Genomic DNA, 57,671 nt, shown 5'->3' on the forward strand with positions numbered 1-57,671 from the left:
TCCCTCCCGTAAACCGCTGAAGGAGCCAATCCCAGATCACGACGCACAGCGAAAGGTGGGGCCGAAACAGCGCTTACGAATTTTCGTCGTTTTCGGCCAAAGAACAGGCGTTTTCGGCTCGATTCTGAGCAGGCGCCCGATTTCCGCACGCTGTTTCAATGGGTTAGGAGGGTTTCCTGTTTAGGGTCCAAAACAGGTCAAATAGGCACCATAACAGGGGCAACAGAGCGCAGGAACAGGTGGTATAAGCGCCAATAACAGGGGATCGGGCGTGCCGGGATCAATGCCGTCAGGCCGGCGTGGCCGCGGCGAACAGTTCGGCCTGACGGGTCCAATTTGCCGGGATTGGCGTCTCCATCAGATGCTGCAGGGTCAGACCCGGGGGTTGGGTTCCCTCAAGGATGGCGCGCTGCAGGTTCGGCGCCGGCTGTGTAACCTGATGTCTGGAAATTTCGTTCGTGGGGGCGCACTTGCGTGCCCATCCGTGGGGCTCGCACCACGGATGGGCTACCCTCCAGTCCGGTTTTCTCAATCGCCAAAAAGAGGAACCGGATGCAGGACACCCAGGGTAAGGTTATCGCCGCGCTGATGGAACAGCTCATCCAGACCGGGCCGGAGTACCAATAGATCTCGGCGGCGAACGGGATGTCGAGCGCGCGCCATGGACACCGGTCTGCCGGCTCGAATTCTCGCCGCCGAGATCGCCTACCGTGACATCGGCAGACCACGGATCAGCGAACCGGCATTCGACAAGCTTCAGATGTGCCGGGCGACGAGATCGTCATTGCCGAGCACGCCTGCCTGATGATGCGCGACCCCGAAGGTCTGCTGATGGACACCGCCGAGGAGACCTCAGGGTTCTTCGGCTGTGATCGCTGCCTGACCGAAGGTCGTCCCGATCACGATCGCAAAACCAATCAGGAACATTCAGCCCGCCTCAACCGGTTCTTCAGGGCTGACTGAGTCTTCGGGTAACACCTCCGGACGTGAGCCAATGATGCGATGCAAGATCCAAACGCTCCATCGTACCCTCCGGGGGTCTGTTGAGTATCACCGCGCGGGCTGTCGGGCCCGGCATGCATGCCAGTATCCGCGCAGAACGTTTTGGACTGCAGCGAGCAGGATCTCGTCGGTGCTGTCACCGGATGTTTCGCCGCCCAAATACTGGCTGCGCACTGTCTGCGGAATCGCTTTCCCCGACAAGCGTTCGCGCAGGTGCGATACTGCAGCCTCGGCCTTGGGGTCGGGCCAGTAATACCGGAGTCGATCGGAGTAGCTGAAGTGGCGCTGGAGCCATAGTTGCCGCGCGTTGCCCTCGTAATATTTCGTCCAGTAATCGGGCGACTCGAGCATGACTTCCTCCATCGCAGCCATAAGCCGGCCTTGCGGCGGGTGGCCGTCGAGCACGTCCGCAACCGAGTCGAGCGCGTAGAGGGCTTCCCGCAGCGCGAAAGTCAGCCAAGGGCCGACCTTCAAGATGGCAAACCCATTCTCGACAAGGGCGCCCAGGCTCTCCGGGGTCTGATAGTCGGTCGAGTGCGCTTCGAACACGATACCGGGCATGCCCGAGAGGCTGCCTGCCAGCTCCCGGGCCTTGCGCGGTTCGAATTGAATCACGTCAGCATGTCCGAACTCGACGCCCGGCTGCACGACGAGGGCGATAACCCGGCAAAAAGCCTCTTGCGCACCCGCAGTCGCAAAGGCGTCGCAATGCACCTCATAGGTGCGACGGACAGCAGCAGGCGTTGTAACGGCGATTTCACCGAGCTCTTCCAACGCGCCGCCCGGCACGGGGACTTCCGTGCCGATCACATAGACCGGATCGACCGCGGCCTTTGTCTCTTCGGCAATGACGGCAAGACGCGCCGCGCGTTCGGCAGTGATCTCGTCAGGCAATGCCACAGCTTCGCCAGCACAGCCCATGGAGGTGTCGAGATGAAGCTTGGTGAAGCCGGCGGCCGAGTACCCGGCGATCATAACCTCCGCCTTTGCCATCGCTTCGTCGGCCGGCAGGTCTTTGAAGGGGTTTGGTCCGAGGTGATCGCCGCCAAGAATGATCCGGTCGGTCGCAAGCCCGGCTTTCTCGGCGATCGCCTCGACAAAAGCGCGGAAATCGGTCGGGGTCATGCCGGTATAGCCCCCATCCTGGTTGACCTGGTTGCAGGTCGCTTCGATGAGCGCCAGTTCGCCGGTTTCCTTCGCGTGTCGCAAAGCAGCCTCGATAACGACCGGATGCGCGGAGCAGACCGAGGTAATACCGACGGGATTTCCGGCGTGGAATGCGGACGGGATGGCGGAAAGGGGATGGGTCATACGCGCTCCTTCGAGTCTTGTTCAACGAAAGCCCGAAGCGTCTCGAGATCCGCGGCGCCTTCCATCGGGCCCCGTCTGGTCACCGCAAGGGCGCCCGCTGCGGCGGCAATCGCGAGGGCTTCACGCGCTTCGGTTCCCCGCAGCCAGAGCGCGGTAAAAGCGCCACCGAAACAATCGCCCGCCCCTGTCGGATCGACTTCATCGACCGGGAGTGCAGCCATGAACATCGCGCCCGAAGCATCGTGGTGGCGGACGCCCTGCGCTCCGAGCTTGTGGACGACGACGGAAACCCCCCGGCCGAGCAGTTCTTGAACGGCGCGTTCCTCGTCCTTCGCTTCGGTCAGCAGGAACAGCTCGTCCCCCGAGGGCAGGAAAAGGTCGGTCAGGCTCAGGATTTCGGTCATCGACTCGCGCATGCCGGGTGCGTCGAGGATTTCCTTGCGCAGGTTCGGATCGAACGAAAGCGTGCCGCCCCGAGCCTTGACCGCCCATGCCGCCTCGAGGTTGAGGGCGACGATTTGGGGGCTCGACAGCGAAGAGCCCATGACGTGCAGGTGGTCGGCTTGGCCGAACAACCGATCCGATGCCTGGCGGTCCGGCAGCAGCCCGCAGGCGGAATGCAGTATATTGAAGATGAAGTCCCGTGAGCCATCGGCGCGATACCGCACGAAAGCGGAACCGGTCGGGCGGTCCGCGACGATCGCGACGCCGGAAATGTCGACGCCGTCGGCCGCAAGACGGTCGAGGTTGATGCGCCCGAAGTCGTCGTCGCCCACGGTCGAAAGGATCGCACAAGGTTGTCCCATGCGGGCGACCTGGTCGATGAAGATCGCGGGCGCACCGGAGGGGAAAGGCCCGGTCAAGGCGATCGGCTTGAGAAACCCGTCGCCGATGTTGTCGGCCATGATCTCAACGAGGATTTCACCTATCACCAGGACTTTCTTCATCTTTCGCTAGCTTTCCGGCAATGCCGCAAGGTGCTGCATACTCACCTCGACCCGAAGAAAGCGGCGCAATGGCGTGCGCTCTCCGGGCACCCGTTTCGGTGCCACTGTTTGGCAACGAGTGTCAACGCAAAACTTTGCACGCGCACACTTCTGGTCTATTGTCGCTCTTGCGAAACCGGGCCCATGCGGCAAGTCCGGGACGGCAGGCAAGAGCACGGAGGGGCAAGGTGAGTTCAGGCACACGGAAGATCCGGACAATGGGAGAATTCGCTGCCGTGAGCGGAATCTCGCGGCCGACCGTGTCGAAGTACTTCCAGGATCCCAGGAGCGTAAAAAAGGTCACCCGCGAGCGAATCGAGACGGCAATCGACAAGTACGGTTTCCGGCCGAACCTCTTCGCCATGAACCAGAATCGGCGCCTGACGAAGAATATCGGGATCGTCGTGCCGTACCTTGCCGACCCCTTCTTCGCGGAGATAGCTCGGAACATCGAACGGCGCTGCCTTGATGCGGGCTATTTTCCGATGCTGTTCAGCTCGCATGGGGAAACGTCGCTTGAGAACGACATTTTCGAGACATTGCGTTCGCTCAAGCCGGCCGGCGTACTTCTGGCGCCGCTCGGCCGCAGATCGGAGCGTCAGGTCGTCGAGGATTTCTGCGGCGATGTTCCCACCGTTCTGTTCGACAGCGAGATTGAGGGTGTCGGCGAAGCCTTTGTCGGATCAGACAATTTTCAGAGTATTCCGTTGATTGTGGAGTATCTCTGCCGAACCGGCGAACCGCCGAGCTTCTTCGAAATGCCGCCCGTCAACCCCAATGCCAACAAGCGGCGCCAAGCCTATATCCAGGCGATGGAATCGCTGGGGCACGCCCCCCAGGTGGTGCATGTCCATGGTGAAGGGTGGGCTTTCGAGGAGGTTGGATATCGCGAGGGCATGAGGGTGATCGCCGAGCGGAAACTCCCCACCGATACGGTGCTTTGCTCGAACGATCGACTGGCGATCGGCTTCCTCGCGGCGGCATACGAAAAGGGGCTGCGCGTCGGGCGGGGGCAAGGCTTCGCGCTGCGCGTGGCGGGCCACGACGACCATCCATTCGCGCGCTTCACATCGCCTTCGCTGACCACCGTCGCTCAGGACTACGCGGCAATCGCCGAAAGAAGCGTGGAGACACTGTTCCGGCTTCTCGATCAGGGTATCAATGCGGAACGCCGCGAAACGGAACTGTTTCCGGGAAGTCTGGTGATGCGCCAGTCGGCCTGACGCCCTGCGACCATGCCGGCGCAGGCACAGCTCTTGTCGCGCGTAAAAAAAAGTGTTGACGCGACTCTAATTCTTCCCCTACCGTCGGGCTTGGCTAGTCAGCCAAGTCATGGGAGGAATCAGATGGGACTGAAAAGGATACTGCTCACCGCGTCGTCGGTGGCGCTTGCCGCCGGCACCGGTGCGTGGGCTGAAGAAATCACGATCGCCACGGTCAACAACGCCGACATGATCGTCATGCAGAGCCTTGCACCTCAGTGGGAGGAGGCGACCGGCAACTCGATCAACTGGGTCGTGCTCGAAGAAAACGTCCTGCGTCAGCGGACGACGCAGGATATCGCGACCGATGGCGGCTCTTTCGACATCATCTTCATCGGCGCCTACGAAGCCCCGATCTGGGGCGCCAATGGCTGGCTCGTTCCGCTGAACGATTTCGCCGATGACCCGGACTATGACCTGGAGGACATCTTCCAGCTGGTGCGCAACGGCCTGTCGGACAAGGACGGCAATCTCTACGCGGTGCCGCTCTATTCAGAGACCTCTTTCACATTCTACCGCACCGACGTCTTCGAAGCCGCCGGCGTCGAGGCACCGACCGAGCAGATTACCTACACCGAGTTCGCCGACATCGTCGCCAAGGTGCACGACCCCGACAACGGCATCTTCGGCACCTGCCAGCGCGGCAAGGCCGGCTGGGGCGAGAACATGGCCTTCATCGGCCCACTCGCCAACGCCTTCGGCGCCCGCTGGTTCGACATGGACTGGCAGCCGCAACTTGACAGCCCCGAGTGGAACGCGGCGATCACCTACTATGTCGACCTGATGACCAATTACGGTCCTCCGGGCGCGACCGGCAACGGCCACAACGAGAACCGGGCGTTGTTCAAGGACGGCAAGTGCGCGACCTGGGTCGATGCGACCTCGGCGGCGAACGACGTGAAGAACCCGAACACGTCGACCGTGGCGGATGTCACCGACTTCTTCCAGGCGCCGAAGCAGGAGACCTCCAACGGCACGGGCTGGTTCTGGTCATGGGCACTCGCGATCCCGGCCAGTTCGCAAAAGGTCGACGTCGCCAAGGACTTCCTGAAGTGGGGCACCTCGAAGGAATACTTCGAGATGGTTGGCGAAACCGAAGGCTGGGTCGCGGTGCCCTCCGGAACGCGCCAGTCGATACACGAGGATCCGCGTCTGCTGGAGGCGGCGCCCTTCGCCGAAACGATCAAGAACGCGATCTTCTCGGTCGACCCGGCCAACCCGACCCGCGATCCGGTTCCGTATACCGGCATCCAGTTCGTCGCGATTCCCGAATTCCAGGGCATCGGCAACTATGTCGGCCAGCAGATCTCGGCCGCGCTCGCCGGCCAGCAGTCGGTTGAACAGGCCCTTGCCAACAGCCAGCAGTTCGCGGTCCGCGAAATGACAAGGGCCGGTTACATAGAATAGCCACCTCCCGGGAACGGGCCGGTCCGCAAGGGTCGGTCCGCCCTGCCGAAGATCACGAGTCCTCCTTGTGGCTGAGCGTAGTGGGACGGCCCTGCGCGGGCTTTTCCGACGTGGCTGCCATCAAAGCCTTGCGAGAGGAGCCAATGGCGACGAAAGCTTCACGCGCAGCGGCCAGGATGATGATCGCGCCCTCCGTTATCCTTCTGCTCGCATGGATGATCGTCCCTTTGTCTTTGACGATCTACTTTTCGTTCCTGCGATACAACCTGATCACGCCGACCGGAAACCCCTTCGTGGGGTGGGAGAACTACTACTGGTTCGTGACCGACCCGAGCTTCCAGGCGGCGATGCTCAACACGCTTATGCTGGTCGGGGGAGTGCTGCTCATCACCGTTGCCGGCGGCATCATGTTCGCGCTGCTGCTCGACCGGCCAATGTTCGGCCAGGGCATCATCCGCATCATGGTGATCGCGCCCTTCTTCGTGATGCCGACGGTCTCCGCGCTAGTCTGGAAGAACATGTTCATGAATCCGGTGAACGGGATGTTCGGGCAAATCGCAACGAGCCTGGGCTTCCAGCCGATCGACTTCATGGGTCAGATCCCGCTGCTCTCCATCATCCTCATCGTGTCCTGGATGTGGCTTCCTTTTGCGACGCTGATCCTGTTCACCGCCATGCAGTCGCTCGACCAGGAGCAACTGGAAGCGGCGGAGATGGACGGCGCGGGCAGTTTTTCGCGCTTCGTGTTCATCGTCTTGCCGCACCTCGCCCGGGCGATCACCGTGGTGATCCTGATCCAGACAATCTTCCATCTGTCGATCTTCGCCGAGATTCTGGTGACGACGAACGGCGGTCCCGGCACGGCGTCGACCAATCTCACTTACCTGATCTACGTCTCGTCGCTGCTGCAGTTCGACGTGGGCCTGGGCAGTGCCGGTGGCGTCATCGCCATCATCCTCGCCAACATTGTCGCGATCTTCCTGATGCGGATGATCGGCAAGAACCTCGACGCCTAGGGAGGAGTGGTTCATGGCACGTGCGGTCTCGAACAGAACCAGGGCCCTGAACACGGCTGTCGCCGGCACGCTTGGGTTCCTGATGTTCTTCCCGATCCTCTGGATCTTCATCCTTTCGTTCAAGACCGAGGAGGATGCGATCCGGGCGCCGCTTGAGGTTCTGTTCGGCTCGGGCTGGACTCTGGACAGCTTCTTCACGGTTCAGGAGCGCTCGGATTACTTCAAGCACTTCGCCAACTCGGTGATCATCTCGCTCGGCTCCACGTTCGTTGGTCTCCTGATCGCTATTCCGGCGGCCTGGGCGATGGCCTTCGTGCCGGCCCGGCACACCAAGAACGTGCTCATGTGGATGCTTTCGACCAAGATGCTGCCGCCGGTGGGCGTCCTGGTGCCGATCTATCTGATCTTCAGGGACTATGGCCTGCTCGACACCCGGATCGGACTGGTGATCGTGCTGACGCTGATGAATCTCCCGATCATCATCTGGATGCTCTACACCTACTTCAAGGAAATCCCCGGCGAAATCCTGGAGGCGGCACGTATGGACGGGGCTTCCCTGCGTGAGGAAATCCTTCATGTGCTTACACCGATGGCGATCCCCGGCATGGCGTCGACGGTGCTGCTCAACATCATACTGGCATGGAACGAAGCGTTCTGGACGCTGAACCTGACCGCCGCCAATGCGGCCCCTCTCACGGCCTTCATCGCGAGTTACTCCAGCCCCGAGGGACTGTTCTACGCAAAGCTTTCGGCGGCCTCGATCATGGCCATCGCGCCGATCCTCATCATGGGCTGGTTCAGCCAGAGACAACTCGTGCGCGGCCTGACATTCGGCGCGGTCAAGTAGAGAGAACGGGTATGGGACAGATCCAGCTCAACCACGTTTCGAAATCGTTCGGCAGCGTCGAGGTCATTCGGCCGCTCGACCTGAGCATCGAAGATGGCGAGTTCGTCGTCTTCGTCGGGCCGTCGGGCTGCGGCAAGTCCACGCTTCTGAGGCTCATCGCCGGGCTCGAGGACGTGACCGACGGCGAGATAATGATCGACGGCAAGGATGCCACCGGCATCGTGCCGGCGAAACGCGGGCTGGCGATGGTGTTCCAGAGCTATGCGCTTTATCCGCACATGTCGGTGCGAAAGAACATCGCCTTCCCGCTACGCATGGCGGGATTGGACAAGGCGGAGCAGGACAGACGGGTCAATGACGCGGCGCGGGTGCTGAACCTGACCGATTATCTCGATCGGCGTCCGGGGCAACTTTCGGGGGGGCAGCGCCAGCGGGTGGCGATCGGCCGTGCCATCGTCCGCGAACCGGCAGCGTTCTTGTTCGATGAACCGCTGTCGAACCTCGACGCGGCCCTACGGGTCGGCATGCGGCTTGAAATCTCGGAGTTGCACAAGCGGCTGGCGACCACGATGATCTATGTCACCCACGACCAAGTCGAGGCAATGACCATGGCCGACAAGATCGTGGTCCTTCAGGCCGGCGTGATCGAGCAGGTGGGCAGCCCGCTCGAGCTCTACCGGCGGCCCCGGAACATCTTCGTGGCCGGTTTCATCGGAAGCCCGAAGATGAACCTGATCGGCGGACCCGAGGCCGACAGGCACAAGGCCGTGACGATCGGCATCCGGCCCGAACACATCGAGATCTCGGAAGAAGCCGGCGCCTGGGAGGGGACTGTGGGGGTGTCTGAGCACCTCGGCTCGGACACGTTTTTTCACATTCAGACCGCGGTGGCCAACGGGCCGATCACAGTTCGCGCTCAGGGAGAACTGGGATTGCAGTACGGGCAGACCGTCTACCTCTCGCCTCGTGCGGAGCACCTTCACCGGTTTGACAGCAAAGGATTGCGGATCCAATGAAACGCCTTGAAGGCAGAGTCGCCCTTGTCACCGGGGGCGGTCGCGGGATCGGACGTGCCATCTGCGAGGCCTACGCCGCAGAGGGGGCTAAGGTCGCCGTCGCTGACCGCCTCACACATGAGGCAGAGGACGCCGCCGCGGCGCTCGGCGGGAGCGGCATGGCCGTGACGCTCGACGTAACCGATCTCCGGTCCATCGCCGCCGGGGTGGCTTCGGTCGAGCAGGCATGGGGCGGGATCGATATTCTCGTCAACAACGCAGGCGTCTTCAACATGTGCGCCATCGAGGAGATAACCCCGGACGACTATCGCCGGCAGTATGACGTCAACGTTGCCGGCACGATATTCACCACGCAAGCGGTACTGCCGGGAATGAAGAAGCGCGGAAATGGCGGGGCGATCATCAATGTCTCGTCCCAGGCCGGGCGTCGGGGAGAGGCTTTCGTTCTGGTCTACTGCTCCAGCAAGGCAGCGGTGATCTCGATCACGCAATCCCTGGCGCTCGAGCTTGCCAGGGACAACATCCGGGTCAACGCGATTGCGCCCGGCGTGATCGACACGCCGATGTGGGATCATGTGGACTCGCTCTTTGCGAAGTACGAAAACAAGCCCATCGGCCAGAAGAAGCGCGAGGTGGGTCTCGCCGTGCCACTGGGACACATGGGCAAGCCAGACGAGATCGCGGATCCTTGCGTGTTCCTGGCCTCGGACGAAGCCCGGTACATCACGGCCCAGACCATCAACATCGACGGCGGCAACTGGATGAGTTGATGCGCCAAAGCGCCGGTGGGTGGGCCGCTGCGTCGCACCCTCGGTCGATCGCGCTCCACGGGAAGGGCCGAGCCATGGCTGTGAAACTGTCGAACGCGACTCTGGGAGAGCTCCCAGTGACCGTTCCGGTTCCAACCTACGACCGGTCCAAACTGACCGCTGGTATCGTTCACATCGGGGTCGGCAATTTCCATCGCGCACACCAGTCCTGGTACATCCACCGGCTGATGCAGCAGGGGCTTGCGCAGGACTGGGCGATCGTCGGCGCCGGCGTCCGGCCCTATGACGATCGGATGCGCCGCGAGCTGGCGAGGCAGGATTACCTGTCAACGCTGATCGAACTCGACCCATCCGACAGGTCGGCCGAGGTCGTGGGGTCCATGATCGACTACGTCCCCATCGAGGAAGGCAATGGCGCGCTGATCGAGCGCATGGCACAGCCGGACATACGCATCGTCGCGCTGACCGTCACCGAAGGGGGCTACTACATCGACCCCGCGACTGGCGGGTTCGACGCGACGAACCCCGACATCGTGCACGACGCGGCGAACCCCGACCGCCCGAAGACCGCCTTTGGCGCGATGGTCGCAGCGTTGAGACGCCGCCGCGATGCCGCAATCGGCCCCTTCACTTGCCAATGCTGCGACAACCTTCAGCACAATGGCACGGTGCTGCGTCAGACCTTGATCTCGCTCGCGCGGCTTTCCGACCCGGAGCTTGCCGACTGGATCGACACGACCTGCACCTTTCCCAATGCAATGGTCGACTGCATCGTGCCCGCGACCGGTCGGAAGGAGCTGGCGCTTGTGGCCGAATTCGGCATCGAAGACGCGGTTCCAGTCACCCACGAGAGCTTCCGCCAATGGGTGATCGAGGACGATTTCTGCGCCGGACGTCCGGAATGGGAGATGGCCGGCGCTACGATCACCGATGACGTGCACGCCTTCGAGAAGATGAAGATCCGTATGCTCAACGGCGGCCACCAGGTGATTTCCGACCTGGGCGAACTCTTGTCGGTCGAGACGATCTCCGGCACGATGGAACACCCGGGCATCCGGGCCGTGTTCGAAAAGATCGAGCGCGAGGAAATCCTGCCGCATATCGACGCCGTGCCCGGATTCACGCCCGAGGCCTACATCGACCTTCTGCTGCGCCGATTCGGCAATCCGATCATCGTCGACACCACACGGCGGGTCGCCTTCGACGGCTCGTCGCGCCATCCCGGCTTCGTGCTGGGGAGCGTACGCGACGGGCTTGTCGCCGGCACACCCGTCGAGGGGCTCGCACTGGCCGAGGCCGGCTGGGCGCGAATGTGCTTCGGCACCCGCGAGGACGGCAGCACGATCGAACCGAACGATCCGTTCTGGGACACACTGCAGGCGGTGGCCCGGACGGCCAGGGACGATCCTCGCGCCTGGCTCGAACAACGCCAGACCTACGGCAACCTCGCCGATCATCCGCGTTTTGCAGATGCCTTCGAAAAGTGGCTGCGAATGATCTGGGTTGACGGCACCGCGGCGGCGATGGACGCATATCTGAAGGCGGGAGTATCGCGATGAAGGCCATCGTCTTTCTGGAAAGAGACCGGGTCGATGTTACTGACCGACCCGATCCGGTCATGGGTGAAGGCGAGATTATCGTCCGGGTGCGTGCCAGCGGGCTCTGCCACACCGACCTCGACGTAATGCACGCGAACTACGGCCCCTCCGCCTTCCCACTGGTGCCGGGACATGAGTTCGCGGGCGAAGTGGCGTCCGTGGGTCCGGGCGTGACCAGCGTGTCCGTCGGCGATCGGGTGGTAGTCGACCCCAACCTCGAATGCGGCGACTGCGCGGCGTGCAGACGCGGCTGGGCACACCTGTGCCAAAACCTCGGCGCCTATGGCGTCAGCATCGATGGTGGTTTCGCCGATTTCACCGCCGTGCGGGCGGACCGGGTGCATCCGATCGGGGACATGCCGTTCGACATCGCGGCGCTCGCCGAGCCGATGGGCTGCGTTCTTAACGCCCTTGCGCCGCTCAAGGAGCGCATCATCGAGCGCGCCGTGGTCTTCGGGACTGGGCCGATGGGCCTGCTCATGGGGCTCGCGCTCAAGGCACGCGGGACATCTGAGGTGATCATGGTCGATGTCGACGCCGGGCGTCTCGACCTGGCGCGTGGGTTCGGCCTGTCGGGTGTGGCGTCCGGAAGCGACGCGCTTGCGGCGCTCTCGCGGTCCTGCGATCTCGCCGTCGACGCCACCGGCGTGCCGGCCGTCGCGGCGGACCTCTTGCGTAGTGTCGCGAACGGCGGCGCGGCGTCGTTCTTCGGCGTGTGCCCGCAGGATGCGAGGATCGAGATTTCGCCGTACGATGTCTTCCGCCGCCAGCTTGCCCTGTTCGGCACCCACAGCCTGAACCATAACATTCCCGAAGCGTTGGAGACGCTCGCAGCGATCGGGCCGAAGGTCGCCGGCGTCATCACTCACCGCCTGACCGCCGAGGAGGTCGCAGGCGTAATGGCCGGCCACAAGCCGCCAGGCAGCCTCAAGGTCCAGATGGTGTCGTAGCCGTGTTCCCCGCCGCCTCCAGCGCGCCCACCGGCCTGTGCGATCCGCCCACCCTGGGCGTCACCTGTGAGCTGTCCGTCCAAAGTCCGAGCGCATCGGCAAAGGCAAAACCATCGCCGGCGTGGGCAGCGCGTTGGCCCGTCCGGATGCTGGCTTTCTTCGGCGGCGTGCCGGAGCAGTTGGTCTCCGACAATCTCCGGGCCGGGATCACCAAGGCCTGCTTCTTCGCGGACGCCATCCTCGACCGCCTGATACACAACGCACATCGGCTCCCACTCGACGGACCCTCCCTGCGAAAGACCAATGCGAACAGTGACGCGACGGCCGAAAGCTGATAGCGAAAATCCTACGCCTCAACGCGGCACACCACAGGTGGGCGGATAGCCCGGTACAGGTGGGCGGATGTCGTCGGAACAAGCGGGCGGATCATCCGGAATGGGCAGGTGGTTCTGTGCTCCTTCTTGCGCCGGTTGGCCGTGGTCCGGGCCGCATGAACCGGTTGTGATTGGACAGGGCCGGACGGTGCCGACATCCTGCATGGCATGTATCGCACGCTTGCCATCGTCGTTGCCGCTGTGCTGGCGGCTTTGCCTCCCGCCGAGGCGAGCGAGGTCGATGTCGAACTCGTCCTGATGGTCGACGTCTCGCGGTCGATGACCCAGCGCGAGCTGGAGATCCAGCGGCGCGGCTACGCAGCCGCGCTCCGGTCGGACGCCGTCCACCGCGCCGTGCGCTCCGGTCTGCTGGGCCGCATCGCACTGACCTATGTCGAATGGGCCGGCAGCCAGGAAATCGTCGTCGACTGGCACCTGATCGAGGATCGCGCCGATCTGGACGCCTTTGCCGGCCTTCTGACGAGCCGCTTCGATCCGGCCTTCCGGCGCACGTCGATCTCCGGCGCGCTGGCCTTCGGCGCCGAACTCATCGCTTCCAACGCCTTCAGCGCCCGCCGGCAGGTGATCGACGTCTCCGGCGACGGACCCAACAATTCGGGCCGTCCCGTCGCCCTTGCCCGTGACGCGGTTCTGGCGCAAGGCATCGTGATCAACGGTTTGCCGCTGATGACGCGCGAAGGCCTGGGCAGCCAATGGCATCTGGACGGTCTGGACATCTACTACCGGGCCTGCGTGATCAACGGTCCGGGCTCGTTCGTCATTCCGGTTCTGGACTGGGACGATTTCGAGGAAGCGGTGCGGCGCAAGCTGGTTCTGGAGATCGCCGGACGCGCAAGGCCGCAGGGCTGGACCGCGACGCCGGCCAGTGCACGCGATCCGCGCGATTGCATGATCGGCGAGAAGATGTGGCGCGACCGACAGCCGCTGTGGGGCGACCCGTGAGGACCGCCGCGTCGGGTGCGATCACGGCGGTCCTGAAAGGTCCGGCTCCGGCATCGACGTCTTGTCCCGAAGTCAATGCCGGACGACCGGGATCGTGGCGGCTCGTCAATCCTGCGGATAGGCGATGGCGGTGTCGATGAATTCGTTGGTGATGGCCGTCGCCGGGTCGAACGCCTCGATGTCATAGGCGGCCTTGACCAGTTCATAGTCGGCGGCGACGCGGTCCGCGTCCCATTGGCCGATCGCCAGCGTGTTGCCGGTGCCGGGCATGACACGGGACGCATACGTCAGTTCGCGCAGCGCGTCTTCCATCTTCATGCTGGCGGCCTCCGACAGCGCCGCCGCGCAGGGCTCGGGCGTGGTCAGGCAGAACGCGAAGGCGCGCTGGGTCACCTGCACCATGGCCTCGATCGCTTCGGGCTTTTCGGCAATCGCATCTTCGTTGGCGAAATAGGCCAGACCGTACGGATTGAGGCCCTCGTCGCGCAGCAGCGCATAGCCGAGATCGTCGCCGAAAATGTCCTCGTAGACGAAGTGCACCGAGTAGAAATGCGTGGTCGCATCGATCGCGCCGGCCTGCAGGGCCGCCACCTTCGCGGTCGGCTGCAGGTTCACCCATTCCACCGAACCGGGCTCGAGCCCGATCGCCCGGGCGATCGGCACCCACATCTGCCGGGCGGCGTCGAAGGCCGGCGCGCCGAGCTTGCGGCCGGCAAGGTCGGCGACCGTGTCGATGCCCGAGCTCTTCTTCCAGTAGATGCCGTAGGGCGAGTCGTTATAGGCGACGAAAACGCCGCTGATCGGGCTGCCATTGCCGATGAACTGCAGCGCGGTCGGCGTGTCGATGATCGCCATCTCGGACTGGCCGACGCTGAGCGACTGGGCGGCGGCACCCGAGCCGTTGCCCTGGGTGACGTCGAGGTCGACGCCGGCCTCCTCGTACCAGCCCTGCTGAAGGGCATAGTAGATCGGGGCGTGGTCGCCGCCCGCCTTCCAGTTGAGCATCAGGCTGAGGTCCTCGGCCGCCGAGGCCGACAGGGCGGTCGAAGCGAGGATGGCCGCGGCCAGCGCGGTCCCGGTCGAAATGTGCATGAAGGTTCCTCCCATGCTTGGTGCGCCCGGCCGGGTCAGTCCATGCCGAGCAGGTGGTAGATCTGCCGCGTGTATTCGCCGAATGAGTCGGTGGTCTTGACGTCGAGCGTTCGCGGCTCGGGCAGCTCGATGTCGAAATGGGCGGCCATGCGGGCCGGGCTGGGCGTCATCACCGCCACCTGCGAGCCCAGGAACACCGCTTCCTGAATGCCGTGGGTGACGAACAGGATGGTCTTGCGGCTTTCCTTCCAGATGCGCAGCAGTTCGAGATTCATGCGCTCGCGGGTGAGCGCGTCGAGCGCGCCGAAGGGTTCGTCCATCAGGATCAGGCGCGGATCGTGCACCAGCGCGCGGGCGATCGAGGCGCGCTGCTGCATGCCGCCGGAAAGCTGCTGCGGATAGGCATCGGCGAACTTGGTGATGCCGACCATCTCAAGGAGGTGACCGGCGCGTTCGCGGCTCTCGCGCATGGGCAGGCCGAGGATCTCGGCGGGCAGCAGCACATTGTCGATGATGGTGCGCCACTTGAGCAGCAGGGCCTTCTGGAAAACCATGCCGATATCGCGGCCGGGCGTGAACGGCGCGGCGTCATTGCCGATCCGTACCGTGCCGCCATCGGCGGTGTAGAGCTCCGCGAGGATGCTGAGCACGGTCGACTTGCCGCAGCCGGAGGGGCCGACGATGGAAACCAGCTCGCCTTCGCGGACGTCGAGCGTGACGTCCTGGACGGCGACGAATTCGGCGCCGCCAACGCGGAAGACCTTGCGCACGCTGTCGAGGCGGATGAAGGGGTCGGCGCTCATGTCTCGATCCCCTTGCGCGTGACGAAGACGTATTCGAGCAGCAGCACCAGCCCGTACAGCGCAACGCCGATGAAGGTGATCAGCACCAGCGCCATCATCATGGCCGAGGTGTTGAGCGCGTTCTGCTGGACGAGCAGGAAGTAGCCAAGGCCACGATCGGAGGCGATGAACTCGCCGACGATGGCGCCGGCAACGGCGAGCACGGCGGCCACCTTCATGCCCGAGAACAGATAGGGCAGCGAGCCGGGAAGCTGGATCTTGACGAAGATCTGCCAGCGATTGGCCTTGATGGCGCGAACCAGGTTGATCAGGTCCGGCTCGACCTCGATCAGCCCGCGATAGGTGGTCAGCACGATCGGGAAGAAGCAGATCGCAAAGGCGATGATCATGTTGGGCACGATGCCGTAGCTGAACCAGATGATGAACAGCGGCGCCATGGCGACCTTTGGCACCATGTTCAGCGTCACCAGAAGCGGCATCAGCGCGGCGTTGACCGCCGGTATCCACACGAACAGGACGGCGAGCGCCACGCCGACGATCACCGCCAGCGCATAGCCGCCGAAGATCTCGACGGTGGTGACCCAGAAGTGGGTGCTCCAGTTGTACGAACTCTCGCCGATCTCCATCAGCGTCGCCCAGGGCGAGGGCAGGATGTAGGCCGGAATGTCGGAGACCATGACCGCCATCTGCCATATCGCGACAAAGCCGATATGGGCGGCGACGGCATAGCCATAAGCGCGGAGCGATTTCATCGCCGCTTCCTCAGAACTCGCCCGAGCGGACTTCGAATTTCGACGGCTTGCCGTGCACCGGCTTGTCGTTCCTGACCCAGTCGGCGACCCAGCGGATCATCACGTCCATCGGCACGACCGGATTGCCGAACAGCCCGTTGGCGTGATCGCAGTTGACGAACAGGCAATGGTCGCTCTCGGCGCCCTCGAACACGGGTTCGACGCCGAGCGCCTCGCCGAAGCGATTGGCGAGATAGCGTACCGACGCGGTTTCCGGACCGCCGACGTTGATCGGGCTCGCCGGGCTCCGGCAATGGCGCAGCATGCGCAGGAATTGCGCATTGGCATCGCCCTGCCACATGATGTTGACGTGGCCGGTGGCAAGCGGAACGGGCTTGCCCGCCTTCACCCAGGAGGCGATCTCCTGCATGACGCCGTAGCGCGGGTCGATGGCGTAGACGAAGCGCATGATGCGGCCGGGCGTGCCGTACTTCTTGGAGAAGTGCTCGAAGGTGCGCTCGCGGCCGACGACCGAATTGGCGTACTCGCCGGGCCGGGCCAGCGGCAGGGTCGTTTCGGTGACGCCGCCATGCATCGGGTTCGACCAGGGATAGACGTGGATGGTCGAGAACGACACGATGCGGCTGTCGCGGAAGGCCTCGGCGGCGATCTGCGGGGCGATCGTGTTCATCGCCCACAGGAAGTCCTCGCGGCCGCGGAAGTCGAACTTCAGCCCGGCCATGTAGATGACGTTGGGCACCTTGGGCAGGGCGTTGACCGCCTCCCGGTCGAGCAGGTCGCAACGGATCGTCTCGATGCCCCAGGCGTTGAGCCGCTCCTCGATGCCCTCCTCGGAGAACCGGGAGACGCCGATGACGCGCTTGTCGGGCGCGGCCTTCTTGGCCATGCGCGCCAGCGTGACGCCGATCTTGCCGCCGACGCCTAAAATGATGATGTCGCCGTCGAGCGCGTTCAGGTCGTCGACCACGGCCTGCGTGGGCATGGACATGAAGTCTTCCAGATGCGCCACGTCGTCGAACGCCTCCGGAAAGGCGGCGGGCGTCAGGATCTGGTCGGTGTCGGGCATTGTCGCTCCTGCTTGTCGTCTTTCAGGCCACGAGCGCGCGGCTCTTGCCGGCATCGCTCAGCCAGCGCTCGAGATTGGCGCGCACGAAGGCGTCGTCGTTCATTTCCGGATATTGCCGATAGACGCGGTCGATCTGCTCGGCCTGTCCGTGGCTCATCACTTCGCCCGGATCAAGGCACCAGGTACCCTCGACCAGGCCCTGCCGGCGCAGCACTTCGAGGCAGCCGGGAATGCAGCCCCGAAGGTCGTTGAGCGCGTCGTAGATCGCCAGGTTGCAATCGGTGACGATGGAATCGAGCGCCAGCAGATCCTCGGGCATGGCCGCGCCGTCGGGCACGGCGTGGATGCGGTCGAGCAGGGCGACGGCCGGCTTCACCCATACGCTCCAATGGCCGAGCAGCCCGCCGCGGATGCGCGCGCGGACCTGCGAACGCCCGTCGGCGCTGCGCACGACGAAGGGCTGAAGGAGATCGAGCACGATGTGGTCGTCATTGCCGGTATAGAGCGTGACGCGGTCGCCGGCGCCCGCATCGTGCACGGCGCGCACGATCTCCAGCGTGCGGTAGCGGTCGAACGGCGCCATCTTGATGGCAAGGACGTTTTCGATCCGCGCAAAGCGCCGCCAGAAGTCATAGGACAGATGAAACCCGCCCACCTGCGGCAGCAGCGCAAAGCCGATCACCGGCATCTGGGCGGCAATGGTCCGGCAATGCTCGAGCACCTCCTCCTCGGAGGCGCCCTTGAGCTTGGCGAGGTTCACCAGCACCGCATGATAGCCGAGCGCGCGCGCAATGCGCGTTTCCGACAGGGCCTGTTCGGTGCGGCCGGTGACGCCGGCCACCAGCGCGCGCGGGCCGTCCGCCCAGTCGCGCACCGTATCGGCGGCAAGCGCGAGCACGGGCTCGTACAGGCCGACCTCGCGGATGGCGAACTGCGTTGTATGCACGCCCACGGCGACGCCGCCGGCGCCGGCATCCATGAAATAGCGCGTCAGGGCGCGCTGGCGCTGCCGGTCCAGCGTGCGCTTCGCATCGAGCGCCAGCGGATGGGCCGGCAGCACGGTTCCCTTGCGAAGAAGGGCAAGGGCCTGGTCCGGTATGTCGTCGATCATCATTGGCTGACCCGCCTTGGCTGTTCGTTGTCGCCGGTTCGCAAGTGCCGCGCGGCCATTTCGGGCAGCGGATCGGCGATGCGCACGGGCGGAAAATCCATCTGGTCGAGCACCTGCGTGCGCAGATCGATGCCCGGCGCGATCTCGACCAGTTCGAGGCCGTCCGCGGCGACGTTGAAGACGGCCCGTTCGGTAACGATCAAGGCCTGCTGGCCGCGCTCGCGCACCCCGTCGGCGGCCCTGTAGGTGATCGAGGCGGCCTTGCGCACGAATTTTCGCACCTTGCCCTCCTGCGCGATGACGAGCCGGCCGCCGATGACCTGTGCCTTCAGCCCGCCGGTGGTGAAAGTGCCGGCGAAGATCAGCCGCCGGGCGTTCTGGGCGATGTCGATGAAGCCGCCGGCGCCGGGATTGGCCTTGCCGAACCTGGAGACATTGACGATGCCGGCTTCGTCGAACTCGGCAAAGGACAGCGCGGTGAACGGGCACAGCCCGCCATCGATCGCGTCGAACTGGGTGACCCCGTCCATGATGGCATCGGGATTGATGTTGGCCGAGAACTGCCAGCCGGGCATGACGATGCCGCCATAGGCGCCGTGCTCGGTGGTGCCCGGATAGTCGGCGAGACGGCCGTCGTCGAACAGGCCCGTCTCGGCCATGACCAGCGGCACGTCGGTGGCCGCGCCAAAGCCGAAGATCGACAGTTCGCCCGGCCGCACCTCGGCGGCGATTCGGTTGGCGATGATGCGGTCGGCGGACATCGGCGGGGCGGAAAGCGCCGAGAGCGGCAGGCGCCGGCCGGAAAAATAGGCCGGCTCGTAGGGCACGCCCGTCGTCATCATCTGCTCGGGCTCGACCACGACCTGGTCGACATAGACGCCCGGCAGCCTGACCTCGTTGGCAGTGCGCGTTTCGGCGTCGACCACGCGGCGCACCTGCGCGATCACGCGGCCGCCGCTCGCCTTGGCGGCAAGGGCGAGCGCGATGTTGGCGGTGGTCAGCGGCTCGTCCTCCCAGCTCAGATTGCCGCGCGCATCGGCCGAGGCGGCGCGGAGGATCGCGACATCGATCGGCCAGGTCGGATAGTAGAGCAGTTCCTCGCCGTCGATCTCGATGACGCGGACGAGGTCGTCGCGGGCGCGTTCGGTGAACCTGCCGCCGCCATGGCGCGGGTCGACATAGGTGCCAAGGCCGACGCGGGTGATGTAGCCGGGGCTGTTGCGGGCGACCTCGCGCAGCCAGTGCATGGAGGCGCCGATCGGCCAGGAATAGGCCTCCACGCGGTTCTCGCCGATCAGCCGCATCAGCTCCGGGCGCCGGCCGGTCGCCGGGTCGACCGGGTTGATATAGGAGCCCGAAACGATGCGCTTCATCAATCCGGGCCGGGCGACGTGGTCCATGCCCTTGATGTCCATGGCATCGCCGGTCCCGCAGGGGAAATAAAAGGTCAGCTCGCGCGGCGCGCCGGTCTGCGCGAAGCGCTCGCCCAGCGCCTTGAGCACCGCATCGGGCGTCACCCAGCCGATCACGCCGGCCGAGGCGACGCTCTGCCCGCTTTCGATCGCCGCAACGGCGTCGCTGGCGCTGACGATCTTGCTCATGGCCGCCCCGCGAAACGGTCCAGCGTGGCGCGCGCCGCCGCGCCGCTGCAGTTTTCGGCAAACAGCCGGCCCGCCTCGGCGTCCAGGGTCTCGGCATCGGCGGCGATGGCGGTGGAGAAATAGCGCTTGGTGGCGGCAACGGCCTCGGCGGGCAGGGCGGCGAGCGCGGCCGCCAGGGAGCAGGCCTGCCCGAGCGCCTCGCCGTCCCCGGCAAGCAGGTCGGCCAGGCCGAGCCGGTGTGCCTCGGCGCCGTCGATCGACGTTGCGCCCCAGCAGATGGCGCGCGCGCGCACCGGACCGGTCCGCGCGGCGACCGGCTGCAGGCCCCAGGGCGGCAGCCAGCCATTTGCTACCTCGGGCATGGCCCATTTCGCCGTCCGGGCGGTGACGACGAGGTCGCAGGCCGCCGCCAGCGCCAGCCCGCCGCCGAGCGCATAGCCTTCCACGGCCGCCACGATCGGGAACGGCCGATGGGCGAAGCGACGCACCACGGCCGCCGTTTCGGCCTCGTGGGCGGCCATGGCCGCCACCGAAAGCCCGCCCAGTTCCTTAAGGTCGCTGCCGGCGCAGAAGGCCGGCGGTGCGCCGGTCAGCACGAGGGCGCGGCAGGCCTGGTCGGCGGCGCACTCATCGAGCGTGCGGTCCAGGGCGCGCATGGTCTGCCGGTCGAGCGCATTGCGCCGTTCGGGCCGGTTCAGGGTCAAGACCGCAAAGCCCTCGCGCGGTTCGACGATGATCGGGTTCCGGGTCGCGTCCATGTCAGTCGAGCCGTGCATCTTCGCGGTTGAGGATCAGGCGCAGGTCGCGGCCGGCGATCTGCCGTGGTGCAACCTTGTCGCGCACGGCGATCGTCGCCGCATGGCCGATGGCATGGCCGTAGCTGAAGCATTGCGCGGTCACGCGCGCCGAGGCGACCGCCTCGTGTTCGGCCGAAAGGCAGCGGCCGGCGGCAAGGATCTGCTCGCCGCGTGCCGGAACGAAGCAGCCATAGGGCACTTCATAGACATCGTTGAGCAGCCATTCGACCTTCGGCTTCTCGCCGGCATGCAGCTCGATCGGCCAGGGCGAGCGGGCGATGCCGTCGGCGGACTTGGTGCCGGCGACGACATCGGCATTGGCCAGCCGGCTGACGCCCGCGATCTGCCGTGTCTGGCGCACGCCGACCTGCACCGCCATGTCGTTGACGAAGGCGTTGGCGCATCCGGCAAGCCGGTCGCGGAAGAAGCGGGCATATTCGCGCGCCTGGCGGCGGCCCTCGATCTCGGCCTCGGCGAAGTCGCGCCAGGCGAGCGGGTTGAGTTCGCGCCCGTCGGCGCCGATGACGCGGGTGCAATTGCACAAGAGTTCGCCGGGCCGGGTTGTCGGAAACAGCCAGATCTTGGCGCGCGGCAGCGTGTAGGCGCCCGAGGCGTTGGCTTCGGCGATCTCATGGGAGACCGCCGGGGGCATGATCGTGTCGGCGCCGTAGGCGGCGAGGAAGGCCGGCACGTCGACCCCCATCAGGCGGAAGATCATGGTCGGGTTCTGCACCCGCCCATTGTCGCCGATGAAGCTGGGAAGCCCGGCCATGGCGACCATGTCGGCATCGCCCGATGCATCGACGGTGACCTGCGCACGCACTTCGAGCGGGCCTTGCTTGGTCCAGATCTCGGCGCCCTCGATACGCTCGCCGCCATCGGTGAGCGCGCGCGTCGCCACGGCGTGATAGATCACCCTCGCGCCGGTCTCGGCGAGCAGCGCATCGGCCGTCTCGCGCCAGACGATCGGATCGTGCACGCGGGTGAAGGTCTTGCCGTAGCGCACCGGCTCGGCCAGGCCGCCGCGCGCTTGAATCGCCTCGACGAATTGCTGGGCGAAGCCGAAAACCGCCTGCACCGGGCCGTTGCCGGGATGATCGGAGGCCTCATAAAGGCCGCAGACCGTGCCCGAATGGCCCGCCACGGCGCCGCCGCCGCAAAAGCCATGGCGCTCGACAAGGACCACCTGCAGCCCGTTGCGCGCGGCCACGGTGGCGGTGGCGACGCCGGCCGCCCCGCCGCCGATGACAAGCACGTCGGTTTCGATCCGCTCGGTGGCCCGCACATCGACTGGCTGCGCCACGCACTCCTCCCTGATCGTCTTCTGATATGTCAGTTGTCGCGACATTGCATATCTGTTGCCTTGGAGCCTGTCAATCGCTAATGCTGGTCGCGATGGACGAGGAACTGACGGATCGCATGGACGCGCATGCAAGGGAAGAAAAGCCGCCGGTTTCGGTTGCCGAACAGGCCTATGCCGAAATCCAGCGGATGATCGTCACCGGCGAATTGTCGGCCTATGAGCTCATTTCCGAGAACGATCTCGCCCGCCGCACCGGTTGCGGGCGCACCCCGGTGCGCGAGGCGCTGCAGCGGCTGCGCTTCGAGGGTTTCGTGGACATCCTGCCGCGGCGCGGCATCATGGTCACGCCGGTTGACATCACGCGCCAGCTCGACCTTCTGGAGACACGCCGGCCGCTCGAGGAGCTCATGGTCACGCTGGCCGCGTCACGGGCGTCCGAGAGCCAGCGCGGCCAGATGCGCGAGCTGGCCGACGAGCTGGAAGCGGCCATCGCCAATCGCGACCGCGACCGCTATCTCGCCATCAATCAGGCGATCCATGTCATCGAGGCCGAGGCGGCCCAGAACCGCTATCTGAAGAGCCAGATCGGCGTGCTGCACGCCTTGTCGCGGCGGTTCTGGTATTCGTCGATCGCCGACACGGACAGTTTCTCGCGCGCCGCCGTCCATCATGCGGCAACCTTGCGGGCCATCGCCGACGGCGACGAGGATCGCGCGCGCATGGCGTGCAGCCGGCTTCTGGAGTTGTTGCAGAACGTATCGCGCAAGGCGATCGAGGACCGGGTGCGCGGCGATGGCCGCTAGAGCCTGCTGACGCTCCGGCCGTGGCGCCAGGGGCTCAGCGCGCCTGCCTGGTCCGCGCGAAGGTGTCCTCGTCCCGCGCCTGGCTCCGGTGAAATCCGCCGCGCCCGGCAATCGCTCTGGCGCCCAGGGCATTGCCGGCGCGCAGGCATGCCTGCAGCGGTTCGCCGCCAAGCCAGGCGCTCAGGAAGCCGGCATTGAAGGCATCGCCCGCGCCGGTCGTGTCGACGGCATGGACCGGCTGGGCGGGCTCGGTCAGTTCCGTGCCGGCGGCGAGGACGGCGGCGCCATCGGCGCCCTTCTTGATCGCCGTCAGCGGCGCGCAACGGGCCGGAACGCCAAGATCGGCGAGCCGGCGCGCTTCGGCCTCGTTGGGCAGGAAGACGTCGACCCTTTCGATCAGCGCGGCGATGACCCGTGGCGGGGCGATGTCGTCGTCCCAGCTGCAATCGAGGGAGATCGTCGCGCCGGCCTGCCGCGCCATGGCGATGAGGTCGGGGCGCTCGACGAGCGTGGCCAGTTCGCCGACATGCAGATGGGCAACGCCGAGCCGCCCGAGATCGCCCGCGTCGATATCGGGCAGCGCCGGGCCGGAGCGCCGCGTCAGGAATGCCCGATCGCCATTGACCGCGATCGCCACGGTGAGCTGCGGGTCCATCTGGGCGCCCAGGGGGCGGCACAGCCCGATATCGAGTTCTGCATCACGCAGCTCTTCGGTGACGACATCGTGGAACGGCGCGCCGGGAATGTAGCTTGCCAGCGCCGTGCGGTGGCCGAGCGAGGCCAGGTGCGCCGCGGTGATGAAGGCGCCACCGCCGGCATGGATGCCGAAATCGCCGGCATAGACCTCCGTGCCGGTCGAAGGCAGGCGCGGCACGTCGGTGAAGATCAGGTCGCAATAGAGCCGGCCGACGCTGAGCACGGCCGGTTTCGGCGTCTTGGCGCTCATGCCAGCGCCTCTCCGGTCTCGGCGTCGAAGACATGCATGTTCTCGGTCAGCGCGCCCAGACGCACCGTCTCGCCGACCTCGGGCGGCGTGCGTCCGTCGGCCTTGGCGATGACCTCGCCCGACGCGGTGCCGACATAGATCAGCGTTTCGTGTCCGAGCGGCTCGCGCACGGTTACCTTGCCCTCGATGACCGGGTTGTCGTGGCCCGGGCCGAGATCCTCGGGCCGGACGCCGAGCGTGACCTTGCGCCCCTCGGGCAAGGGGCGGTCAAAGGCGAGCGTACCGCCGGTCTCGAGCGCGAGCGTGCCGCCGCCATTGACCGCGCCGGGGATCATGTTCATGGACGGCGCGCCGATGAACCGGGCGACAAAGGTGTTGGCCGGCTTGTGGTAGACCTCGGCCGGCGTTCCGACCTGCTGGATGTAGCCGTCCTTCATGATCACGATCCGATCGGCCATGGTCATTGCCTCGACCTGGTCGTGGGTGACGAAGACGATGGTCGAGCCGACCCGCTGGTGCAGCTTCTTGATCTCCAGACGCATCTGCGTGCGCAGCTGGGCGTCGAGGTTCGACAACGGTTCGTCGAACAGGAACACCGCCGGATCGCGCACCATGGCGCGGCCGATGGCGACACGCTGACGCTGGCCGCCGGAAAGCTGGCTGGGCTTGCGCGAGAGCAGATCGGACATGCCCAGAATCGTGGCCACTTCCTCGATGCGCTTTTCCTTTTCGGCGCGAGGCGCCTTCGAACTGCGCAGGCCGAAGCCGATATTCTTGCGCACCGTCATGTGCGGATAGATGGCGTAGTTCTGGAACACCATCGCGATGTCGCGGTCCTTGGGCTCGAGATTGTTGACCACGCGCCCGGCGATCTCGATCGTGCCCGAGGTGACCTCCTCGAGCCCGGCGATCAGGCGCAGCGTCGTCGACTTGCCGCAGCCGGACGGGCCGACAAAGACCACGAACTCGCCGTCGGCGACTTCCAGATCGATGCCATGCAGCACCTCCGTCCTGTCGAAGGTCTTGACGAGGTCGCGCAGGATCAGGTTGGCCACGGTGTCACGTCTCCAAAAGTTCGCCAAAGGCGGCGTCGAGCGTCTCGGCCGCGCCGGCGTGCCGGTCGTTGCGGCGGGCAAGATTGGCCGCGACCGAATAAGGATCGCCGCGGTAATGCACCAGCGCAGCATCGAGCGCTGCGGGCGCCGGCCCGCCCGGCCGGTCGCGCCGCGCGACGAAGGTCTCGGGCGCGACCGCCTCGGCGAAGGCAGCCCGCGTGAGCGCCGTTTGGCGCCCGGTCTGCTCGGCGAAGGCGGCCCGGAACGGCTCGTAGCCGGTGCCGAGCGGTTCGCCCACGGCGATCACGGCCCGCGCGGTCTTCGCCGCGATCTCGTGGGCCTGGCGGAAGGTCAGGCCCTCGGCGCGCACCAGCGTGTCGGCCAGTTCGGTGACGGTCACGCAGGCGGCGTCCATGTTGCGCCGCACGCGCGCGGTGTCGATGGCGCAGGCGGGCAGCGTGGCGGCGAGAAGATCGAGCATGCGCCCGCCGCTGTCAAAGGCGGCGTAGCCGGCCTGTTGCACCTCGCCCTCGCTGTCGTTCATGTCGGTGAAGGGCGTGTTGTGCACCGTGCTCACGATCGTGTCGCAGCGCCCGGCCGTCACGCTCGCCAGGTGCCGCATGTGCTCGATGGGCACCGGGTTGCGCTTTTGCGGCATGATCGAGGAGATCTGGACCAGGGCGTCGGGTACATGGAGCTGGCCGACCTCGAAGGCCGACCAGAACTGCATGTCCTGCACGAGGCGGCCCAGATGGATGAAGACGAGCCTGATCGCCGAATAGAGCCCGGTGAGATAGTCGACCGAGGCGATGCAGCCATAGGAATTCAATAGAGGGGCGTCAAAACCCAGAAGCTCGGCGACGCGCCGACGGTCGATGGCAAAGCTCGAGGTGGTGATCGCCGCCGCGCCCATCGGGCAATGTTCGAGATCGTCCATCGCCGCGTCGAGCCGTGCCGCGTCGCGCTGCAGCACCTCGATGGCGGCGGCGAGGTAATGGCCGAAGGTGGTGGGCTGGGCGGGCTGGCCGTGCGTGTAGGCAACGATCAGGGTGGCCTTTTCGGCCTCGGCCTTGTCGATCAGCCGGTCGGTCAGGCGCAGGATCCGGTCCATCAGCACGGCGGCGCGGCGGCGCAGCGCCATCTTGAACAGGGTGTGGTCCAGGTCGTTGCGCGACCGGGCGGTGTGGAGCGCGCCGCCCAGATCGCCCAGCCGCCGGCGCAGTTCGGCCTCGACGAGGAAGAAGTAGTCCTCGTGCTCTCCGGTATAGGTGAGCGAGGCGATGTCGGTCCCGGCCTCGATGTCGCGCAGCGCGCGTGCGATGGCGCGGGCATCGTCCCGCGACACGATACCGGTCTCGGCCAGCATGACCAGGTGGGCGCGGTTGATGGCGCCCATATCGGCGGCGTGGTGCCGCTTGACGCTCTCGAACAGCGGCGCCAGCACCGTGTCACGGTAGACCGGATCGGGGAAGACCGAGGTGTCGTTCATCCCTTCAGCCCCGCCATGACCACGCCGCGGATGATGAAACGCTGGAAGATGAGGAAGACGACCAGCGTCGGCAGGGTCGAGATCGCCGCGCCCGTCATGATCAGCTCCCAGGCGACGTCCGCCTCGTCGCCAAACGAGGACAGGCCCACCGGCAAAGTGTACATCTCGACCGAGTTGGTGACGATCAGCGGCCAGATGAACGCGGTCCAGTTGCCCAGGAAGACGAAGATCGCAAGCGCGGCCAGCGCCGGCTTGACCAGCGGCATGGCGACCGTCCACCAGATCTGCAATTCGTTGAGCCCGTCGATGCGCGCCGCCTCGATGAAGTCGTCAGGCACGGTCTCGAAGAACTGCTTCATCAGAAAGGTGCCGAAGGCGGTCATCAGGCCGGGGAACATGATCCCCCAATAGGTGTCGAGCCAGCCGAACTGCTGGCTCATCAGATACCACGGGATGACCAGCATCTCGGTGGGGATCATCAACGTCGACAGGATGGCGATGAAGACGATGTAGCGGCCCGGAAAGCGGAACTTGCACAGCGTGTAGCCGACCAGGCTGTCGAAGAGAACGTTGGAGACCGTGGTGATCACCGCGATGATGATCGAGTTGACGAACCACCAGTAAAAGCGCCCGTCCTCGAGCACATAGGTGTAATTGTCGATCGTCGGCTCGTCGGGGATGAGCTTGAGGTTGTAGACCTCGTGCGGCCATTTCAGCGAGGTCGAGATCATGTAGGCGATCGGCATGACCATCGCGATGCCGCCGGCGAAAAGAAGCGCCCAGCGGATGAACTGGCCCATATTGGCCGGCCGGCGCGGCGCCCGCACCTTGAGCAGGGTCTCCGATGTCGGGCGGATGTCCTCGGCGACGGCCATCAGCGGTCCCTCAGAATGCGCAGTTGCAACAGGCTCACGCCGAGCAGGACAAGAAACAGCACGACCGTCTGCGCGGCGGCATAGCCCATGTCGAAGGAGTTGAACGCGGTCTGGTAGATCATCAGCACGAGCGGCTTGGTGGAATTGAGCGGGCCGCCGGGATTGTTGGTGGTCATGTTGAAGACATGGTCGAAGATGCGCAGAAAGCCGATCGACGAGAACACGACCAGGAACACGATCGTCGGCTTGAGCAGCGGCAGCGTGATCTCCCACAGCACCGTCCATGTCGACACGCCGTCGATGCGCGCGGCCTCGTAATAGCTGCGCGGGATGGCGCGCAGGCCGGCCATGAAGATGATGATCTGGAAGCCGAGACCGGCCCAGACGGCGGGCGCCAGGATCGCCGGCAGCGCGTTCGTCGTCGAGTTGAGGAAATTGATCTGCGGGATGCCGATCGAGGCCAGGGCGTTGTTGAACAGCCCGATCGGCACCGGCTGGTAGAACCAGCGCCAGACCCAGGCCATCGCCACCGCCGATGTCATGAAGGGCAGGAAGTAGAGCATCCTGAGAAAGCCGTGCATGAAGCGCGTCTTGTCCAGGTGATAGGCAACGATGAAGGAGATCACCAGGCTGATCGGCGTGCCCAGGATCAGGTAGGCAAAGGTGTTGCGGAACACCTGCCAGAACACCGGGTCGGCGACCAGCTTGGCGTAATTGTCCAGACCCGCCCAGGTCCGGTCGCCCAGAAGGTTCCAGTCCTGGAAGCTGATCAGCACCGCATTGGCGGTCGGATAGAAGCGGATGACCGTGTAGAACACGACCGGCAGGGCGAGAAACGCCCAGGCCCAGACGATCTGCTTCTGGCGGATCGTGAGGTTGCGGTAGAGCTGCATCGTGTCACCCGAAAGGGGCGCCCCGACATGCGGGCCGGGGCGCTGGATGGGGTCTAGTTGTCGGCGTAGTACTCGTCGAGCAGCTTCTGCTCGGCCTCGGCGGCGATCGCCAGGCTTTCCGACGCGCTCATGTCCTGAAGGGTCATCCGCTCGACCATCTCCACCAGGATCTGCCGCTGCGCGCTCTCGTTGGCGAACTTGGTCGTGTTGGCATATTCGAGTCCGCGGATGAACGGGCCGAAGACCGGATCGTTGGCGTTGTCCTCGGTCATGCCGACCGAGGGCTTGGCCGGCAGCTCGCCCACCACGTCGAGCCAGATCTGCATCGCCTCGTCGGAGGTCACATACTCCATGAACTTGACCGCGGCGTCGTACTTCTCGCCCTCGGCCTTGGTGGTGATCGCGTTGACCCAGTAGGACGAATAGTTCGAGCGCATGCCCTCGGCGTTGGCCGGCAGCTCCGTGACGCCCCATTTCAGGCCGCGCGTATCCTCCAGCGAGCCGATGCGGAACGAACCATCGATATGCATGCCGGCGCGGCCGGCCTTGAAGGCGGCCTGCGGCTCGTCCATGAAGCCGAACGCGGTGGCGGGCGGGTCGCCATCGGCCATGCCGACATAGAAGTCCAGCGCCGCCTCGCCGGCGGGCGTGTTGTAGTTCACCGTCTGATAGTCGTCCAGATAGGGCTCGCCGCCGAACTGGCGCACCAGCACCTCACGCCACCAATGATGGTCCTGGGCGGTCATGCCGGCCGTCATGCCCACCTGGGTGACATTGCCCGCGCCGTCGACCTTGGTCATCGCCCGGGCGGCCTCGATCATCTCGTCGAGCGTCTCGGGCGGCTCGACGCCGGCCTCCTCGAGCAGGCGCTCATTGTAGAACAGCGCCAGCGAGCGCACGGCGGTGGGCAGGGCCCAGTACTGATCGCCCTCCTTCATCGCCTGCACCATAGGGAAGAACTCGGCATCGATCTCGTCGGCCGGGAAGGTGTCGGCCGGCAGCGGCTGGATCAGGTCGGCGGCGACATAGTCGTTGAGCCAGCCATAGAAGAGCTGGACGACGTCCGGGCCTTCGCCGGCCGGAATCGCGGCGGCGACCTTGGTCCGGTAGTCGGCATAGGGGAAGTGGGTCATCGTCACCGTGATGTCGGGATTCTCGGCCTGGAAATTGTCGATGAGCTGCTCCATCGCCTTCACGCGCGCATCGAAGAAATACTGCCAGTACTCGATCTCGACCGCGCTCGCCGTCGAGCCGATCAGCATGGCGGCGCTGGCGGTGGTGGCGAACGCCATCGTCTTCAATCTGTTCAATCGCATGGTGGTCTCCCTGTTTTCCTCGCCGGCTGCAGCCGGGCCCCGCACGGGCGGGCCGCAAGTCTACAAGCGTTAACTCAACCTTATTGAGCTTTCAAGGCAGTTGAGTTAATCGGAAGCGATGATCGCGATGTCCGACATCGTCGTCGGTGCCAATGCCGGCCGGTCGCGCAGCCACAACCGGCAGGTCGTGCTGGGCTGCGTGCGCGCGGCCGGGCAGATCGGGCGCGCCGAGATTGCCCGCGCCTCGGGCCTTTCGACCCAGGCGGTCTCCAATATCATCGCCGATCTTCTCGAGGACGGGCTGATCGCCGAGAAGGGCCGGCGCGCGGCCGGGCGCGGCCTGCCCGCCGTCCAGTACACGCTGGACCCAGCCGGCGGTTTTGCCGCCGGCATGGAGGTGCGGCCCGACGCGGTGTTCGCGGCGCTGCTCGATCTTTCGGGCGCGACGGTGGCCTCCGAGCGCCGGCCGCTGGGCGCAGCGGACCGGCAAAGCGTCACCGAGGTCGTGCTGTCGCTCAGGGACGCCATCCTCAGGCAGTCGCGCGCCCCCGAGGAGCGCCTGCTCGGCGCCGGGATCGTCATGCCCGGCCCGTTCGGCCGAACCGGCATCCGGGGCAGCGGTTCGGAACTGCCGATCTGGGACGACGTGGCGCCCGATCTGTGGTTTACCGAGGCGCTCGGCGTGCCCATGCGGGTGGAGAACGACGCCAATGCGGCGGCCATTGCCGAGCGCGTGTGCGGCGTCGCGCAGGGGCTTGAGACCTATGCCTTCATCTATTTCGGCAGCGGGCTGGGCCTGGGCGTCGTCCACAAGGGACGGCTGATGGCAGGCGCCTTCGGCAATGCCGGCGAGATCGGGCACATTCCGGTGCCGGCGGGCGGGCGAACGGTGAGCCTCGAAAGCGCGGTCAGCCGGCTTTCGGTGCAGCGCGCGCTGCGCGACGCCGGCATCGACGCGTCAAGCGTCGACGCGCTCGACCGGCTCTACGACAGTGGCGATCGGGCGCTTCTGGCCTGGCTCGATGCGGCGGTCGAACCGCTGTCGGCGGCGGTGACCATCGTCGAGAACCTGTACGACCCGCAGGCGGTGATCCTGGGCGGGGCGATGCCCGACAACATTCTCGACCATCTGATCGGCGCCGTGCGCCTGTCCGAGCGCTCGGTGTCCAATCGCGAGGGACGCACCGGGCCGCGGCTGCTGCGCGGCGCCTCGGGGCGCATGACGGCGACGCTGGGCGCCGCCGCGCTCGTCATCAACCAGTTCTTCACGCCCAAGATCGCCGTTCAGCCATAGGATCGCCCGATGCCCACCGCCGACCAGTCCCGCCTGATGGAGGAACGCGCCCGGCCGCGCGTCATGGAGCTTTGGCGGGCGCTGCGGCCGCTGACATCGGTGGTGCGCTTCATGCAGTCGGGCGCCCATCCGGACGACGAGGATTCGGGGATGCTGGCCGCCCTCGCGTTCCGCAACGGGATCAACCTGTCCTATGCCTGCTCGACGCGCGGCGAGGGCGGCCAGAACGACATCGGCACGGAAGCGGGCGCGGATCTGGGCGCGCTGCGCACGCGCGAGATGGAGCGGGCCTGCGACGTGCTCGGCATGCGCCTATACTGGCACTCGGAAGGCGCGGACGATCCGATCACCGATTTCGGTTTCTCCAAGAGCGGTGTCGAGACGCTCGGGCGATGGGGCCATGCGCGCACGCTGGCGCGATTTGTCGAGATCATCCGCACCGACCGGCCCGACATCTTGTGCCCGACCTTCCTGGACGTGCCGGGCCAGCACGGCCATCACCGGGCGATGACACAGGCCGCGCACGAGGTCATGGCGGCGGCGGCCGATCCGTCCTTTGCTTCGAATCTGCCGCCCTGGCAGGTTGCCAAGCTCTACCTGCCGGCCTGGTCGGGCGCGGGCCAGGCCTATGACGATGACGAGCCGCCTCCGCCGGCCACGCTGACCGTGCGCGGCGACGGCATCGACCCGGTGAGCGGCTGGAACTGGGACCGGATCGGGCAGATGTCGCGCGCCTTCCACCGCACGCAGGGCATGGGCCGCTGGGTGCCGCCGGGGCAGGGCCGCGACTGGCCACTGCATCTGGCCGAGAGCCATCTGCCGGGGCCGGACACGGCCGTCTGGTCGGGCCTGCCGCGCACGATCGGCGATCTCGCCGATGTGCCGGGCGCCGGACCGGTGGCCGACGAATTGCGGCTGGCGCACGCAGCCATCACGGCGGCGGTGGCGGCCTATCCGGATTTCGCCGCCGTCGCCGAGGCGGCCCTCGCCGCCATGACCGCGATCGGGCGCGCGAAGGCGCAATGCCCCGACGATGCGGTCGCGGCCATCGGCCACCGGCTCGCGGCCAAGCAAGACCAGCTCGGCCATGTGATCGCGCTGGCGCTGGGGGTGGAGGCGCGGGCGCGCGTGGCGGACGTTTTCCTGGTGCCGGGCCAGAGAACGGCGCTGACGGTCGAAAGCGGCCGCGGCGCCGCCGAGGACGTCGATATCGACTTCGACCTGCCTTCGGGATGGACGGCCGGCGACGAACTGGCGGTCGCCGCGGATGCGGCGCCGAGCGAGCCCTATCGGGCGCGCTACGATCCCGCCGCGCCGCCGGCGCCCGCCTTGGCCGTGACCATCCGGGCACATGGCCACAATCTGACACGGCGCGCGCCGTTCGAGGCCGAGCCGGTGGTCCTGCCCGGCCGCTCGGTTTCGGTGTCGCCCGAAGCGGTGGTCGTGAACCGTTGGCGGCCGATGACCGAGCGGGTCGTCGCGCTGCGCGACATGCGTCCGCAGGGCGCCAAGGTGCGGCTCGACCTGCCCGAGGATTGGCATGCCGCGGCATCCGGCGACGGCTTCGCCGTGACGCTTCCCCCCGATGTCGGCGAAGGGCTTTACCGCATGCCCGTCCTCGTGGACGGCGAACCGGCTTGGACCGTCCGCCGGATCGTGCATCCCCACGTCGGGCCGACGGCGCGGGCGCGGCCCGCCGAGGTCGCCGTGCGCGTGCTCGACGTTCAGCTGCCCGGGGTCCGCGTCGGCTATGCCGGGGCGGGCAATGACCGGGTCGACCACTGGCTCGCCGCGATGGGCGCCGATGTGGACGCGTTGACCGACGACGATCTGGGCAGCGACGCCGCGCTCGCCCGCTTCGACACCATCGTGATCGGCATCTTCGCGATGCGCTTCCGGCCCGGGCTTGTGGACGCCGTGCCGCGCCTTCACCGATGGACCGAGGCCGGCGGCACGCTCGTCACGCTCTATCATCGCCCCTGGGACAATTGGGACCCGGACCGCGTGCCGCCGCGTCGGCTGGAAATCGGCCAGCCATCGCTGCGCTGGCGGGTGACCGACGAGCGGGCGCAGGTGCGCCACCTTGTCGAGCACCCATTGCTGACGACACCCAACCGGATCGGCCCCGATGACTGGGCGGGCTGGGTCAAGGAGCGCGGGCTCTATTTCGCCAGGAGCTGGGACGACGCCTACACGCCGCTCCTCGAAATGGCCGACCCGGACGAACCGCCGCACCGGGGTGCGCTGCTGGTCGCCGATATCGGCTCGGGGCGGCATGTGCATACCTCGCTCATCGTGCACCACCAGATGGAAAAGCTGGTACCCGGCGCCTTCCGCCTCATGGCGAACCTGATCGCACGCCGCGCATGAGTGCGGATGCCGCGCGCGACAATCTGCGGGGCGGCGCCTGGCTGATCGCCGACATGTCGCTGAACATCTGGGCGCTGTCGATCGTCAAATGGCTCGGCGCGGGCTATCCGTCGACGCAGGTGGTCTTCATCCGGGCGCTGGTCGGCTTCATCCTGATCGCCCCGCTGATCTGGCGGGGGCGCGACACGTTCCGGGCGCTCACCGATCTGAAGATCCACCTGTTGCGTGTCGTCCTGCTGGTCATCACGCTGTCGGCGAGCTTCTTCGCCATTGCCCGGGTGCCGCTGGCTCTGTTCACCGCGATCGGCTTCACGCGGCCGCTGGTCACCATGATCATGGCGGCGCTGCTGCTCGGCGAGGTCATCGGCGCCCGCCGCTGGATCGCCGCCGGCGTCGCGCTGGTCGGCGTGCTGATCGCGGTCAATCCGGGCGCGGTGGCGTGGAGCTGGGGACTGGCGGCGCTGTTCGTCGTCGTCCTGTCGGGATCGGGCGCGGTCATCGCGACGCGACGGCTGCGCGAAACGCCGCCCATCGTCATGATGGCCTTCTACACCGCCGGGTTGACGGTGTTTTCGGCGCCGCTCGCCGTGCCGGCCTGGCAGCCGGTCGAGCCGGGCCATGTCGTCCCGCTGCTGCTGGTGGGCGCCTTTGCGCAGGCCGCGCAGCTTTGTTTCCTGCGCGCGCATTATTACGGGTCGGCCGGGTTCCTGTCGGTGCTCGGCTATCTCAGCCTGATCGTCTCGGTGAGCGTCGGCTATGTCGTGTTCGACGAAATCCCCGGTCCGACCTTCGCCATCGGCGCGATGCTGGTCGTGGCATCGGCGCTGTGGGTGACGGTCGATCCGCGCACGATCCGCATCCGGGTGTGACAATGCGGCCGGCCGCGGGAAACCGGCCGGGCGACCATCGCAAGGCCAGCCCGCCCGCCGAAGGCTGCGCGCGCGTCCCGGCGCAAGGCGAAAAACGATCATCGCCATGGAGCTTTTTGCGCCTTGCCGCGTTACCCTCTCAGCGAGGGAATGAAGACGGCAACCATTCACATCATGAAGCGGACAGCCAAAGGCCATGGTGCGGCGGGCGGGCCATCGAGCCGGCCCAGTGCGCAGAGCGCCCGCTCGACCAAGGCAGGTGCGGCCGATGCGGACGCCAGCAAGCCGACCGCCTCGGGGGCACGAACGGGCCGACCGAAGACATCGCGAAAGGCAAGCGACAAGGCCGCCACGGAACGCCTGATGGCGCTTGCCGGCAGCCGGCTGGTCATCGAGGCCGTGACGCCCAGCATCGATTGCGGGCGCTTCGCCGCCAAGGCCGTCAAGGACCGGCCGATGACGGTCGAGGCCGATATCTTCTGCGACGGACCCGACACCATCGGCGCGGCGCTGCTCGCGCGCGCCAAGGGTGCCCGGACATGGCGCGAACTGCCAATGCGGCACATCGAAAACGATCGCTGGCGCGCCTCGCTCACCCTTGCCGAGATCGGCGCCCACGAATTCACCATCTTCGCCTGGCGCGACCTGTTCGCCTCATGGCAGGCCGACACCGCAAAGAAGCATGCCGCCGGCCAGGACATCGCGCTCGAACTCGTCGAGGGCGTGGAACTGGTTCACACGACCGCCGGCGCCGCCCAGGACGAAGACGCCGACGACCGTGCGGCGCTGACGGCCCTTGCCGACGCATTGAGCGAGACGAGCGATCAGGGCGTGTTGTTCGGCCGGCTCATGGACGGCGCCACGACCGCGCTCATGCGTCGCTGCGCCATGCGCACCGATCTGACCACCATGGACGCGCCACTGCCGGTCTGGGTCGACCGGGAGAAGGCGCTGGTTTCGGCCTGGTACGAATTGATGCCGCGCTCGATGGCGTTCGACGAGAGCCGGCACGGCACGTTCGACGATGTGATCGCGCATCTGCCCTATGTGCGCGATCTGGGTTTCGACGTTCTGTACTTCCCGCCGATCCACCCCATCGGGACGACCAATCGCAAGGGCCGCAACAATGCGCTCAGCCACGAGCCGGGCGACCGCGGTTCGCCCTATGCCATCGGCTCGCACGAGGGCGGGCATGACGCGATCCATCCCGAACTGGGTTCGTTCGCGGATTTCGAGCGGCTGGTCGCCGCCGCCGCCGAGCACGGCCTGGAGATCGCGCTCGACTTCGCCATCCAGTGCTCGCCCGATCACCCCTGGATCCGCGAGCATCCGGAATGGTTCGACTGGCGGCCGGACGGCACGATCAAGTTCGCCGAGAACCCGCCCAAGAAATACGAGGACATCGTCAACGTCCATTTCTACCGCAAGGCCATCCCCTCGCTCTGGCTGACGCTGCGCGACGTCGTCCGGTTCTGGATCGGCCACGGCGTGAAGATCTTCCGGGTCGACAACCCGCACACCAAGCCTCTGCCCTTCTGGGAATGGCTGATCGGCGAGATTCGCGCCGAGCACCCCGAGGTGATCTTCCTGTCCGAGGCCTTCACGCGGCCCAAGATGATGAAACGGCTGGCCAAGCTCGGCTTCAGTCAATCCTATACCTATTTCACCTGGCGCAACACCAAGGCCGAGCTGATCCAATACCTGAGCGAACTGACCACGGGCGACATGCCGGCGGTCATGCGGCCGAACTTCTTCACCAACACCCCGGACATCAATCCGGTCATACTGCAGTCCGGCGGCCGGCCGGCCCACCGCTCGCGCCTGGTGCTCGCCGCGACCCTCAGCCCCAGCTACGGGATCTACAACGGCTTCGAGATCTGCGAGGCCACGCCGATTCCGGGCAAGGAGGAATATCTCGACAGCGAGAAATACCAGCTCCGCAAATGGGATTTCGACCGGCCGGGCCACATCAAGGACGACATCGAACTGATCAATCGGCTGCGCAACACGCATCCGGCGCTGCGGCAACTGGACAATCTGCGCTTTTACAATGCGTGGAACGACCACGTCCTGTACTACGCGAAGTTCACCGATGACTGGTCCGATGTCGTCCTGATCGCGGTCAATCTCGACCCGTTCCATGCCCAGGGCGCCGATATCGAGGTTCCGCTGTGGGAGTTCGGCCTGCCCGACGATGCGCGCATCGACGGCGTCGACCTGGTGACCGGCGAGCATTTCTCCTGGGACGGCAAGCATCAGCATGTGTGGCTGACGCCCGATGAGCGGCCCTATGCCATCTGGGCGCTGGAAAACCCGGCAGTGGTGGCGTCATGAGCGCGCCGGCCCGCATCGTCGAAGCGGTGGAGCGCGAGCATCGGTCGGCCGATGGCGATCCATCGACCGATGCAGCGCAGCCGGACTGGTACAAGGACGCGGTCATCTACCAGCTCCACGTCAAGGCGTTCCAGGATTCCAACAATGACGGAATCGGCGACTTTCGCGGGCTGACGCAGCGGCTCGACTACATCGCCGATCTGGGCGTCGACACCGTCTGGCTGCTGCCGTTCTACCCCTCGCCACTGCGCGATGACGGGTATGACATTTCCGACTACCGCGCCATTCATCCGGCCTATGGCACGATGGACGATTTCCGCACGTTCCTCGATGCCGCCCATGGGCGCGGCATGCGCGTGATCACCGAACTGGTCATCAACCATACCTCGGACCAGCACCCCTGGTTCCAGCGCGCAAGGCAGGCCCCGCCCGGCAGCCCGGAGCGGGATTTCTTCGTCTGGTCGGACACCGACGAGAAATATGCCGGCACGCGGATCATCTTTCTGGACACGGAAAAGTCCAACTGGACCTGGGATGCCGAGGCCGGCGCGTTCTACTGGCATCGCTTCTATTCGCACCAGCCCGATCTGAACTTCGACAACCCGGCCGTGCTGCGCGAAGTGATCGACATCATGCACTTCTGGCTCGACATGGGGGTCGACGGGCTGCGGCTCGACGCCATTCCCTATCTCATCGAGCGCGAGGGCACCAACAACGAGAACCTGCCCGAGACGCACGAGGTCCTCAAGACGATCCGCGCCGAACTCGACGCCCACTATCCCGATCGCATGCTGCTCGCCGAGGCCAACCAGTGGCCCGAGGACACCCGCCCCTATTTCGGCGAGGGCGATGAATGCCACATGGCCTTCCACTTCCCGCTGATGCCGCGCATGTACATGGCGCTCGCCCAGGAAGACCGTCATCCGGTCACCGACATCCTGCGGCAGACACCGGACATTCCCGACAACTGCCAGTGGGCGATCTTCCTGCGAAACCATGACGAGTTGACGCTCGAAATGGTGACCGACCGCGAGCGCGACTACATGTGGTCGTTCTATGCCGCCGACAGCCGCGCCAGGATCAATCTGGGAATCCGGCGGCGGCTGGCGCCGCTGCTGGAAAGCGACCGTCGCAAGATCGAACTCATGAATGGCCTGCTGATCTCCATGCCGGGCACGCCGGTGGTCTATTACGGCGACGAGATCGGCATGGGCGACAACTACTATCTGGGCGACCGCGACGGTGTGCGGACCGCGATGCAGTGGTCGGCCGACCGCAATGCCGGCTTCTCGCGGGCCAATCCGCAGCAGCTCTACCTGCCGATCATCCAGGATCCGGTCTACGGATACGAGGCGGTCAATGTCGAGGCGCAGTCGGCGAGCCCGTCCTCGCTGCTCAACTGGATGAAGCGCCTGATCCGCATCCGCAAGCGCGAAAAGGCGCTTGCGCGCGGCGACATCGAACCGCTGTACCCGCAAAACCGCAAGATCCTCGCCTATACGCGCATGCACGAGGACGAGACGATCCTGTGCGTCTTCAACGTCAGCCGCACGGCGCAGGCGGTCGAACTGGACCTTCACCACTATCGCGGGCTGATTCCGGTCGAACTCGATGGCGGCACGCCATTTCCGCCGATCGGCGATCTGCCCTATCTGCTCACATTGCCGCCCTACGGCTTCTTCCTGTTCAAGCTGGCAAGCGAGGCGGCCCTGCCGGACTGGCACGAGCCGGTCGCCGAGATCCAGCCCGAATTCGTCACCCTCGCATGCCGCAGCACGGACTGTTTCGAACTGCTGACGCCGGACACGCTGGGCCGTCTGGACCGCCACGTGCTCCCCGAATTCCTGCCACTTCAGCGCTGGTATGGCGGCAAGGGCGAAAAGATCCGCCGCGTTGCGACCGAGCCGGGTCCGCGACTTGGCGAGGCCTTTGCCCTGACGGTCACCGAGGTCGAGACGTCCGAATCCGGGTCGCAGCACTATTTCCTGCCGCTGGTCGCGCTGTGGGGCGAAGAGAACATCCAGTTCGGTGCGCCCACACTGTCGGCGACGCTCGCCCGCCTGCGCCGGATCAACCGGATCGGTGCGCTCGTCGATGCGTCGGCCATCGCCGGATTTGCAAGCGACATGGTGCGGGCGATGCAGCAGGACGCCGAGTTCGCGTCGGGGACGCTGGCGTTCGCGGCAACGGGTGCGGCGGCGCTGCATGAGCTGCCCGCCGACCTCGAGCCGCATCCGGTCGGGGGCGAGCAGTCCAATGTCTCGATGGTGCTGGGCGATTCGGCGATCCTGAAGATCTACCGCCGTCTGCGGCCGGGACGGCAGCCCGACATCGAGGTGGGCCGCTTTCTGTCCGAGCAGGCCGGTTTCGACAACACGCCGACCTTCCTGGGCGAAGCCACGCTGACACGAGCGGACGAGGAGCCGACGACGGTGGCGGCATGCTTCAGCTTCGTGCGCAACCAGGGCGATGCATGGACGGTGCTTCTCGATGCGATCTCGCGCGAAATCGACGACCGGGCCATGATCGTTTCCGCGCCGGAGACCGACATGCCCGAAGAACCCTTCGATACGACGTTTCCGGCCAATCTGGGGCGGGTCATCGGCCAGCGCACTGGCGAGTTGCACCGGGCGCTGGCGATACCCACCGACGATCCGGCCTTCGGCACCGAGCCGATCGGGCAGGCCGATATCGAAGGCTGGGTCGACGATACCCGCCGGGAAGCCGAACTGGCCTTCGACGGGTTGCAAAAGCTGCAGTCCACGCCGGAGACCGAAGCCCTTGCGGTCCGGCGCGCCGAGCTCGACGCGTCGCTTGCCGAGCTGGCACGGATCGCCCCCGGAGGCCGCAAGAGCCGCATCCATGGCGACTACCATCTCGGTCAGGTTCTGGTCGCCCACACCGACGTCTACATCGTCGACTTCGAAGGCGAACCGCGCCATCGGCTCGAGCAGCGGCGAGCCCGGACCTCGCCGCTGCGCGATGTGGCGGGCATGGTACGCAGCTTCGACTATGCCGCCTTCACCGCCGTGCGGCAACGCCGGGCGCAGGGCCTGAACACCGAGACGGTGGCCAGCCTGGCGCAGCAATGGCGCGAGGCGGCGACACGGAGCTTCCTTGACGCCTACTGGGAGGCGTCCGGCACGTCGCCCAGCGACCGGGACCGGGCGCTGCTGCGGCTGTTCCTGCTGCAAAAGGCGCTTTACGAGATCGGCTACGAGGCCGAGAACCGGCCGGGCTGGGTGTCGATACCGGTTGCGGGCGTACTGGCACTGCTCGATGGGATCGAAACGTGAACCGGCTTTCCGATACCGTGACCGCGCATGCCACGCCGCTGCTCGAGCCGGCGGTGGCCCAGGCCATTGCCGAAGGCCGGCTTGGCGACCCGTTCGCCTGGCTGGGCATGCACGAGACGCCGCAGGGCCTGCGCGTGGTGGCCTTCGATCCCGGCGCCGAAACGGCTTCGGTGCGCGATGCGCGGGGCCGTCGCGTGGCCACGCTGGCGCGCGTTCACGAGGCCGGGGTCTTCGCCGGCCATTTGCCACGTCGGCGCAAGCGCTTCGATTACCGGTTGGTCTTTGCGGCGGGGCAGTCCGAATGGGAGGGCCGCGACCCCTACGCCTTCGGACCGGTGCTGGGCGATCTCGACGCGCACCTGCTCGCCGAAGGCCGCCACTACGAGCTTCACGACAAGCTGGGCGCGCATCCGATGACCCATGAAGGGGTCGATGGCACCGCCTTTGCCGTGTGGGCGCCCAATGCGCGGCGGGTAAGCGTCGTCGGCGACTTCAATTTCTGGGACGGCCGCCGGCACCCGATGCGATTGCGTCACCGGCCGGGAGTGTGGGAAATCTTCCTGCCCGGCATCGAGGCCGGGGCCAGCTACAAGTACGAGATCGTCGGTGCCCATGGCGCACTGCTGCCGCTGAAGGCCGATCCAGTCGGCCAGCGGCACGAGCACCCGCCGGCCACCGGCTCGGTCGTGGCTGCGGCCCGATCGGGGCCGGCGACCCGTGGCGGCGGTCCGCCCAGCGCCCGCCAGGCACCGATGTCGATCTATGAGGTCCATCTGGGCTCCTGGCGTCGCGGGGCGGAAAACCGCTGGCTGACCTATGACGAACTTGCCGACACGCTGGTGCCCTATGCCCGCGCGATGGGCTTCACCCATCTTCAGTTCATGCCCGTCACCGAGCACCCGTTCACCGGTTCCTGGGGCTATCAGCCGATCGGCATGTTCGCGCCGACGGCCCGCTTCGGCGAACCGGAGGGCTTTGCCCGGCTGGTCGAGGCGTGCCATGCGGCCGGGCTGGGCGTCTTCGTCGATTGGGTGCCGGCACATTTTCCTTCCGACGAACACGGCCTTGCCTCCTTCGACGGAACCCATCTTTACGAGCATGCCGATCCGCGCCTTGGCTTTCACCTCGACTGGAACACGCTGATCTACAATTTCGGCCGCCGCGAGGTCGCCAATTTCCTGGCCTGCTCGGCCCTGTTCTGGCTGGAGCGCTACGGCGTTGACGGGCTGCGCGTCGATGCGGTCGCCTCGATGCTCTATCTGGACTATTCTCGCCCGGCCGACCAATGGCTGCCGAACATCCATGGCGGCCGGGAGAATCTCGAGGCGATCGCCTTCCTGCGCGACGTCAACCGGCTCGTCGCCGAGCGATGTCCGGACCGTGTCACGATCGCCGAGGAGTCGACCGCCTGGCCAGGCGTGTCGCGTCCGACCGAGGAGGGCGGGCTGGGCTTCAACTACAAGTGGAACATGGGCTGGATGCACGACACCTTGCAGTACATGGCGCTCGATCCGGTCCATCGCCGTCATCACCATCACCTGATGACCTTCGGCATCGATTATGCCTTCACGGAAGACTTCGTGCTGCCGCTCAGCCACGACGAGGTGGTGCACGGCAAGGGATCGCTGATCGGCAAGATGCCCGGCGATCGCTGGCAGCAATTTGCGAATCTGCGCGCCTATTACGGCTTCATGTGGAGCCATCCGGGCAAGAAGCTGTTGTTCATGGGCGGCGAGTTCGCCCAATGGCGCGAATGGAACCACGACGGTTCGCTGGACTGGCATCTGACCGAGCACGATCACCATGCCGGCATCCAGACGCTGCTGCGCGACCTCAATGGCATCTACCGCAACGAGCCGGCGCTGCACGAACGCGATTGCGAGGCCGGAGGGTTCGCCTGGATCGAGGGAGGCGATGTCGATCAGAGCGTGCTGTCCTTCGAGCGCATCGGCGCGGGCGGCGAGCGCGCCATCGTGGTGTGCAACTTCACGCCCGTGGTCCGCCACGACTATGCCGTCGGGGCGACGGTTCCGGGACGCTGGCGCGAGCGGCTCAACACCGATGCGCGGGCCTATGGCGGCTCGGGCATCGGCAATGGCGAGGCGATCGAAACCGTCGCCGTTGCCCGCCACGGGCGGCCGTCATCGCTGACGCTGACGCTGCCGCCATTGGCCACGATCATCCTGACACCCGAAACGGGCTGACACAGCCAGGGAGCGTTTCATGAGCTACCGGGTCGAACCCGGACTTCCCTTTCCGCTCGGCGCCAGCTGGGACGGCTCCGGCGTCAATTTCGCCCTGTTCTCGGCGAATGCGACGCGGGTGCAGCTTTGCCTGTTCGACGGCAACGGAAAGCGCGAGATCGATCGCGTCGATCTGCCCGAATACACCCATGAGGTCTGGCACGGCTATCTGCCCGAGATCCGCCCCGGCCAGCTCTACGGCTATCGCGTCCACGGTCCCTATGCGCCCGAAGACGGCCATCGGTTCAACCCCAACAAGCTGCTCATCGACCCCTACGCGCTGGCGCTGACGGGCGAGGTGCGCTGGCACGATGCGTGCTTCGGCTACCGGGTCGGCAGCAGCCGGCAGGATCTGAGTTTCGATCGGCGCGACAGCGCGCGCGTCATGCCCAAGTGCGTGGTCATCGACCCGGCCCATACCTGGGGCCAGGACATCCGGCCACGGCGCGACTGGTCCGAAACGATCATCTACGAGGCCCATGTGAAGGGCCTGACGGCGCGCCATCGGGACCTGCCGCAGCAATTGCGCGGGACCTTCGCGGGGCTCGCAGACCCCAAGGTCATCCGCCACCTGACGAGCCTGGGCGTGACCGCGATCGAACTCCAGCCCGTCCAGGCCTTCTTCGACGACCGCCATCTCACCCAGAAGGGCCTGGCCAACTATTGGGGCTACAACACGGTCTGCTTTCACGCCCTTGCCTCGCGCTACTTCTCGCCCGGTCAGGGGCTCGGCGAGTTCAAGCTGATGGTCAAGCGGCTGCACGAGGCCGGCATCGAAGTGATCCTGGACGTGGTGTTCAACCACACCGCCGAAGGCAACGAGATGGGGCCGACGCTGTCGTTCCGCGGCATCGACAATGCCAGCTATTATCTGCTCGGACACAATCCGCGCTACTATTTCGAGACCACCGGCTGCGGCAACACGATGAACCTGCGCAACCCGCGCGTGTTGCAGATGGTCACCGATTCGCTGCGCTACTTCGTCGAGCAGTGCCATGTCGACGGCTTCCGTTTCGATCTGGCGACCTCGCTTGGCCGGGAGTACGATCGCTTCGACCCCAACGCGATATTCTTCGGCGCCATACGGCAGGACCCGGTCCTGTCGCGCGTCAAGCTGATTGCCGAACCCTGGGATGTCGGCGCCAACGGCCACCAGCTCGGCAGCTTTCCGCCCGGATGGGCCGAATGGAACGATGGCTACCGCGATTCGGTGCGCAGTTTCTGGCGCGGCGAAGAGGACAGCCACACCAAGATCGCCGGCGCGCTGCTCGGCTCGGCCAATCGCTTCGATCATCGCGGACGGCGCCCCTGGGCCAGCGTCAATTTCGTCACCGCCCATGACGGCTTCACGCTCACCGATCTTTGGTCCTACGACCGCAAGCACAACAGCGCCAACCAGGAAGGCAATTCGGACGGCCACGACGACAACCGAAGCTGGAACAGCGGTCATGAAGGGCCGACCGACGACCCCGAGATCAACGAGACGCGCAACCGGCTGCGCCGCGCCACGATCGCCACCATGCTGTTCAGTCACGGCACGCCGATGATGCTGATGGGCGATGAATGCGGCCGCACGCAGAACGGCAACAACAACGCCTATTGCCAGGATAACGAACTAAGCTGGATGGACTGGTCCGACAGCTGCCAGGATCCCCAAATGACCGATTTCCTGCGCGGGCTGATGCTGTTGCGCAAGGCGCGCGCTCTTTTGCGCCCGGACGCCTTCCGGCATGGCGAGCCGGCGGGCAGGGCCCGGTTCCCCACCGTCGTGTGGCTCGACGCGGCCGGCGAAAGGCTGGAGGGCGAACGCTGGCACGAGCAGGACGATCATTCGCTTGGCCTGATGCTCAGCGATGCGGGCGAACGGTCGCTGTTGATGCTGTTGAATTCGCGCGGCGAGGATCGCGACTTCATGCTGCCCGAGCGCGAACGGGCGGTGACCTGGCGCATCATCGTGGACAGTGCGCAGGGGCTCATCTTTCCCCAGCACGAATTGATACCCTCGGGTAGTCCGGCCAGTGTGCCGGCGCGCAGCATCCTTCTGATGGAAACCCAGGAGACGCTGCGATGAGCCGGTCACATTTCGCCAAGCGCTGGGGTGCCGAGCCCGACGGCGAGGGGCGCTGGCGCTTTCGCCTGTGGGCGCCCGATCTCGACCGGCTCGCCGTCGCCGTCGAAGGCCGACATCATGCGATGGAACCCGTCGGGAACGGCTGGTTCGAAACGCATGTGGCCGCCGCGCCCGGCGCGCCCTATGCCTTCGTGACCGGCGAGATGCAGGTGCCCGATCCGGCCGCGCGGGCCCAGGCCGGCGATGTTCACGGCCCGTCCAGGCTGGTCGATCCGCGTGCCTATGACTGGCGCTGCGACTGGAAGGGCCGGCCGTGGGAAGACACGATCCTATATGAACTGCATGTCGGCACGTTCTCGCCGGAGGGCACGTTCGATGCCGTGCGCCGCAAGCTCGATCATCTTGCCGGGATCGGGGTCACGGCGGTCGAACTGTGCCCCGTGGCGCAGTTCGCCGGCGATCGCGGCTGGGGCTATGACGGCGTGCTGCTGTATGCCCCCCATCCGGCCTATGGCAGTCCCGAGGCGCTCAAGGCCCTGATCGACGCGGCCCATGAACGCCAGCTGATGGTCTTTGTCGACGTCGTCTACAATCACTTCGGTCCGGACGGCAATTACCTGCACGCTTACGCTGATGCCTTCTTTCACGACGACCGGTCGACGCCCTGGGGTCCGGCGATCGCCTTCGACCGTGCGCCGGTGCGCCAGTTCTTCATCGACAACGCGCTGTACTGGCTCGAGGAGTATCGCTTCGACGGCCTTCGCCTCGATGCCACCGACCAGATCGCCGATCAGTCCGAAGAACCGATCCTGACCGAGCTGGCCCGTGCCGTGCGCGCCCACGACTTCGGCCGGCCGGTGCATCTGACCACCGAGGACGACCGCAACATAACCGGCCTGCACGGCCGCGACGCAGCCGGCCGGCCGCAGCTTTATGACGGCGAGTGGAACGATGACTTCCACCACGTCGCGCACGTGATCGCGACCGGCGAGCGCGACGGCTATTACGGCGACTATGCCGAGGATCCGCGCGCAGACATGCTGATCGCGCTGCGCGACGGTTACGTGCAGCAGGGGCGCGCGTCGCCCTATCGCGGCGGTGAACGGCGCGGCGAGCCGTCCGCACATCTGCCGCCGCCGGCGTTCGTCAACTTTCTGCAGAACCACGACCAGACGGGCAACCGGGCCTTTGGCGAAAGGCTCACCGCGCTCGCCTCCCGCGACGCTGTGGAGGTGATGACGGCGCTGCTGCTGCTGTCGCCGATGATCCCGCTCGTCTTCATGGGCGAGGAGTGGGGCGAGAGGCGGCCGTTCCGCTTCTTCTGCGATTTTCACGGCGAACTCGCCGAGGCGGTGCGCAAGGGACGGCGCGAGGAATTCAGCCGCTGGAGCCAGTTTGCCGACCCCCGGGCGCGCCAGAGCATTCCCGATCCCAACGATCCGGCGACCTTTGCCGGCTCCAGGCTCGACTGGGCCGGCCGCGACACCGCCGAGGGCGCCGAACGCATGGCGCTGTTCGGCAAGCTCACCGCGATCCGTGCCGAGCACATCGCCCCGCGCCTGGCCGGGATGACGGCGATGAATGCCGATGTTGCCGCTCATGGAGAATGCGGCGTGCAAGCCGGTTGGCGTCTTGCCGATGGCACCATGCTGCGGCTGCTCGCCAATCTGGGGGGCGCGCCGTTCGCGGCGGAAATTCCGGGCGAACCGATCCATCGTCATGGCGCGATCGACACGGATCGCTGGGCGATCGAGGTGACGATCGCAGATGGTGCACCGTGACGGCACGCGCGGAGCTGGCAAGGCTGTGTGCCTCCCACGGCATCGAGCCCGACTATGTCGGCATGGACGGCAAGCGCCGGGCGGTGCCGGTCGAGACCTTGCAGGTGCTGGCCGAGATCCTCGAACTGAAAGCGGAGCGGGCACACCCGCCCGGCACGATCGACGATGCGCTCGACGCCGCGGACCCGCCACGCTGCTTCGTGCCCGAGGGCCTGCGGGGCGCGCGCGTGTGGGGCATCACCTGCCAATTGCCGAGCCTTGCCTCGATGCGCAATCTGGGCATGGGCGATCTTGCCGACCTGGCGGCCCTGTGCCGTATCGCCGGCGCGGCGGGCGCGGACTTCGTCGGCGTCAATCCGCTGCACGCCCTGTTCTGGAGCGCGCCGGAGCGCGTCAGCCCGTTCTTTCCGTCGAACCGGCGTTTTCTCAACCCGGCCTATATCGCCATCGACTGGCTGCGCGTCGGGGCGCTGACCGACGAAGAACAGCGCGAAGCCGAACGTTTGCGCAAAACCCCGCTGCTCGATATCGCCGCCGCGATCAGGCTCAAGGATCGCATATTGCGTCGCATTCACGGCTCGTATGGCTGGTGCGAGACCGACCGTCGCAGCTACGCCCGGTTCTGTGCCCGGCACGGCAGCGCGTTGACCGCGCACGCAGTGTTCGAAGCGCTGTCGGAAGTCATGGTCGCCGAGGGGCACGGCGCCGGCTGGTCAGGCTGGCCCGCGCCCTATCGTGACGCCTCGGGCAGCGCGGTCGCCGGATTTGCGAGCGACAATGCGATGGCGGTCGACTATCACCGCTGGCTGCAATGGGTTGCCGACGCCCAGCTCGAGCGGGTGCGGGCCGAGGCCGAAAGCGCGGGTCTGCGTATCGGGCTCTATCTGGACATGGCGGTGGGCGCGGCCGATGACGGCTCGGCCGCCTGGACCGATCCGCACCTGACGGTGCCGGCCCTTTCGGTCGGCGCGCCTCCCGATCCGCTCGGCCCGTTGGGGCAGGACTGGGGGCTGGCGCCGCTCGCGGCGCCGCGCCTTGAGGAAACCGAGGGCGCGCCGCTGGCCGAGACGGTCGATGCGGTCATGCGCCATGCCGGCGCGCTGCGGCTCGATCATGCGATGAGCCTGGCGCGCATGTGGCTGATCCCGCGCGGCACCGAACCTTTGAAGGGCGCCTATATGCGTTACCCGCTGCAGACGCTCCTGCGTCGGCTGGCGGAGGTCTCGCAGCGCAACGGCACGCTCGTGGTCGGCGAGGATCTGGGTCTCGTGCCGCCCGGCTTCTCCGATCTCATCCAGCAGCGCGGCCTGCACTCCTATCTGGTCTTTCTGATCGATCGCGGCGGCGCGCCATTCCCCGTCCCGGCGGACTGGCCTGTCGATGCGCTGGCCTGCCTTGCAACGCACGACATGCCGACCTTCACCGGCTGGTGGCGGGGCGAAGACATCGCATTGCGCAGGCGGCTGGGCCTGGAAGACGACGCGCAGGCGCGCGCGCGCGCCGCCTTGCGCGAACAGGACAGGGCACGGATCGCCGATGCGCTCGGTCAACATGCGGACACGGTCGCGCTGTCGACGCGCCTTCATGCCCATGTCGCCTCGAGCCCCGCCCGGCTGTTCGCGCTGCAGATCGAGGACGCGCTGGGCGTTGCCGAGCAGGTCAACGTGCCCGGAACGATCGACGCGTATCCGAACTGGCGCCAGCGCCTGCCGGTGACGATCGAGGCGCTTGGCGCCGATCCCGGCTTTAGGGCGCATGTCGCCGCGCTCGCCCGGGTTCGACCGAAATGACCGTGCCGCGCGCCACCTATCGGCTCCAGTTTCGCGGCGGCATGGATTTCGACCATGCCGCCTCGCTCGCGCCCTATCTGGCGCGCCTCGGAATCAGCCATCTTTATGCCTCGCCGATCTTCGCGGCGATGCCGGGCTCGACCCATGGCTACGACGTGATCGACCACAATCGCATCGATGACACGCTTGGCGGGCGCGCCGGCTTCGACCGGCTGACCGCGGCTTTGGACGCCGAGGGCCTGGGGCTGATCCTGGACATCGTGCCGAACCACATGGCGGCATCCCCGCACAATGGCTGGTGGCGCGACGTCCTGAGCCATGGGCCGCAAAGCGCCTTTGCCGGCCATTTCGACATCGACTGGTCGGCGCCGAAGCTGGTGCTGCCGACGCTCGGCAAGCCCTATGGCGACGCGCTTTGCGAGGGCGAACTGGGACTGGCGCGCGATGGACAGGGACTGTGCCTGACCTATTTCGAGCACGCCTTTCCCCTGTGCCCGGTAAGTTGGCCGGCCGTGCACGACGCCATCCCCACGGGTGCGGACGAACTGCGCGGATGGCTGTCCGATCCGGGCAACGCCGAGGCGCTCGATGAGCGGCTCTCGGCGCTGTCGGACGATGGCGAGGCGCTGCATCGGATCCATGAGATGCAGCACTGGCGGCTTGCCTACTGGCGTCTGGCGCGTGACGGGCTGACCTATCGGCGCTTTTTCGAGATCGCCGATCTGGTCGGCGTGCGCGTCGACGATGCGGCGGTATTCGATGATGTGCATCGGCTCACGCTCGGGCTCGTCGAAACCGGCCAGGTGCAGGGGCTGCGCATCGATCATGTCGACGGGCTCGCCGATCCGGCGGGCTATCTTGCGCGGCTGCGCCAGCGTGTTCGGGACGATGTGCCGATCTGGGTCGAGAAGATTCTGGGCGCCGACGAACCGATGTGCGGGCACTGGCCGGTCCAGGGCACGACCGGCTACGAACTGGCGAACGCCGTGACGGGGCTTCTCACCGATGCCGATGGCAGCCGGAGGCTGGCGACCGGCTTTGACGCCCATGCCGGGCGGTCGCACGATCCTGCCGCCATGCTGGCCGCGGCCAAGCGCGAAATCCTGACCGTCAATCTCGCCGCCGAACTGCATCGCCTCGTCGCCCTTGCCCGCCGCGTTGCGGTCGACGATCCGCGCGCCCGGGATCGGGGACCGGACACGGTGCGCCGCGCGCTTATCGCTATCGCCTGCGCCATGCCGGTCTACCGGACCTATCTCGCCGATCCCGATCATGGCGCGGTCAATGACCGGCTGATGTGCGAGGTCGAGGCCGACGCCGCGCGGGCCGTCGATCTGGAAGATGCCGGCGCGGTGCGCGACCTGATCCGTCTTCTGGTCGAATGCCGATCCGACACCGCAAATCTGCTCCGGGCACGCTTTGAGCAGACCACCGGGGCGCTCATGGCCAAGGCGCTCGAGGATACGCACTTCTATCGCCACGTTCGGTTGCTTTCGGCCAACGAGGTGGGCGCCGAACCCGAACCCGTCGCGCTGGCGCCGACGGCTTTCGAGACCTTCGTCGCCCATCGCATGTCGACCCAGCAGCGGCCGCTCAACGGCACGGCCACGCACGACACCAAGCGCGGCGAGGACGCGCGCATGCGCATCGCCGCGATTGCCGATGACGCGGGCAACTGGACCGACGCGGTCCATCGCTGGGACGACGTGCTCGGCAAGAGCGGTGCGGACATGCCGGACGCCGAGGACCGATGGCTGTTCTACCAGGCGCTGCTCGGCGCGTGGGAACCGGACGACGCGGCACTGGCCGCGCGCATGCGCGAATACATGATCAAGGCTGCCCGGGAAGCCAAGCGGCGTACGCGCTGGACAAGCACCGACACGCGTTATGAAACCGCACTGGCCGACTTCGTATCGGACGCATTGGGCAATAGCGCCTTCGTTGCCGATTTCGCCACGGTGTCGGGTCCGCTGATTGCCGCCGGCGAACGCCGCAGCCTGGTGCAACTGGCCCTGAAACTGACATTGCCCGGCATTGCCGACATCTATCAGGGCACCGAATGGGCCGACCTCAGCCTGGTCGATCCCGACAACCGCCGGCCGGTCGATTTCGCGGCCAGGCAGGCCATGCTGGCCGGTCAGCCGGTGCCCGGCGCCTCGGCATTCGACCGCGCCAAGATGACCCTGATGGCGCGACTGCTCCAACTGCGCCGGCGTCTGCCCGAACTGTTCGCTTGCGGTGCCTATCTGCCGCTGGAGCCGGCCAATGGGCCCGCTCGCAACGGCGCGGCCATCGGCTTTGCGCGGGTCTTCGAGGAGCGGGCGATCACGGTGATCGCCGAGACGCCGCCGGTGCGCCGATCCGGTCCGGCGGCTTTCGTGCTGCCGCGCCAACTTGCCGATCGCGACTGGCGCGCCTTGGCCCCGGACGCTCCGCTCGAGTTTCGAGACGGTGCGATCGCCGCCAAGGAGTCGCCGGACCGCTGTCCCGTCGTGATCGCCCTTGCCCATTAGGGCCTGTCGGGTGTCACCGCGCGGGCAAGGTCGACGAGGACATCGAAGACGCAAGGCGCGCATGGTGCGGACTTTTGCCGCTTTGGCTTGACATAAGTTCACCGGTTTGACACGGGAAGGACGCGGCAACACAGCGAAGCGGGAGAAGCGTCGTGCCAAGGCAAATCGTCGTCGATCCGGATCAGGCGCTGGCGCCGACCCGCCTGACCATGCCGGCCATTGCCGTTCACGCCTATGACCGGCCCTTCGCCGAGGAACGCGCCGCGCGCGGCGATGCGCCCCTCATGGAAGCGTTGCGCCACATGCTGGTGATCCGCGCGTTCGAGGAAATGCTCTCGTCCTTCAAGGCGACCGGGCGCCATGGCGAGATCGCCTACACCTACAAGGGTCCGGCGCATCTTTCCATCGGCCAGGAGGGCGCGGCGGTCGGCGCGGCGCTGGCGCTTGCGCCCAACGACTTCATCTTCGGTTCCCATCGCAGCCATGGCGAATTCCTTGCCAAGGGGCTGGCGGCGATCGCAAACGGCGACGAAGCCGATCTGGACGCGATCATGGCCGGCCATGACGGGGGGCGCCTGCGCGATACGGTGGCGCGCGCGCTGGGCGGCGAAGGCCGGGCGCTGGCCGAGAATTTCCTGCTGTTCGGCTTTCTCGCCGAGATATTCATGCGATCGAACGGATTCAATGGCGGCATGGGCGGGTCCATGCACGCCTTCTTCCCGCCATTCGGCGCCTATCCGAATAATGCCATTGTCGGCGCCTCGGCGGGCATCGCCACCGGCGCGGCGCTGCGTCGTCGGCTTGCCGGCGAGGACGGCATCTGCGTCGCCCATGCCGGGGACGGCGCGACCGGCTGCGGGCCGGTGTTCGAGGCGATGAACTTTGCGTCGATGGCGCAGTTCGACACGCTGTGGCAGCCGCCCTACGATGGCGGCTTGCCGGTGCTTTTCTTCTTTACCAACAATTTCTACGCCATGGGCGGGCAGACCGCCGGCGAGACCATGGGCTGGGACAGGCTGTCGCGCATCGGGGCCGGCGTCAACGCGTCGGCCATGCATGCCGAGACGGTGGATGGCACCAACCCGCTGGCCGTCGCCGACGCCGTGGCACGCAAGCGTGCGCTGCTGCGCGAAGGCAAGGGTCCGGCGCTGCTCGATGTGGAGTGCTACCGCTCCTGCGGCCATTCGACCACCGATGCCAACGCCTATCGCAGCCGCGAGGAGATCGCGCTTTGGGAGCCGCACGATCCGATCGCGCGTTTTTCCGGCATGCTCGTCGATGCCGGCGTGACGAGCGAGGCCGGTATCGAGGCGATGCGCGGCGAGGTCGCCGAACGCATCGCCGCGGTCGTGCGCGCGGTGGTCGACCCGAAGATCGCTCCGCCGGTCGACGTGGCGGCGAACCCGGTGCTGATCGGCCAGATGATGTTCTCGCATGGTCAGATCGATGTGCCCTCCGGACCGTCGACGCTCGCCGGACCGGTCGAGGACAGCGCCGCCCTGCGCAAGCTCGGCCGCAAGGCGCGCAACGGGCGCGGCGAGGATGGCGCGAGCGTCTCGCCGATGCGCGCGATCACGCTGCGCGACGGGCTGACCGAGGCGATCGTGCACCACATGGCCCATGACGGCCGGCTCGTGGCCTGGGGCGAGGAATGCCGCGAGTGGGGCGGTGCCTTCGGTGTCTATCGCGGCCTTGCCGACGTGCTGCCCCATCACCGGCTGTTCAACGCGCCGATTTCCGAGGCCGCCATTGTCGCCACCGCCATCGGCCACGCAATGGCCGGCGGTCGCTCGCTGGTCGAACTGATGTATGCGGACTTCATCGGCCGGGCGGGCGACGAGATCTTCAACCAACTCGCCAAGTGGCAGGCCATGTCCGCGGGCATGCTGCAACTGCCCGTGGTGCTGCGCACCTCGGTCGGCTCCAAATACGGCGCCCAGCATTCGCAGGATCTGACCGCGCTGATCGCCCACATACCGGGGCTCAAGGTCGTCTATCCGGCGACGCCCTTCGACGCCAAGGGGCTGATGGCCTCGGCCCTGTCGAGCAACGATCCGGTGGTCGTCTTCGAAAGCCAGCGGCTCTACGACAAGGTGGAAACCCTCGCCGGAGACGGCGTGCCGGCCGACTATTACCGCGTGCCGATCGGTCTGCCCGACATCAAGCGCCACGGCCGCGACGTCACCGTGCTGACCATCGGGCCCTCGCTCTATCCGGCGCTCGATGCGGCCGAGGAACTGGCGGCACTGGGCATCGAGGCCGAGATCGTCGACGCGCGCACGCTGGTGCCGTTCGACCACGCGCCGGTGCTCGCATCGGTGGCCCGGACCGGCCATCTGCTCGTCGTCTCGGAGGCCTGCGAACGCGGCAGCTTCGCCCAGACCCTTGCGGCAACGGTCACGCGCCACGGTTTTGCCGATCTGAAGGCCGCGCCCGTGGTGCTTGGCGCGCCGAACTGGATCGTTCCCGGCGCCGACATGGAAACCACCTATTTCCCGCAGGCCCACGACATCGTCGAGGCCGTTACCGGCGCGTTCCATCCCGAGCGCAAGGTCAACCGGCGCGGCGTGCGCAGTTGGGACGCGCTCGATCTGGCGCGCCGCGGCATCTGAACCGATTTCGCCAAGGAGACGCCCATGACGCCCGTTCTCGTCCCCCAGCTCGGCAACGAGATCACCGAGGCCGAAGTCGCCGAATGGCTCAAGGCCGAGGGCGACACCGTCGACCAAGGCGAGCCGATCGTCTCGATCTCGACGACCAAGATGACGTTCGAACTCGATGCGCCCGCTTCGGGCACGCTCCAGAAGATCATCGTGCCCGAGGGCGAGATCGCCGAGGTGGGCGACACGCTGGCCGAGATCGGATGAGCTTGCCACTCGTTCACGCCGGTGGCGACGGCCCACCGGCCCTGATGATCCATGGCTTCGGCGCCGACGCGCTTTCCTGGACCCCGCTCGTCGCCCCGCTCGCCGCCCGCCATGCGGTGTGGACCGTCGATCTGCCCGCCCATGGCCGTGCCGGCCCGCTGCCGGCCGATTGCGCGCCCGCCGATCTTGCCGCGCTCGTTGCGACGGCGCTCGAGCGATTTGATGCGCCGGTGTCGCTGGTCGGTCACTCGCTCGGCGCGGCGGTCGCGCTGCATGTGGCCGACCAGCGTCCCGATCGCGTGGGCGCTCTGGTTCTCATCGCGCCGGCCGGATGGGGCACCGGGCTGGATGCGCGGTTCCTGCGCGAACTGCCCAGGGTCGAGACGGACGGGCAGGCGCAGGCGCTGTTGGCGCGGCTTGTCGCAAGGCCCGGCTTCATCACGCCGGCCATGGCCCGGCACGTGCTCGCCGGGCTGGCGGCCGAAGGTCGGCGCGCCGATCTCGCCCGGCTGGCCGAGGCCATGCTCGCCGCGCCGCCGCCGCCCGCCCCGCGCGCGGGCGCGACGGTGCTCTGGGGCACCGAGGATGCGATCAATCCGCGCGATCCCGACCGGCCGCTGCCCGAGGGCGTCGCGCTGCACTCGATCGAGGGAGCCGGGCACATGCCCCATGCCGAGGTGGCGGGCCGGGTCGGCCGCCTGGTGGCTCAGGCGCTGGGCTGACCGGCGAGCAGGGCCTGGGCCGCCGCCTCGTCGGTGATCAGCGTGCCGCAGCCGACCCGCGCGATCGTCGCCCCGATCGCCCGGGCACGATGCGCCCCGCCCGAGGCGAGCACGACATGGCGGGCGGTGGCAACATGGTCGAGATCGATGGCCATGACGCGCTCATGCACGGCATGGTCGACGGTCCGTCCGTTCGCATCGAGGAACTGGCACAACGTGTCGCAGACCGCGCCGGCGGCGACCAGCGCGTTCGCCTCGGCCTCGGTCAGCACGCCCTGGCTGAGCGAGGAGCCCTGCGCGCCGACATCGCCGCAACTGATCACGGCGAGGTCCATGCGCCGGGCGAGTTCGGCGAGCCGGTCGAGCCCGCACTTGTCCATCAGGCGCCGCTTGGTCTCGGCGCTGTCGACGATCAGCGGCGCGAGCAGCATCAGGCAGCGCGCGTCGAGCCGGCTCGCCATGTTCCAGGCGACATCGACCGGATTGAGTTCGCGCGCCTCGACCAGCCCGCCCAGCAGCGACAGGACACGCACGCCGACGCGCCGGTGCGGGCGAAAGCTGCCGAGCGCGGCATCGAGCGTGCGGCCCCAGCCGACGCCGATCACCATGTCGTCGGCGACGACGTCGGAAAGAAACCGGCCGAGCGCGGCGCCGACATCGCGCGCGGTCTCGTCCGGCGTGCCGCTGCCGGGCACGACGATCGCCTCGGCGATGCCGAGGGCCTGTTCGAGTTCGACCGCAAGGGCCGTGCACTCCTCGGGTACCGCCTCGATGGTGATCTGCACCTCGCCGCGGCGGCGGGCCTCCTCGAGCATGCGGATGACGGTCGACCGGCTGACGCCGAGCCGGTCGGCGATCTCGCGCTGGATCATGCCGCGGCTGTAATAGAGCCAGGCCGCGCGCAGGCGCAGATCGTCGCTTTCGGCAAGTCCGACCGGGGTTCGTGCGAGACGGGCCATGGATCAGGCAGACCGGCGCGCTTGCGCCAGGAATGCCTCGGCCTCGGGCCGGCGCGGCGGCCGGCAGCCGGTGCGCGTGCAGGTCATGGCGGCGGCGGCAAGGGCCAGATCGAGCGTGGCGCCGAGCGCCTGGGCCTCAAGGGTCGCCAGCGCGCCCGGCGCGGTCAGCCCGCGCGCGGCGAGATCGGCCAGAAGAAAGCCGGTGACGGTGTCGCCGGCGCCGACCGTGTCGGCGACCGTGACGCTGAAGCCGTCGCGCTCGACGGTTGCACCATGTGCGAAGGCCACCGCGCCGTCGGCGCCGCGCGTGACGAGCACCAGGTCGGTGCCGCGGGCGAGCTGCGTGTGGGCGAAGTCGCTGGCCGAGATCCCCGGCGCGAGGCAATCGAGGTCCTCGGCGCTGACCTTGATGATGGCGGCGCGGTCGCACAGTCGGCGAAGCCGGGCGCGCCAGGCCTCGATGTCGGGCATCATGGCCGGCCGGGCATTGGGGTCGAGGCACAGCCGGACGCGGCCCGCCGCCGCCTCGGCGAAGCGGGCGATGTTGTCGGCGCCGGGCTGGTCGATCAACGCGATCGAGCCGACATGCAGCACGTCGTCCGGGCCGGGATCGAAACGCGCCGGGTCGGGGTCGATCAGGCTGGTGCCGCTGGCCTTGTTGAAGAAGGCGTAGCGCGCCTCGCCGTGGTCGAGCTCGACGAAAGCGAGCGTGGTCGGATCGGCGCCGCGGATCGCCGTCTGGGTGGCGACGCCATGGGCGGCAAGGTCGTCGGCCAGCCGGGTGCCGAACAGATCGGTCGAGATGGCGCCCAGGAAGGCGGCATCGCCGCCGGCGAGCGCGGCGGCCTTGGCGGCGTTGAAGGGCGAGCCGCCCGGGCGCGGGGCGAAGGCCGGTCCCTCCGGCGAGGTGACCGGGACGAAGTCGATCAGCGCTTCACCGAGAAACCAGAGCCTGGCCATGGATCGCCTTGCCGTGCCGTTGCTGCCGCACGGTCTTCGACCGATCGGCCCGGCTTTGTCAAGCAAGGCCGGGCATTGTCCGTTGCGGATCCTTGCAGGTCCCGGCAGCGGGAGAGCGCTGGCCGGGCGGCTGTACGGACGCGTGCCGAAAAATGTAGCATCGCTACATCGGGAGTGATGCGTTGGCGCGTCGTTGGGCGCGGCGACCGGATGCGGCATCGAACCTCGAGGCCGGAAGCGCCCGCGCCGCAACGGCGCGGTAGCACTGCAACAGCCATTGCCGGTCGCCCATGTCTTGGGCATGAGCCGACGTGGCGCGGACAAAAGTCGTTGCGGCTAAATTTTTGTCGCGCCATGAGTAGTTTCACTACATTTTTGCCTTGATCGTTCGTGGAACTCGCTGCATTGTCCGGGCAAGGGAGGAGCTCGATGCAGGCAGCGCCGAACCGCGGCGACGCGGTGAAATACGCGTTCATCTGGCCGGCGTTTCTGATCGTTCTGGTCGTCACGCTGTTCCCGCTGATCTATGCGCTGACGGTGTCCTTCCAGGCCGTGCGGGTGGTGCCGCCGCTGCCGCCGCGCTTCGTCGGGTTCGAGAACTACGAGACGATCCTGTCCTCGGCCCGGTTCTGGGGCTCGATGTGGACGACCACGATCATCGTGGTGGTCTCGGTCGTCTTCCAGTACGTTCTGGGCTTCGCGCTGGCGCTGGCGCTGCACCACAATGTGCGCGGCGCCGACCTCTACCGGGTCACCTTCCTGTTGCCGATGTTCCTGGCGCCGGTCTGCGTGGCGCTGATCGCGCGCATGATCTTCCATCCCTATCTGGGGCCGGTCAACGACGCGCTCGACGCGATGGGCTTTGACTACGTGCCGTTCCTGACCGAGGCCTGGCTTGCCATCGGCGTGCTGATCGTCGTCGAGACCTGGCAGTGGACGCCGTTTGTCATGCTGCTCATGCTGGCCGGGCTGCAGAGCCTGCCCGAGGAGGTGTTCGAGGCGGCGCGCGTCGACAACGTGCCGGCGTGGCGGCGGTTCGTCGACATCACCTTCCCAATGCTGCTGCCGCTGTCGGTGGCGGTGATCTTCATCCGCCTGATCGAGGGCTTCAAGGTCATCGACACGGTGTTCGTGCTGACCGGCGGCGGGCCGGGCACGGCCACCGAGACGCTCACGCTCTTTGCCTACAATGAAGGCTTCAAGAAGTTCAATCTCGGCCTGACCTCGGCGCTCAGCTTCACTTTCCTGATCGTCGTCATCGTTTCGGGCACGGTCTATCTCCTGCTCGCCCAGCGCCTGCTCAGGAGATATGCGTGATGGCCGAGCAAGGCTGGAAGCGCATCGGCGTCGGGCTGACGCTGGTGTGGTTCTTCATCTGCGTCTTTCCGCTCTATTTCGTCTTCGTGACAGCGTTCAAGCCGCCCATCGCGGTCAGCCAGGGGCCGACATACATTCCGTTCGTCGACTTCCAGCCGACGCTGCAGGCGTTCCGCGACGCGTTTTCGGGCCTGCGCGGGGACTTTTACGGTCCCATCGTCTCCTCGCTGTCGATCTCGTTCGTCGCCACCGTGCTGTCGGTGTTTCTGGGCACGATGGCCGCCTATGCGCTGGTGCGCTTCGAGTTCCGGGTGAAGCTGCTTGCGGGCATCGCGTTCGCCGTGGTGTCGATCGGCGGTTTCGTGCTTCTGGAAGGGGTGCTGGCGATGAGCGTGCCGACAGCGCTCGGCATCGTGCTGGTCGCCTCGCTCGTGGTCTCGATGGCCGCCAATCGCCTGCCCCTGCCCGGGCCGGCCCTGGGCAATCGCGACATCACCTTCTGGTTCGTCTCCCAGCGCATCTTTCCGCCGATCGTGGCGGCGTTCGCACTGTTCCTGCTGTATGCCGAACTCGGCCGTGCCGGGCTGCCGCTGCTCGACACCTTCGCCGGCATGGTGCTCGCCTATATCGCCTTCGGCCTGCCGTTCGCGGTCTGGCTGATGCGCGATTTCCTCGAGGCCGTGCCGATCGAGGTCGAGGAGGCCGCGCTCGTCGACGATATCGGCCGCATGCGCATATTCTTCCAGATCGTCCTGCCCATGGCGCGGCCGGGGCTGATCGCCACCTCCATGGTGGTGCTCGCCTTCATCTGGAACGAGTTCCTGTTCGCCCTGCTGCTGACCTCGGGTCAGTGGCAGACGCTGCCCATCCTTCTCGCCGGT

General features: G+C 66.6%; 45 protein-coding genes (1 of these 45 running past the window's edge). 27 read left to right on the top strand and 18 right to left on the bottom strand.

What is annotated here, in order from left to right; all coding sequences use genetic code 11:
* Positions 1-762 precede the first annotated feature (762 nt).
* On the top strand, positions 763-963 hold the full coding sequence (locus tag RBB34_RS15040) for a hypothetical protein (protein ID WP_306120055.1): 201 nt from the start codon (positions 763-765) through the stop codon (positions 961-963).
* A gap of 87 nt (positions 964-1,050) precedes the next feature.
* On the opposite strand, the gene RBB34_RS15045 is transcribed toward RBB34_RS15040, so the two are convergent.
* Together RBB34_RS15045 and RBB34_RS15050 are read right to left on the bottom strand one after the other, a co-directional pair.
* Entirely contained in the window at positions 1,051-2,313 is a 1,263-nt protein-coding gene (locus RBB34_RS15045) for a D-tagatose-bisphosphate aldolase, class II, non-catalytic subunit (protein WP_306120056.1), read from the bottom strand.
* Positions 2,310-3,260, bottom strand: coding sequence for a sugar kinase (locus RBB34_RS15050; RefSeq protein ID WP_306120057.1), 951 nt, complete (start codon positions 3,258-3,260; stop codon positions 2,310-2,312). The genes RBB34_RS15045 and RBB34_RS15050 overlap by 4 nt, the downstream gene beginning before the upstream one ends.
* 257 nt (positions 3,261-3,517) lie before the next feature.
* Between RBB34_RS15050 and RBB34_RS15055 the strand changes: the two genes are divergently transcribed.
* From RBB34_RS15055 to RBB34_RS15100, 10 genes are all read left to right on the top strand, one after another.
* Positions 3,518-4,522 carry a LacI family DNA-binding transcriptional regulator gene (locus RBB34_RS15055; protein ID WP_306120058.1) on the top strand — a complete coding sequence of 335 codons (1,005 nt, stop codon included), beginning with the start codon at positions 3,518-3,520 and terminating at the stop codon, positions 4,520-4,522.
* Positions 4,523-4,645: 123 nt separating this feature from the next.
* Positions 4,646-5,968, top strand: a complete 1,323-nt coding sequence (locus tag RBB34_RS15060) for a sugar ABC transporter substrate-binding protein (protein WP_306120059.1) — start codon at positions 4,646-4,648, stop codon at positions 5,966-5,968.
* A gap of 143 nt (positions 5,969-6,111) precedes the next feature.
* Complete coding sequence (locus RBB34_RS15065) at positions 6,112-6,984, top strand: sugar ABC transporter permease (RefSeq protein WP_306120111.1); 873 nt, start codon at positions 6,112-6,114, stop codon at positions 6,982-6,984.
* Positions 6,985-6,997: 13 nt separating this feature from the next.
* The gene (locus RBB34_RS15070) at positions 6,998-7,831 is read left to right on the top strand and encodes a carbohydrate ABC transporter permease (RefSeq protein WP_306120060.1); all 834 of its coding nucleotides are present in this window, start codon (positions 6,998-7,000) and stop codon (positions 7,829-7,831) included.
* An 11-nt stretch (positions 7,832-7,842) separates the two neighbouring features.
* On the top strand, positions 7,843-8,847 hold the full coding sequence (locus RBB34_RS15075; RefSeq protein WP_306120061.1) for an ABC transporter ATP-binding protein: 1,005 nt from the start codon (positions 7,843-7,845) through the stop codon (positions 8,845-8,847).
* Positions 8,844-9,617 (top strand): L-iditol 2-dehydrogenase, encoded by a 774-nt coding sequence (locus RBB34_RS15080; RefSeq protein ID WP_306120062.1) that lies wholly within the window; start codon positions 8,844-8,846, stop codon positions 9,615-9,617. The genes RBB34_RS15075 and RBB34_RS15080 overlap by 4 nt, the downstream gene beginning before the upstream one ends.
* Entirely contained in the window at positions 9,536-11,176 is a 1,641-nt protein-coding gene (locus RBB34_RS15085) for a mannitol dehydrogenase family protein (RefSeq protein WP_306120063.1), read from the top strand. The genes RBB34_RS15080 and RBB34_RS15085 overlap by 82 nt, the downstream gene beginning before the upstream one ends.
* Entirely contained in the window at positions 11,173-12,165 is a 993-nt protein-coding gene (locus RBB34_RS15090; RefSeq protein WP_306120064.1) for an alcohol dehydrogenase catalytic domain-containing protein, read from the top strand. The genes RBB34_RS15085 and RBB34_RS15090 overlap by 4 nt, the downstream gene beginning before the upstream one ends.
* A 146-nt stretch (positions 12,166-12,311) precedes the next feature.
* Positions 12,312-12,500, top strand: a complete 189-nt coding sequence (locus tag RBB34_RS15095) for a hypothetical protein (RefSeq protein ID WP_306120065.1) — start codon at positions 12,312-12,314, stop codon at positions 12,498-12,500.
* Positions 12,501-12,707: 207 nt separating this feature from the next.
* Complete coding sequence (locus RBB34_RS15100) at positions 12,708-13,502, top strand: DUF1194 domain-containing protein (protein WP_306120066.1); 795 nt, start codon at positions 12,708-12,710, stop codon at positions 13,500-13,502.
* Between the two features lie 105 nt (positions 13,503-13,607).
* Here RBB34_RS15100 and RBB34_RS15105 read toward each other — a convergent pair whose 3' ends face one another.
* The 8 genes from RBB34_RS15105 to RBB34_RS15140 are packed head-to-tail and all read right to left on the bottom strand — an operon-like array spanning position 13,608 to position 22,027.
* Complete coding sequence (locus RBB34_RS15105; protein ID WP_306120067.1) at positions 13,608-14,594, bottom strand: ABC transporter substrate-binding protein; 987 nt, start codon at positions 14,592-14,594, stop codon at positions 13,608-13,610.
* Between the two features lie 35 nt (positions 14,595-14,629).
* On the bottom strand, positions 14,630-15,397 hold the full coding sequence (locus RBB34_RS15110; RefSeq protein ID WP_306120068.1) for an ABC transporter ATP-binding protein: 768 nt from the start codon (positions 15,395-15,397) through the stop codon (positions 14,630-14,632).
* Positions 15,394-16,149, bottom strand: a complete 756-nt coding sequence (locus RBB34_RS15115) for an ABC transporter permease (RefSeq protein ID WP_306120069.1) — start codon at positions 16,147-16,149, stop codon at positions 15,394-15,396. Before RBB34_RS15115 ends, RBB34_RS15110 begins: the two co-directional genes overlap by 4 nt.
* 10 nt (positions 16,150-16,159) lie before the next feature.
* The gene (locus RBB34_RS15120; protein ID WP_306120070.1) at positions 16,160-17,215 is read right to left on the bottom strand and encodes an NAD(P)-dependent oxidoreductase; all 1,056 of its coding nucleotides are present in this window, start codon (positions 17,213-17,215) and stop codon (positions 16,160-16,162) included.
* 22 nt (positions 17,216-17,237) lie between these two features.
* Positions 17,238-18,329, bottom strand: coding sequence for a dihydrodipicolinate synthase family protein (locus tag RBB34_RS15125; RefSeq protein WP_306120071.1), 1,092 nt, complete (start codon positions 18,327-18,329; stop codon positions 17,238-17,240).
* On the bottom strand, positions 18,326-19,927 hold the full coding sequence (locus RBB34_RS15130; protein WP_306120072.1) for a CoA-transferase: 1,602 nt from the start codon (positions 19,925-19,927) through the stop codon (positions 18,326-18,328). Before RBB34_RS15130 ends, RBB34_RS15125 begins: the two co-directional genes overlap by 4 nt.
* Positions 19,924-20,685, bottom strand: a complete 762-nt coding sequence (locus RBB34_RS15135; RefSeq protein WP_306120073.1) for an enoyl-CoA hydratase/isomerase family protein — start codon at positions 20,683-20,685, stop codon at positions 19,924-19,926. Before RBB34_RS15135 ends, RBB34_RS15130 begins: the two co-directional genes overlap by 4 nt.
* Position 20,686: 1 nt before the next feature.
* Entirely contained in the window at positions 20,687-22,027 is a 1,341-nt protein-coding gene (locus tag RBB34_RS15140; protein ID WP_306120074.1) for an FAD-dependent oxidoreductase, read from the bottom strand.
* A gap of 80 nt (positions 22,028-22,107) precedes the next feature.
* Between RBB34_RS15140 and RBB34_RS15145 the strand changes: the two genes are divergently transcribed.
* The gene (locus RBB34_RS15145; protein WP_306120075.1) at positions 22,108-22,830 is read left to right on the top strand and encodes a GntR family transcriptional regulator; all 723 of its coding nucleotides are present in this window, start codon (positions 22,108-22,110) and stop codon (positions 22,828-22,830) included.
* Between the two features lie 34 nt (positions 22,831-22,864).
* On the opposite strand, the gene RBB34_RS15150 is transcribed toward RBB34_RS15145, so the two are convergent.
* The 6 genes from RBB34_RS15150 to RBB34_RS15175 are packed head-to-tail and all read right to left on the bottom strand — an operon-like array spanning position 22,865 to position 29,404.
* Complete coding sequence (locus RBB34_RS15150; RefSeq protein ID WP_306120076.1) at positions 22,865-23,776, bottom strand: PfkB family carbohydrate kinase; 912 nt, start codon at positions 23,774-23,776, stop codon at positions 22,865-22,867.
* Positions 23,773-24,831 carry a sn-glycerol-3-phosphate ABC transporter ATP-binding protein UgpC gene (gene ugpC, locus RBB34_RS15155; protein ID WP_306120077.1) on the bottom strand — a complete coding sequence of 353 codons (1,059 nt, stop codon included), beginning with the start codon at positions 24,829-24,831 and terminating at the stop codon, positions 23,773-23,775. Before ugpC ends, RBB34_RS15150 begins: the two co-directional genes overlap by 4 nt.
* A 4-nt stretch (positions 24,832-24,835) precedes the next feature.
* Positions 24,836-26,320: an argininosuccinate lyase gene (gene argH, locus RBB34_RS15160; protein WP_306120078.1), complete on the bottom strand. Its 1,485-nt coding sequence runs from the start codon at positions 26,318-26,320 to the stop codon at positions 24,836-24,838.
* Positions 26,317-27,195, bottom strand: a complete 879-nt coding sequence (locus RBB34_RS15165) for a carbohydrate ABC transporter permease (protein ID WP_306120079.1) — start codon at positions 27,193-27,195, stop codon at positions 26,317-26,319. Before RBB34_RS15165 ends, argH begins: the two co-directional genes overlap by 4 nt.
* A complete protein-coding gene (locus RBB34_RS15170; protein WP_306120080.1) occupies positions 27,195-28,088 on the bottom strand; it encodes a sugar ABC transporter permease in 894 nt (297 codons plus the stop codon). The genes RBB34_RS15165 and RBB34_RS15170 overlap by 1 nt, the downstream gene beginning before the upstream one ends.
* Positions 28,089-28,141: 53 nt before the next feature.
* Positions 28,142-29,404: an extracellular solute-binding protein gene (locus tag RBB34_RS15175; RefSeq protein WP_306120081.1), complete on the bottom strand. Its 1,263-nt coding sequence runs from the start codon at positions 29,402-29,404 to the stop codon at positions 28,142-28,144.
* 127 nt (positions 29,405-29,531) lie between these two features.
* Between RBB34_RS15175 and RBB34_RS15180 the strand changes: the two genes are divergently transcribed.
* The 13 genes from RBB34_RS15180 to RBB34_RS15240 all read left to right on the top strand — a co-directional run bounded on the left by RBB34_RS15180 (position 29,532) and on the right by RBB34_RS15240 (position 53,554).
* Entirely contained in the window at positions 29,532-30,698 is a 1,167-nt protein-coding gene (locus RBB34_RS15180) for an ROK family transcriptional regulator (protein WP_306120082.1), read from the top strand.
* A gap of 9 nt (positions 30,699-30,707) precedes the next feature.
* A complete protein-coding gene (locus tag RBB34_RS15185; protein ID WP_306120083.1) occupies positions 30,708-33,068 on the top strand; it encodes a PIG-L family deacetylase in 2,361 nt (786 codons plus the stop codon).
* Positions 33,065-33,937 (top strand): DMT family transporter, encoded by an 873-nt coding sequence (locus RBB34_RS15190; protein WP_306120084.1) that lies wholly within the window; start codon positions 33,065-33,067, stop codon positions 33,935-33,937. Before RBB34_RS15185 ends, RBB34_RS15190 begins: the two co-directional genes overlap by 4 nt.
* A 363-nt stretch (positions 33,938-34,300) precedes the next feature.
* Positions 34,301-36,271: an alpha-1,4-glucan--maltose-1-phosphate maltosyltransferase gene (locus RBB34_RS15195; RefSeq protein WP_306120085.1), complete on the top strand. Its 1,971-nt coding sequence runs from the start codon at positions 34,301-34,303 to the stop codon at positions 36,269-36,271.
* Positions 36,268-39,567: a maltose alpha-D-glucosyltransferase gene (gene treS, locus RBB34_RS15200; RefSeq protein WP_306120086.1), complete on the top strand. Its 3,300-nt coding sequence runs from the start codon at positions 36,268-36,270 to the stop codon at positions 39,565-39,567. The genes RBB34_RS15195 and treS overlap by 4 nt, the downstream gene beginning before the upstream one ends.
* 38 nt (positions 39,568-39,605) lie before the next feature.
* A complete protein-coding gene (gene glgB, locus RBB34_RS15205) occupies positions 39,606-41,771 on the top strand; it encodes a 1,4-alpha-glucan branching protein GlgB (RefSeq protein WP_306120112.1) in 2,166 nt (721 codons plus the stop codon).
* Between the two features lie 19 nt (positions 41,772-41,790).
* Positions 41,791-43,881: a glycogen debranching protein GlgX gene (gene glgX / locus RBB34_RS15210; protein WP_306120087.1), complete on the top strand. Its 2,091-nt coding sequence runs from the start codon at positions 41,791-41,793 to the stop codon at positions 43,879-43,881.
* Positions 43,878-45,662: a malto-oligosyltrehalose trehalohydrolase gene (gene treZ / locus RBB34_RS15215; protein ID WP_306120088.1), complete on the top strand. Its 1,785-nt coding sequence runs from the start codon at positions 43,878-43,880 to the stop codon at positions 45,660-45,662. The genes glgX and treZ overlap by 4 nt, the downstream gene beginning before the upstream one ends.
* Complete coding sequence (gene malQ, locus RBB34_RS15220; protein ID WP_306120089.1) at positions 45,659-47,452, top strand: 4-alpha-glucanotransferase; 1,794 nt, start codon at positions 45,659-45,661, stop codon at positions 47,450-47,452. Before treZ ends, malQ begins: the two co-directional genes overlap by 4 nt.
* Entirely contained in the window at positions 47,449-49,965 is a 2,517-nt protein-coding gene (gene treY, locus RBB34_RS15225) for a malto-oligosyltrehalose synthase (protein ID WP_306120090.1), read from the top strand. The genes malQ and treY overlap by 4 nt, the downstream gene beginning before the upstream one ends.
* A gap of 152 nt (positions 49,966-50,117) precedes the next feature.
* Complete coding sequence (locus RBB34_RS15230; protein WP_306120091.1) at positions 50,118-52,577, top strand: alpha-ketoacid dehydrogenase subunit alpha/beta; 2,460 nt, start codon at positions 50,118-50,120, stop codon at positions 52,575-52,577.
* 24 nt (positions 52,578-52,601) lie between these two features.
* Entirely contained in the window at positions 52,602-52,832 is a 231-nt protein-coding gene (locus RBB34_RS15235; protein ID WP_306120092.1) for a lipoyl domain-containing protein, read from the top strand.
* Entirely contained in the window at positions 52,829-53,554 is a 726-nt protein-coding gene (locus RBB34_RS15240) for an alpha/beta fold hydrolase (RefSeq protein WP_306120093.1), read from the top strand. The genes RBB34_RS15235 and RBB34_RS15240 overlap by 4 nt, the downstream gene beginning before the upstream one ends.
* Here RBB34_RS15240 and RBB34_RS15245 read toward each other — a convergent pair.
* Together RBB34_RS15245 and RBB34_RS15250 are read right to left on the bottom strand one after the other, a co-directional pair.
* Entirely contained in the window at positions 53,539-54,513 is a 975-nt protein-coding gene (locus tag RBB34_RS15245) for a sugar-binding domain-containing protein (RefSeq protein ID WP_306120094.1), read from the bottom strand. The genes RBB34_RS15240 and RBB34_RS15245 overlap by 16 nt on opposite strands.
* Positions 54,514-54,516: 3 nt before the next feature.
* Positions 54,517-55,473, bottom strand: coding sequence for a PfkB family carbohydrate kinase (locus RBB34_RS15250; protein WP_306120095.1), 957 nt, complete (start codon positions 55,471-55,473; stop codon positions 54,517-54,519).
* A gap of 429 nt (positions 55,474-55,902) precedes the next feature.
* On the opposite strand from RBB34_RS15250, the gene RBB34_RS15255 reads away from it, so the two are divergent.
* Complete coding sequence (locus RBB34_RS15255; protein ID WP_306120096.1) at positions 55,903-56,790, top strand: sugar ABC transporter permease; 888 nt, start codon at positions 55,903-55,905, stop codon at positions 56,788-56,790.
* Positions 56,790-57,671, top strand: partial view of a carbohydrate ABC transporter permease gene (locus RBB34_RS15260; protein WP_306120113.1) — the 5' portion only. Its footprint extends 135 nt past the window's final position; only the first 882 of its 1,017 coding nucleotides appear in the window; it begins with the start codon at positions 56,790-56,792; its stop codon lies beyond the right edge, outside the window. The genes RBB34_RS15255 and RBB34_RS15260 overlap by 1 nt, the downstream gene beginning before the upstream one ends.

The sequence above is a fragment of the Roseitalea sp. MMSF_3546 genome, from assembly GCF_030732865.1.
Classification (GTDB): domain Bacteria; phylum Pseudomonadota; class Alphaproteobacteria; order Rhizobiales; family Rhizobiaceae; genus Roseitalea.

What these genes read in the sequence shown, in the direction of transcription:
- RBB34_RS15065 (WP_306120111.1), top strand. Translation starts at nt 6,112, where the DNA reads ATGGCGACGAAAGCTTCACGCGCAGCGGCCAGGATGATGATCGCGCCC.
- RBB34_RS15055 (WP_306120058.1), top strand. Translation starts at nt 3,518, where the DNA reads ATGGGAGAATTCGCTGCCGTGAGCGGAATCTCGCGGCCGACCGTGTCG.
- RBB34_RS15050 (WP_306120057.1), bottom strand. Translation starts at nt 3,260, where the DNA reads ATGAAGAAAGTCCTGGTGATAGGTGAAATCCTCGTTGAGATCATGGCC.
- glgX (WP_306120087.1), top strand. Translation starts at nt 41,791, where the DNA reads ATGAGCTACCGGGTCGAACCCGGACTTCCCTTTCCGCTCGGCGCCAGC.
- RBB34_RS15045 (WP_306120056.1), bottom strand. Translation starts at nt 2,313, where the DNA reads ATGACCCATCCCCTTTCCGCCATCCCGTCCGCATTCCACGCCGGAAAT.
- treY (WP_306120090.1), top strand. Translation starts at nt 47,449, where the DNA reads ATGACCGTGCCGCGCGCCACCTATCGGCTCCAGTTTCGCGGCGGCATG.
- treZ (WP_306120088.1), top strand. Translation starts at nt 43,878, where the DNA reads ATGAGCCGGTCACATTTCGCCAAGCGCTGGGGTGCCGAGCCCGACGGC.
- RBB34_RS15245 (WP_306120094.1), bottom strand. Translation starts at nt 54,513, where the DNA reads ATGGCCCGTCTCGCACGAACCCCGGTCGGACTTGCCGAAAGCGACGAT.
- RBB34_RS15125 (WP_306120071.1), bottom strand. Translation starts at nt 18,329, where the DNA reads ATGATGATCGACGACATACCGGACCAGGCCCTTGCCCTTCTTCGCAAG.
- RBB34_RS15190 (WP_306120084.1), top strand. Translation starts at nt 33,065, where the DNA reads ATGAGTGCGGATGCCGCGCGCGACAATCTGCGGGGCGGCGCCTGGCTG.
- RBB34_RS15120 (WP_306120070.1), bottom strand. Translation starts at nt 17,215, where the DNA reads ATGCCCGACACCGACCAGATCCTGACGCCCGCCGCCTTTCCGGAGGCG.
- RBB34_RS15135 (WP_306120073.1), bottom strand. Translation starts at nt 20,685, where the DNA reads ATGGACGCGACCCGGAACCCGATCATCGTCGAACCGCGCGAGGGCTTT.
- RBB34_RS15115 (WP_306120069.1), bottom strand. Translation starts at nt 16,149, where the DNA reads ATGAAATCGCTCCGCGCTTATGGCTATGCCGTCGCCGCCCATATCGGC.
- RBB34_RS15070 (WP_306120060.1), top strand. Translation starts at nt 6,998, where the DNA reads ATGGCACGTGCGGTCTCGAACAGAACCAGGGCCCTGAACACGGCTGTC.
- RBB34_RS15170 (WP_306120080.1), bottom strand. Translation starts at nt 28,088, where the DNA reads ATGCAGCTCTACCGCAACCTCACGATCCGCCAGAAGCAGATCGTCTGG.
- argH (WP_306120078.1), bottom strand. Translation starts at nt 26,320, where the DNA reads ATGAACGACACCTCGGTCTTCCCCGATCCGGTCTACCGTGACACGGTG.
- RBB34_RS15075 (WP_306120061.1), top strand. Translation starts at nt 7,843, where the DNA reads ATGGGACAGATCCAGCTCAACCACGTTTCGAAATCGTTCGGCAGCGTC.
- RBB34_RS15145 (WP_306120075.1), top strand. Translation starts at nt 22,108, where the DNA reads ATGCTGGTCGCGATGGACGAGGAACTGACGGATCGCATGGACGCGCAT.
- RBB34_RS15255 (WP_306120096.1), top strand. Translation starts at nt 55,903, where the DNA reads ATGCAGGCAGCGCCGAACCGCGGCGACGCGGTGAAATACGCGTTCATC.
- RBB34_RS15235 (WP_306120092.1), top strand. Translation starts at nt 52,602, where the DNA reads ATGACGCCCGTTCTCGTCCCCCAGCTCGGCAACGAGATCACCGAGGCC.
- RBB34_RS15060 (WP_306120059.1), top strand. Translation starts at nt 4,646, where the DNA reads ATGGGACTGAAAAGGATACTGCTCACCGCGTCGTCGGTGGCGCTTGCC.
- RBB34_RS15175 (WP_306120081.1), bottom strand. Translation starts at nt 29,404, where the DNA reads ATGCGATTGAACAGATTGAAGACGATGGCGTTCGCCACCACCGCCAGC.
- RBB34_RS15100 (WP_306120066.1), top strand. Translation starts at nt 12,708, where the DNA reads ATGTATCGCACGCTTGCCATCGTCGTTGCCGCTGTGCTGGCGGCTTTG.
- RBB34_RS15180 (WP_306120082.1), top strand. Translation starts at nt 29,532, where the DNA reads ATGTCCGACATCGTCGTCGGTGCCAATGCCGGCCGGTCGCGCAGCCAC.
- RBB34_RS15110 (WP_306120068.1), bottom strand. Translation starts at nt 15,397, where the DNA reads ATGAGCGCCGACCCCTTCATCCGCCTCGACAGCGTGCGCAAGGTCTTC.
- RBB34_RS15090 (WP_306120064.1), top strand. Translation starts at nt 11,173, where the DNA reads ATGAAGGCCATCGTCTTTCTGGAAAGAGACCGGGTCGATGTTACTGAC.
- RBB34_RS15150 (WP_306120076.1), bottom strand. Translation starts at nt 23,776, where the DNA reads ATGAGCGCCAAGACGCCGAAACCGGCCGTGCTCAGCGTCGGCCGGCTC.
- RBB34_RS15165 (WP_306120079.1), bottom strand. Translation starts at nt 27,195, where the DNA reads ATGGCCGTCGCCGAGGACATCCGCCCGACATCGGAGACCCTGCTCAAG.
- RBB34_RS15105 (WP_306120067.1), bottom strand. Translation starts at nt 14,594, where the DNA reads ATGCACATTTCGACCGGGACCGCGCTGGCCGCGGCCATCCTCGCTTCG.
- RBB34_RS15240 (WP_306120093.1), top strand. Translation starts at nt 52,829, where the DNA reads ATGAGCTTGCCACTCGTTCACGCCGGTGGCGACGGCCCACCGGCCCTG.
- RBB34_RS15130 (WP_306120072.1), bottom strand. Translation starts at nt 19,927, where the DNA reads ATGAGCAAGATCGTCAGCGCCAGCGACGCCGTTGCGGCGATCGAAAGC.
- RBB34_RS15195 (WP_306120085.1), top strand. Translation starts at nt 34,301, where the DNA reads ATGGCGCTTGCCGGCAGCCGGCTGGTCATCGAGGCCGTGACGCCCAGC.
- RBB34_RS15250 (WP_306120095.1), bottom strand. Translation starts at nt 55,473, where the DNA reads ATGGCCAGGCTCTGGTTTCTCGGTGAAGCGCTGATCGACTTCGTCCCG.
- RBB34_RS15080 (WP_306120062.1), top strand. Translation starts at nt 8,844, where the DNA reads ATGAAACGCCTTGAAGGCAGAGTCGCCCTTGTCACCGGGGGCGGTCGC.
- RBB34_RS15185 (WP_306120083.1), top strand. Translation starts at nt 30,708, where the DNA reads ATGCCCACCGCCGACCAGTCCCGCCTGATGGAGGAACGCGCCCGGCCG.
- treS (WP_306120086.1), top strand. Translation starts at nt 36,268, where the DNA reads ATGAGCGCGCCGGCCCGCATCGTCGAAGCGGTGGAGCGCGAGCATCGG.
- RBB34_RS15095 (WP_306120065.1), top strand. Translation starts at nt 12,312, where the DNA reads ATGCTGGCTTTCTTCGGCGGCGTGCCGGAGCAGTTGGTCTCCGACAAT.